This is a genomic window from Aliivibrio sp. A6 (assembly GCF_028765505.1).
GTDB lineage: Bacteria > Pseudomonadota > Gammaproteobacteria > Enterobacterales > Vibrionaceae > Aliivibrio > Aliivibrio finisterrensis_A.
On record NZ_JARACR010000015.1, the window covers coordinates 1 to 57,671 of the forward strand.

Below are 57,671 nucleotides of genomic sequence, written 5' to 3' on the forward strand. Positions count from 1 at the left end.
TACTTTGTGGGGAGTGCCGCAATTAGGTATTTATATTTTTCTATAATGAAGAGAGAGAAAGATTAGTGGAGATAAAAGATATGGAATATCGAATTGTTCCAATTAGCAGTGAACACGATAATGATATTTGCTACATCATAAAGAACGTTGGGGTTGAGTTTGGGGCTGTAGGTGAAGGTTTTGGCCCATCAGATGACGAAGTGCTAGAGATGAGTAAGTTCTACAATCCGGCATTTAAAAGTAAATACCTTATTTTATTGCTCAATGGTCGAGTGGTTGGTGGCTGTGGTTTAGCTCCGTTCAATGGTAGCGATACTGTGTGTGAATTGCGTAAACTGTTTTTATTGCCAGAGGCGCGAGGTAGAGGGTTTGGTAAAACTATTGCACAAAAGGTACTCAAGAATGCGGTTAATTTTGGTTACACTCAATGCTACTTGGATACATTATCAAGTATGAAATCAGCCATTCACTTATATGAAGAATTAGGTTTTAGTCATTTATCAAAACCATTTGATGGCACTGTTCATAATGGCTGTGATGTGTGGATGATGAAGGATTTATGAATCAAAGCGAAGATACAAAAATATTAAGGCACGACGGTATAATTTCATCGTGCCTCTAAGGCATCTAAAACGTTAAAGTCTCACCATCAGCAGGAATAAGAACTTTATCTGATAAGCCATTTTTATCAATCGATTCTTTTATAATTGGTCTAGTCACTGCACAGTGATTTAATGCCTCCATATGGTTCACAATTACCTTATTTGGAGACAGGCGAATAAACTCCATGACCTCATCAGTAGACATCAATAGTGGCTGACCTACATCCATACGAGCACGACCTGCCGCCACTACTGTTATATCGGGTTTTAACTCATTCAATGCGCGTCTTACATGTTCAGTTAGAACCGTATCACCGCTAATATAGATAGTGGGTTCATTGGGAAGCTGCAAGAAAAAGCCAACACCATTTGCCATTACTTTATGAATCCAACCATGACCGTGCTGAGCAGGAACTGCTGTTAGTTTTCCATCCAGAAAGTCGATAGTTTGCCAGTCTTCAATTCCCCAATTTACGGTTAAGCCGTATTTCTCTAAGTAGGCCTTATCTTTGGCTGGTGTCGCTACAGGAATATTACGACTTGTTAAAAACGCCTCACCAGCAGGATCTAGGTGATCACCATGCTGCAACGCCTTAATACCAAAAGTTTGGCTGTGAGTGATTAGAGTATGAGTGACTTTACTTAGTAACTCATCGGCATTACTTGGCATCTCAACGGTTGGGTTTTTCGCTGCCTTGGCTTTAATTACTGAGAATGGAGGCATAGAACCTTTTTTACCCAACATAGGATCAATGAGGATAAATTTATCTCCAGATTCAATAATAAATGTAGCACTTCGTAGGTGATGGATTTTCATAATATCTCTCTCAATACACTAACAGTTCATGTTTCTGTATGGCTAGTATGCAATGTTCAGTATTTGTGTAACACTGTCTCGAAAGTCATTATTCACGCAAATCGAGCCAATTATGTCTAAATCCGACGATCTTATTAAAATTACTTTGGTTGCCTTTGAGGGGATAAGTGCTTTTCATCTTTCTATACCCTGTATGGTCTTTCAAGATATCTTTGTTGGACAGCCTCCTCGGTTTGATTTGAATATTTGTAACGAAAATGGCTCGCAGTTTGAAACTAGCTCTGGCTTTGGTGTTGTGATTGATAGAGATCTTAGTGCCATCGAAGAAGCAGATATTGTGATTATACCAAGTTGGCCGAATGAGCTACCAGAACCGAGCGGACAACTTCTTGTAGCACTACAAAAGCATCATGCGAAAAATAAGCTACTGGTAGGGCTCTGTCTTGGCTCTTATGTGCTTGCGTGTGCTGGAGTCTTAAATAGAAAACGGGCCACAACGCACTGGGCGTTTTCTGAGCAATTTCAGAAGCGATTTCCTAAGATCGAGTTTGATCCAAATCCTCTTTTTATTGAACATGAAACTGTTATCACCTCAGCAGGAGTAGCTGCCTCACTCGATTGCTGCCTACATATAGTGCGCCGCTTGTGTGGTAGCGAGCTTGCTAATGATCTTGCACGTAAGATGGTTACAGCTCCATTTAGAACTGGGGGGCAGCAGCAGTACATTCCTGCGCCGATTAGTGCAAAACCACTCACAGAAACAAGTCTTAGTCTTGTTATTGAGCAGGTAGAGCAAAACCTTAATTTGTCACATTCATTAGATGAAGTAGCTAAGCGCTGCGCAATGAGCAAGCGCACCTTTACACGACAGTTTAAAGCTTCCTATGGCTGTACATTTGGTGAATGGTTACAAAATCAACGCTTAGTTCTTAGCCAACGTTTGTTAGAAACAACTCAGTTCTCTATTTCTCAAGTTGCCGAACAAGCAGGGTTTGGTTCTGACAGTGTGTTCAGAAAGCACTTTAAAAATGCTTTTCATGTTTCGCCGATTCTGTGGCGCGCTTCATTCAAGCAATAGTATTCTATTCACTGGTGGCAGGTCTCGTTCACGTAAGATAGTTGGAATGGGAGAACGGTGGTAGTAGGCACTCGGTGGGAGTTTTAACAGATATATATCAGCTTTTTGGATTAGGTGACTTTTCTTATGCGTCAGATACAAAAAAGCCCCAGCATTTCTGCTAGGGCTTTGAATGTGGTGGAGGGATAGGGATTTGAACCCTAGAACCGCTATTAACGGTTGCCGGTTTTCAAGACCGGTGCTTTCGACCACTCAGCCATCCCTCCGATGCCGCGTATAATAGGGGTAACCCTTCTACTTGTAAAGGATTCTTTCTAATATAAAAACCGTTTGCTCTAAATTTGATCATGTTGATGAAAGTTAGAGCAGAGCTGGCGGTGTAGCTGTTTATTTTAATACAGGGCGAGCGTTAATTGACTGAACTGGGCGATTATTGCCTTTGTATAACGTTCTAAATTGAGTCAGTTGCTCTGTTGATATAGTAATAGGTTTTTTCATTACGAACCATGTAACCCCTTCTGTACATGGTGGTGTTGTTAGCGAGCCATTAAACCAATAATAAGCTTGCTCATTTGGAAGTAGGTTTGCTAAATCAATTTGAGTTCCTAAATCCACTTCTCCCGACTTCGGCATTTTTGACCAAATTTTTGCCAATTCATGATTTGCTTTCCCTTCTTTAAACATTACCCCAACCACTGCGAGATTTCCGTTTTTATCAGAATGGACTAAATGCATTTCTAGTGGAAAAGAATGACCAGCAATGAGGTTTTCACTCGGGGCATGGAAATGCAACTGAAGAAGATTGAATGTTTTACCTTCCACTTCTATTGATTGTTTACCATCAAAATTCACTTGCACTGTATGCCCGTTATTGACAATGTTTTTCCCAGCTTGAGCATAGTTGAATAAGATAGGGCTTAATGTGCTTTCAATCGCACCAGTAATATCTATTGGAGATTGGTTAACACCAGTCTGACAGGTTCCATGCCAGTGCTCAGGAGCCGTTTTACCTGAGTAACTCCATTCAGAAGCCGATACAAAGCAGCTAGCAGATAAAGCGGTTAAAGCCGTTAACGTCGTAATGATCTTTTTCATGGAACTTGGGTCCTTATTATTTTATTAATGAAGAGACAGGCTAGTACAGATGATCATGAGATTAAAACGCTTTGAATTAAATTTAGACAGCTACTTCCATTTATATGAAACGGTTTGAAATTTTGTTTTATTTCTAAGGCACTATTGATAGGAATAGGTAATTTATCGAGTTGATTCAGAGACTAATTAGACTCTACCTGAATTTTGAAAAGTGATAGAGGGGTAGGATTTGAATTCTAGAGTTATTATCTTAATGAAATTTACTGGGATCTCATATTCAACAGATACAAAAAAGCCTCATCATTTCTGACAAGGCTTCGTTGATGTTGGCGGAGCGGACGGGACTCGAACCCGCGACCCCCGGCGTGACAGGCCGGTATTCTAACCAACTGAACTACCGCTCCAATTTTTAAAACTCAGACTCTATCTGAATTTTGAAAAGTGGTGGAGGGATAGGGATTTGAACCCTAGAACCGCTATTAACGGTTGCCGGTTTTCAAGACCGGTGCTTTCGACCACTCAGCCATCCCTCCAATGCCGAGCATAATATGCTGAACCACTTTTATTGTAAAGTACTAATTTTAAAAAAGATTCTGTTTGATTCAATTTTAAACAATTTGAGGACATTTAAAGCAATATTGAAGGCTTAGTTATTAAAATAAGTATACTTTAGCTAGATATAGGTAGAAATAATGGCGAGTAAATTAGATAACCCATAAAGGGTAATATCAATCTACATAAGTATTTGATCATTCTTGCTTGTTAAAATCGATTTTTCCTGCGCAATTATTTGAACAACTACTTATCCAGAATGGTATAACTGAACTACCGCTCCAATTTTTAAAACTCAGATTCTATTTGGATTTTGAAAAGTGGTGGAGGGATAAGGGTTTGAATTCTAGAGTTAGTCGTTTAATGAAATTTACTGGGATCTCATATTTAACAGATACAAAAAAGCCTCGTCATTTCTGACAAGGCTTCGTTGATGTTGGCGGAGCGGACGGGACTCGAACCCGCGACCCCCGGCGTGACAGGCCGGTATTCTAACCAACTGAACTACCGCTCCAATTTTTAAAACCCAGACTCTATCTGAATTTTCAAAAGTGGTGGAGGGATAGGGATTTGAACCCTAGAACCGCTATTAACGGTTGCCGGTTTTCAAGACCGGTGCTTTCGACCACTCAGCCATCCCTCCAGTGCGGTGAATAATAGTAATATCCTTACTTCTTGTAAAGGATAAAATTAAAAAAAACGACTGACTGCGTTATTTTTGTGCATTGTGCTTTGTTTTTAACTCATTAAGTTGTTTTTTCTATTTAAAACAGTGGGCATTAGACGTTGTTTTTCTTAAATGGTAGATATAAAAAATCCCTTTATGGGAAAGGGATTTTTTATTATTTATTTTTTAGGATGGTAAAACCGCTTCAGCTCTGAAATACCTTGCATGAGTAAGGAGAGTTTTGGTTTCTCATCTGTCAGGCGATTATAGTTTTCGTCATAGACTTTATAATTACCAAACGTATCGATAACGACAGTGTTTGTATCTGTTATTAAGGCGATATTCTTTCTGTCGCCAGCTAATAACCAATTACGCTCATTGTCTTGATTTAATAAATTTAAACCACTGCTGTAGCTCTCTGGTGATGTTGTTGTTTTTAAAAACGACTCCATCAATGTTGGCGCTAAATCTAAGTGACTTGAACGAGACATAATTAATTCAGGCTCAACGTTTGGCCAGTGAATTAACATAGGAACACGAAGCTGATATTGACTGAAGTTAGTGCTTGAGCCCCAGCTATTAGTATTTGTCTCATCAAATTCCATACCGTGATTTGATGTAATGATAACGATGGTCTTTTCCCAATCAGGAGATTGTTTTAATGCGCTCAATATTGTTTTAAGTTGCTGATCAGTTTTTTTAACCGCTTTACGGTAGTTAACTTCAAAAGCACTTTGATCTGAGTTTTCTGTTGAAATTGGGCTGGTCGCATCATATTCAGAGACTGACGTTAATTCTAAATAGCTAAACCATGGTTTATTAGGCGTTTGAGCTCTAAACCAATCATGCCACTGAGTAATAGCTTTGCTATCCGACATTTTTTCTTTAGGTTTGCCAATCTCACCTTTAGTAAAGATAATTTGTTGATAGATTGATGAAGTAAAATCATCACCACTGAACAAACCAAACTGATAATTACGTTTATGTAATTCCGTTAATATTGGCGATTCAATTTCTGAGTTTCTAAAGTTATCAACATAGTTACCAGGTAAACCATAAAATAAACCGAATAAACTGGTTGGGTTATTACTGGCACTGTAATGATTATTGAAATTCAGGTTATTCTGAGCAAAGCGAGTTAAGTTTGGTGTATCAGTATGATTTAGAGTGTCTGCACGGAGACTATCGATCATAATGATTTGTAAGTTATAACCTGTCTGTTTTGTTTTGAATCTAATTGGTTCAAGTGGGTAATGCATTGCTTCTTTTGCGCCGCCAGTTCCTTCTTCTTGAATTTGTTTTGCCAATGCATCGCGATCAATAAAACCGTGTTTTTCTAAAAACGAACGAGCGGTCATTGGATAAGAGAGTGGAAATGTCGCGCGTTGAGCCGTTACTGGTCCATAAGCTGAAGCATCAGCCCATGTATGAATTAAATGGCTACCAATAAACGCAACAGCAAAAGTGATCGCAAAAGGGCGACCAACATGTTTATGAGCAAGTTTACGTAATTTATTCCATACCCACTCTGAGAGAGAAAGTTGAAGTAGGAACATTACGGGAACCAAAATAAACAAATATTGCCATTGAGTGTTTAAATTTGATTTATCGTTGTTCAGAAGCATATCCCAAACCAATGGTGTGATATGCAAATGAAGGGTTTGATAAGCGTAAGTATCTAGCAACAGCAAGGTCATACCAGCAGTTGCTATAATGACACTTAAAATTCGCATTAAGCGTTGAGATGGCGTAATAAAGGTCAGAGGGAAGAGTACAAGAATGTAAAACCCAAAGACCAAAAAGCCAAAGTGACCTACCCAGTTTAATACCAGATAGGTCTGTCCAAGTAGCGTTTCAGGCCATGGTGATTGCGCGATATAACGAGTACCAATAAGCATTGCAGCAATGATATTGAAAAAGCTAAACCAGTGACCCCAAGTAATTAGCTTGGAGACTTTTTCGCCGTAGGTATTTCCGCTATCAACCATGGTAATTGAATTCTCGCTCTTAGTGAGTTTTTGGTGTATCTAATGAGCTAAGTAGTGCTTGAGCAAATTTTTCAGCGATGATTTTACGCTGTTCTGCAGGCACTTCTTGGTTTAGTACATTTGTAGCAATGTTACCAACCAACATTAGAGATAGATCCGCTGGTGCACGATGTTTATCAAGTACATCGACCATCTCTGTTAACATTTGTTCAATTTGTTTGTTGCTGTATTTCGAAGTATTAATAGCCATAAGTCTTTTCAGTTAATGATAGTGAAAGCGGCTTATGATAACCTACTATGTACGTCAACTAAAAACCTTTTCTATTATGAGTTTAACCCTTTCAAACGTAATTTTACATAAATTAGTAAAAAATGAGCAAGATGAACTCGAAGTTTGTCTACGAAATCAAACTCTTGAGAACGAAGAGTTCACTGAAGCATTAGTTTCTGAGTTGCATCGTGTCTTTAACTCTAAAGCAGGCAAAGGCTTTGGTGTATTTAAGACTGAGAGCGAGTTTGGGCATTGGCTAGGTTCTGTTCGTAAGAATGAAACGCCATTTTTAGAATTCAGTAATAAATCGGCAGAAAAATTAAAATCAGAGCTGATTAAATACCCATTTGCTGAAGAAGGTATTTTAGTGATTGCAGAGTATCAATCACTGGCAACAGAGTATCTATTTGTTGCGGTATTGCCATCAAACGAAAGTATGAAGGTAACGGAACAACTAGACATTAGTTCTACGGATTACCTCGATATCGCGAAAATGGATATTGCAGCGCGTATTGATTTATCAACGTGGGAAACTAATGCGGATTCAAATCGTTACCTGACGTTCATTAAAGGGCGTGTTGGGCGTAAAGTTTCTGATTTCTTCTTAGATTTTTTACAAGCTGATGTAGGTATGGATACTAAGGTTCAAAACCAAGTATTAATGCAAGCGGTTGAAGATTTCTGTGCTGACGAACGTTTAGAAAAAGACGAAAAACAACAATACCGTAAACAAGTTTATGATTACTGTAATGGTCAACTTCAAGCTGGAGAAGAGCTAACACTTAAAGAATTATCAGGCGAGTTACCAACGTCTGAATCAGGCTCTAACTTTTATCAGTTTGCGGAAGAGCAAGGGTATGAGCTTGAAGAGTCTTTCCCTGTTGATCGTACAGCAATGCGTAAATTAACGAAGTTTGTTGGTGCCGGTGGTGGTTTATCATTAAACTTTGACGCGATGTTACTGGGAGAGCGTGTTTTCTATGATCCAGAAACAGATACTTTGACCATTAAGGGCACGCCACCTAACTTAAAAGATCAATTAACACGACGTTTAGGTTCTTCTGAGTCATAACGAGTGATTATGTTGTCAAAGATAAATGCGCTGATTTAATCATAATTGGCGATTTGTTCTCAAATATTTGATAACTTGATTTTTGCAAAATGATACCCTATCTATCCTTTAATTATAAAATTTTGGTTTAGGTAGGGTTGTTCATGAAATACACCTCTCAGCTTTTTGCTTCTAAATTCTTTTCTATCGTTTTGTCCGTTTTGCTACTTAATGGGTGTTCTTTACTTGAGCTTAAAATAGAGTCTCAATCAGAACCGTTAACAACGGCAGAACTTAATACTCGTATTTTAACTCGTGAGTACAGCAAACACTTCTTTAGTGAAGTGGAATCAACTGCGGATCAAATATCAGCGACGTACCCTAAAGACGACACCTTACATCAATCGTATGTTTTGTTATGGAAAATCCATGCGGAAGAAGGGCTTCAACAAGCTGCATATCAAGTATCTCCAAAAATTGCGTTAATCGATACTTGGATCTTTGCTGCACAAATGGAACAATTCTTCTCACCAGAAGGAAAAGGTTCGGGTTTATTTGAGGGGGATGTGGATTTTCAAACAAGCCAATTATTGAACAATGACATAAAGAATATGGCAGAAAAGCTATTGCCGAGTTCAGAGTTTAGTGATGCTCAAGATTTTATTAAAGGGTTCGTTGCAGAGCACTCTTTTGATAGCTTAATGATGCGTAGAACACCCGCTTTAAAAGCATGGTTAGCACATCAAAATATCGATGAAACAGAAGCGGTAGCAACGTTAGGGACAATGCCAGAGGCATTAGGCGATGTGTCCGACCGTTTAGGTTTAGTTTCTGAGCAAACGCCAAAGATAATGACATGGAAAGCACAATTGATCGCCATGAATAGCAACGTAAATGCGAATGATATAAATAAAACGATGGAGAGTTTGCGTCATACCTCTGAGTCATTCCAAGACTTTGTGAAAAATAATCCTGAGTACATGCAAAATCTAGCACAACAAATGAGTATGCAATTACAACCACTGCTTGATGATTTGGATATGAAAACGGATGATAAATTAAATCAACTTAGTGCAGAGCGCGTCGCTTTAGAAATTATGGTCGCTCGTGAACGCCAAGAGCTCGTAAATATGGTTGAGAGAGAGCGTAAGGCTATTGCCATTATAGTGTCTCAAGAGCGTGAAAAATTCACTCAAGACCTAGATAAAGTATCACAAGATGTGCTGACATTGGCGGTAGATAAAGTGATTGATTTAATTAAAAGTACCATCATTTACTTTATCTTGTTTATCTTAGCGATTTTCTTTGCTCCTTTAGGCTTAGGTTACTTCTTAGGTAAACGAGCAGCTGTGAAAAAAACGGTTGTATAAATATTGTGATGGCAATAGTTAGAACATAAAAAAATAGACATAAAAAATGCCAGTGGTTGAGTCAACCGCTGGCATTTTTCTATTTAGATTACGCTATTTAAAGGTAGAGCAGTATGAATTACGCTGTTTTTGTTTCTACTGCAATCGCTTCGTTAGCATCTTCTGCTGTGATTGTTGGTTCACATTTATCAACAAACCAGCCCATGTAAGATGTCACAATCGTTACGATGATACATACGAAGCTTAACCACATGAATGGTGCGTAAGATAAGGTAGCAACGCCTAGGATACTCGCCATGTAAATACCGTTATCACTCCAAGGAACCATACCCGAGGTTAGCGTACCACCAAATTCTGCGTTACGAGAAAGGTTCTTACGTTTGTAGCCTAAACGGTCGTAGTTTTTCGCACAGATTTTTGGAGTAAGAATAAGTGATACATACATCGCAGAGCCAAAGATGTTACCAAAGAAAGCGGTAGCAATAGTACTTGTTGCTAGAGAGCCAGGGCCTTGAACGCGTTTTTCGAATAGTTTAGCAACCGTTTCTAGTACGCCAACTTTATCCAGCAAACCACCAAAACCTAAACCAAATACGATAACAGCTACAGAACCAAGCATTGAAGACATACCGCCACGATTTAAGATCGCGTCAATAAACTCAACACCTGATGAAATTGAGTACGAAGCCCAAGCTGTGTTAAATGCTGTTAAGAAGTCAATGTCTTGAACCATTACCGCCCAGATAATCCCCAGCAGTGAACCAAAGCTGATTACTGGGAAAGAAGGCATACGCATTGCCAGTAGGCCAAGAACAATAACCACAGGAACAAATGAGAATGGAGAAATAACAAATTGCTCTTCCATTGCTAAGATAACAGAATCAACTTGGCTCATGTCCACGTTACCAGCAAAGTGGAAACCGAATGCAGTAAACATAATACCTGTGATGATGTAGCTGATAAGAGCAACAGGCAGCATGCCTTTAATGTGCTCCATAACTTCAACGTTAGACATTGAAGAAGCAAGGATTACCGAATCTGAAAGCGGTGACATTTTATCACCGAAATAACAACCAGACAGAACCGCACCAGCAGTAATTGGTGCAGGAACACCAAGGCCTTGCCCAATCCCCATCATTGCAATACCAGCGGTACCTGCAGCACCCCAAGAGGTACCTGTAGCAAGAGCGGTTAATGAACAGATGATCATTGTTGCAAGAAGGAAGATTGATGGATGAATTGCTTTTAAACCATAATAAATAATGGTTGGAACAATACCGCCAGAAATCCAAGTACCTACTAAGGCACCTACAGCCAAGAGAATTAATACCGCTCCTAGTCCATTGGAGATGCCGTTTAGGGCTGCTTTTTCTAAAGATTTGTAATCATGACCCAACTTAATACCTAAAGTAATAATAATGAACCAGCCTATGTAAAGAGCTAGTTGGATAGGTAGATCAAGTTGTGCCGTGAAAGAAAAGGCAAGTAGTAGAAATAGCCCTAAAGATATAATTACCTGCGTCAGCGAAGGTAACTTTGTCGTTGCTTGCTTCATGTAAAAAGCCTCTTTTTTGTATGTATGAATAATATTCATACGATAAGGGATTGTGTTTTCTAAACGAGATGCACTTTACCTTATGATCAACAAGAGGTCGATTAACTCTAGTTGATTTGTGATTCTTATCTCTAGCTGTGTTACTGGACTAGGTTTAAGGTAATTAAATGGTTAAATTTACGTTTTAATTTATCATTGTATTTATTTCCAATCAATTAAATGTTTTTATTTTGTATTATAAATTTAGCGTATGTACTGATTTGATTGGAGGTATTTAACTTAAATGCAGGGTAATCGTTTGCATAATGGTTAATTTATGAAATTTTGTGAAGTGTAACGCAATGTAAATATTATTAATTATTGGTTTATAAGGTATTAGATTGCTAAGTTAGCTCAAGTGGCTAAAAGTATTATTTATGTTAAGTTTTAATTTGATGACTAGAGAAGTTAATTTTATATATGCTGTTTTTTTGCGCTTTTATCTTGAAGGATAAATTAAAATGTAAATAAAATTTTCAGCGTAAAATGGAGAGAGTAAGGCAAATAGTGCTTGAGATTTTCTTCTGTTCATCATATAGATGGAATAGAGACTTCATATTTTTAGTATTAACAGGGAGAGTACAATGAGAGTAGGTTTAGTCGGCTGGCGTGGAATGGTTGGTTCAGTTTTAATGCAACGTATGGTTGAAGAACGTGATTTTGACCATATTGAACCTGTATTTTACACCACATCACAAGTTGGTATCCCAGCACCAAACCTTGGAAAGGACGCCGGTTTATTACAAGATGCATTTGATATTCAATCATTGTTAAAGTTGGATGCAATTATTACTTGTCAGGGTGGAAGTTACACAGAGAAAGTGTATCCAGCACTTCGCCAAGCGGGTTGGAAAGGGTATTGGATTGATGCCGCTTCTACACTGCGTATGAAAGATGATGCAATTATTACACTTGATCCGGTTAACTTTGAGCAAATTCAGCAAGGCATTCATGCTGGCACAAATACTTATGTTGGTGGTAACTGTACAGTAAGCTTAATGTTAATGGGTCTTGGTGGCTTATATAAAGCGGGTTTAGTTGAGTGGGTGAGTGCAATGACGTATCAAGCAGCCTCTGGTGCTGGTGCGAAGAATATGCGTGAACTGATTTCTCAAATGGGTGTAGTGAATGATTGTGTCACGTCTGAATTGGCAAACCCTTCTAGCTCTATTTTAGATATTGATAGAAAAGTAGCAGAGACAATTCGTTCTGATTCTTTCCCAACATCAGAGTTTGGGGCTCCATTGGCTGGTTCACTGATCCCTTGGATCGATGTGAAGCGTGAAAATGGTCAAAGCAAAGAAGAATGGAAAGCAACGGTTGAAACGAACAAGATCCTAGGTCTACAAGATTCACCTATTGCGATTGATGGTACTTGTGTGCGTATTGGTGCAATGCGTTGTCACTCGCAAGCATTAACGATTAAGCTGAAACAAGATGTGCCAATGGATGAGATTGAAGAGATCATCGCTACCCACAATGATTGGGTTAAAGTTATTCCAAATGAGCGTGATATTACCGCACAAGAGCTAACGCCAGCAAAAGTGACAGGTACGCTATCTGTTCCTGTTGGTCGTTTACGTAAAATGTCGATGGGTAACGATTTCTTAAATGCCTTTACGGTTGGTGACCAATTACTGTGGGGTGCCGCAGAGCCACTTCGTCGTACATTACGTATAATTCTTAACGAAAAGAAATAGCGTTAATTGCATTCGTTAGTTAATTACATTAGTTAATAGAACAAAAAAGGCTTCCCATGAGAATATCAGGGAAGCCTTTTTATTAGAATCAATCATTGTTACTAGAAGATCAGTGAGTTAACTCACCACGTAAATTTTGCTGCATCATGGTACGCATGGTCTCATAAGGCAGATCTTTACTTAAAATATAATGCAGCTTCGCTAAAGCCGCTTCTGGAGTCATATCATAACCACTGATAACGCCCGCTTCAGCCAATGCACAGCCTGTTGCATACCCTCCCATGTTTACCTTTCCTGATAGACATTGAGTTAAATTAACAACCACAACACCACGCTCAGAAGCCTCTTTTAATTGCGCAAGAAGCTCTGGGTTTTGTGGTGCATTACCTACCCCAAAAGTCAGAAGGATCATGGCATTAACTGGCTGGCGTAATGTGTTTTTAATCACTTCCGCTGAAATTCCTGGATACATGGTTACTACACCAATAGGCTGTGGGGTAATGTCATTAACCGTGAATGCACCTTCAGGCTGTTTATTTATTTCGGCACCATTGATTTGAATATTAATGCCCGCTTCCAATAGTGGTGGCAGGTTTGGTGATGAAAAGGCATCAAAGCCATCAGCATGTGATTTTGTACTGCGGTTGCCACGAATTAACTTGTTATTAAAGAATAACGTCACTTCGTTGATAGGGTAGTTCGCCGCAATGTGTAAAGCGTTTAATAAGTTGCTTTGACCATCAGAGCGTAGCTCAGCAAGAGGAATTTGAGAGCCAGTAACGATAACTGGTTTACCAAGGTTCTCAAGCATAAATGACAGTGCTGAGGCAGTGTAGGCCATGGTATCCGTACCATGAAGAATCACAAATCCGTCGTATTTATCGTAGTTAGCACGAATATCATCTGCAATGCGTTGCCAATCTTCAGGCGTCATATCAGATGAGTCAATCAGTGGCTCATATTCGTGAATGGTGAAAATAGGCATTTCTGCACGATGGAACTCAGGCATTTGTTTTAATTGATGTTGCATGAATCCTGCAGCAGGAACATAGCCATGATCATCTGATTTTAACATGCCGATTGTGCCGCCAGTGTAGGCGATGTAAATGTGTTTTCTTTCCATAATAACAACGGTACAGAGTTATGGGAGGTGGTGCGATTATACTGTGCATTTGGCATAAAGAAAGCCCGACATGTGTCGGGCTCGTCATGCTTTTAAAGATTGCTACAGTTCAAACAGAAGAGATATTGCCCTTTTGGATCATTAAAGTTATTCAACATGTTGATGTCTGTTGCAACTTTGCTGATAGTCGGTTGCAATGCTTCAGGAGCAAGTGAAAATAATTCTGTCTTGATATTAGCGTTAAAGCTCATACTTAACTCTTCAAGGAATTGCTCCATTGGAGATAGCGGCTCTTTAACCCAGTAGAGGTTATATGACTCCATATTGGCTAATTGAGCTGCGGCTTGTACTGCATCATCAAAATCACCTAATTGATCAACTAAACCATGTTTTAGCGCATCTTTACCTGTCCAAACACGACCTTGGGCTACGTTATCAACCGCTTCTAAGGATAGATCACGATGATCACTCACCAGTTTAATAAAGCGGTGGTAGCCATGTTCGATACCTAACTGCATTACTTGAGCAACATCATCATTTAACGGGCGAGTTAAGCCAACGCCATTAAATGGAGAGGTTGATATCCCATCGCTGTGGATCCCCATCTTATTTAAGCCTTTTTCAAAGGTAGTTAAAATACCAAAGATACCAATTGAACCCGTAATCGTGGTTGGTTGAGCAATGATTTTATCAGCACTTGCAGAGATCCAATACCCGCCAGAGGCTGCAACACTCGACATCGAAATAACCACAGGTTTCCCTGCTTCTTTAAGGGCATCCACTTCATTGCGGATCACTTCAGAAGCAAAAGCACTACCACCAGGGCTATCAACACGAAGAACGACTGCTTTTACGTTGTCATCACCACGAGCCTGACGAAGTAGCGCTGCTGTCGAGTCACCACCAACAGTACCTTGGCGTTGCATGCCATCCATGATAGCTCCACTTGCGACAACAACCGCAATATCTTGAGCATTAGGAATGATCGCAGGGCGAACTTGCGGGCGATAATCGTAATAGCTGATCTGTTTAAAGCTGTCGTAGCCATTTGAACCAAATTGCTCAATGAGATCTTTACGAACTTCCTGTCGTGTAGCCAGTTTATCCACCAAACCGAGCTCTACTGTCATTTGTGATAAATCACCATTAACCGTCTTCAATTTTGCAATGAATTGCTCCATTGGCATGGTTAACGTTTTTGCATCAATTTGGCGGTTAGTAGCGACATCATCTAAATAGGCATCCCATAATTGAGTAAGCCATACTGATGTTGATTCTTTTGCAGCATCAGACATGTCATTTCTAAGATACGGTTCTACCGCCGATTTATAGGTGCCAACACGGAAAACATGAGTAGAGACATTCAGGTTTTCAAGTAGGTCTTTGTAGTACAGCGTATAAGCGCCGTAGCCACGTAATAGAACCGTACCATCAGGTGCCATGAAAACTTTATCAGCGTAACTTGCTAAATAGTATTGGCTTTGATTGTAGTAATCACCAATCGCATAAACCGGTTTACCTGCAGCTTTGAAGGTATTGATGGCTTTAGCGATATAACGGAGTTTAGTTAAGCTGGTTTCATTCATTTCTTTTAAATGAAGTACTAAGCCCGAAACATTGTCATCATGAGCCGCAAAGCGAATAGTATCGACAATATCAAATAAGACATTTTCTTGTGATTTTTGGCTGCCTAATAAATCAGAGGTAACACGCTCTAATGGCTCGCGAAATTTACTCTCTTCAACAATGGGACCTGATAAATTAAGGATTAACGCCTTCTTCTCAACTTGTTGAGTTTCAACGTTAGACTCATCACTGGCTAGGAAAGTGAAGGCAATCACTCCCACAAAAGCAAGAAAAAATAGGTTTAATACCAGTTGACGGGTAAAGGAAAGTAACTTCCATATGGCTTTAAAACATTTTCCTATGAAGTGGAATAACCCTTTCATATTGTTCCTTATTATTAGTTTGAACTCTATCACTATCCTACGCTAACTGAATCAGAAAGTAACTAGACTAAATTGTTTCAAATGAGAATTATTGCTATTAATAAATTAAAATAAAAACATTGATGGATGTTGCATATTTGTAAATACTTAATTGTAGCAGAAGCCTATAGCTACTATTCTGGTCAGACCACAATAATTATAAGCGATGGATTGTTATGATGTACCCACACCTTTTTCAGCCGTTAGATTTGGGATTTACCCAATTAAAGAATCGAGTCTTAATGGGCTCTATGCATACTGGATTAGAAGAGAGTAATGATGGATTTAAAAAACTCTCAGCTTTTTATGCCGCGCGGGCAAAGGGTGGAGTTGGGCTTATTGTCACTGGTGGTTTTGCACCTAATTTTCGTGGGCGTTTAACGCCCTTTAGTGCGCAGTTTAGCTCTTCTCGTGCAGCGGAGAAACATAAAGTGTTAACTCGTGCTGTACATGATAATGGCGGAAAAATTGCCCTTCAGCTTCTTCATGCGGGTCGCTATGCGATGCATCCTTTAGCGCTAAGTGCCTCTGACATTAGAGCACCGATAGGTATGTTTACTCCAAGCCAAATGAGTGAGCGCCAAATTCAAAAAACTATCCATGATTTTGCTAATAGTGCGCATTATGCAAAACAAGCCAATTACGATGGCATTGAAGTAATGGGATCTGAGGGGTATCTCATTAATCAATTTATTTGTGCTAGAACAAATATGAGGTATGACGATTGGGGTGGTAACTATCAAAATAGAATACGCTTCCCGTTAGAAATTATTAAAGCGATACGTGAAAAAGTAGGTACTGATTTTATTATTATCTTCCGATTATCTATGCTTGATTTAGTGGAACAAGGCAGCACGTTTGATGAGGTGGTGGAGCTTGCTCAAGCGTTAGAAAAAGCAGGAGTCACGATACTAAATACAGGAATTGGTTGGCATGAAGCCAGAATACCAACCATAGCGACTCAAGTGCCACGAGCTGCCTTTAGTTGGGTAACAGAAAAATTAAAAGATAAAGTCTCTATTCCTTTAGTGACGTGTAATCGCATTAATACACCTGAAGTCGCTGAAGATATATTGGCATCGGGACAGGCCGATATGGTGTCAATGGCGCGTCCATTTTTAGCGGATGCTGAATTTGTAAATAAAGCAGAGCAAGACAAATCAGAATTAATTAATACTTGTATTGGCTGTAATCAAGCCTGTTTGGACCATGTATTTAAAGCCAAGCGAGCCACTTGTTTGGTTAACCCTCAAGCCTGTTATGAAACCGAGTTAGTACTTACTCCTACTGAAAAAGTGAAGTCAATTGCAGTGATTGGTGCGGGAATGGCTGGTTTATCTTGTGCGACATCAGCGGCCGAACGTGGTTATCAAGTAACAGTATTTGAGCGAAGTGATCGCATTGGTGGGCAGTTTAATTTAGCCATGCAGATCCCAGGGAAAGAAGAGTTTAAAGAGACCATTCGTTATTTCTCCAATAAATTAGATCATAAGAACATTATCGTTAAGTTGAATTATACCGTTGAAACGGATGAACTGCGCCAGTTTGATGAGGTGGTAGTGGCAACAGGCGTTAAGCCAAGAGCTCCTCAACTAGAAGGCAGTGAGCATCCTAAAGTGATTGATTACCAAACTTACATTAAGACCCAACCCAAGCTTGGTCAAAAAGTAGCGGTGATTGGGGCGGGTGGTATTGGTGTTGATGTCGCGACCATGATCACTGAGCCTGAAGATCACACATTAGATGCGTGGTTAAAAGATTGGGATATTGATAAAAATATAGAATTTGAAGGCGGTTTAAAGCCACAAGAAACACATCAAACCACCCGCGAAGTATGGCTGATGCAACGTAAAAAAGGCAGCATAGGAAAAGGTCCTGGCAAAACGACGGGTTGGATCCATAAACGCACCTTACAAAAACGTGGCGTACATATGCTAGCAGGTGTTGAATATTTAAAAGTGAATGATGAAGGTTTGTATATTCGTCAAAATGAAGAAGTTAAGCTGCTCGATGTTGATCATGTTTTAATGTGTGCAGGCCAAGTGTCCGTCAATGACTTAGTTGAAACACTAACCTCAGCGGATATTGAGCATCACGTTATTGGCGGGGCAGAGCATGCAGGTGAATTGGATGCGAAGCGAGCAATCCGTCAAGGGGTTGAACTAGCCGCGAAACTTTAAGCTAAAATTCCAACAAGTTAGGCAACAAAACTTGATAACTGTCTATTTATACAGGTATAGTGCTGATGTTATTCACAACATCAGCACTTTTTTATGTCACGATTATTTATTGCAGAAAAACCGAGTTTAGGTCGAGCGATTGCCGCAGGCCTGGCAAAGCCACAGAAGAATCAACAAGGCTACATAGAATGTGGCAATGGCGACATTGTAACTTGGTGTATTGGTCACCTATTAGAGCAAGTTGAGCCTGATGCTTATGATGATAAATACAAATCGTGGCGTATGGAGCATTTACCTATTGTTCCTGAACAGTGGCAACTTCGTCCAAGAAAATCGTCGAGCAAACAATTAACGGTGATCCGAAAATTATTAAAAACCGCTTCTCAAGTGGTTCACGCGGGTGATCCTGATAGAGAAGGACAGTTGTTAGTTGATGAAGTTTTGGATTATTTAAAACTGTCTAAAACAAAAAAAGCAGCGACTCAACGGTTATTAATTAGCGATTTAAATTTACCGGCAGTAAAACGTGCATTAACGTCAATGCGAAGTAACCAAGAGTTTATTCCTCTCTCTATCTCAGCCTTAGCGCGCTCTCGTGCCGATTGGTTGTATGGTATGAACATGACACGCGCTTATACCTTATTAGGTCAACGTGGTGGTTATCAAGGTGTCTTATCCGTAGGCCGTGTACAAACGCCTGTATTAGGTTTAGTGACTCGCCGTGATGAAGAGATTGCTAATTTTGTTCCTAAAGCATATTTCACCTTAGACGCATTAATTCCTTATCAAAATCCTCAGTTGAATGACGGACAAGCGTTTGATATTCGAGCGAAGTGGAAGCCAAGTGAAGCGTGTCAGCAATGGCAAGACGAAGAAGGGCGCGTGCTCAGTCTGAAATTGGTCGAAAACGTAGCTCAGAGAATTGCGAATCAACCAGCAACCGTCACTAAAGCTGAAAATAAAGAAACCAAGCAAAATGCGCCTTTACCTTATTCGTTATCGTCATTACAAATAGATGCTTCAAAACGTTACAACCTAAGTGCACAGCAAGTATTAGATGCGTGTCAGGCTTTATATGAAAAGCACAAATTAATCACTTATCCACGCTCAGACAGCCGTCATTTACCCAAAGATCATTATAAGCAGCGTGAACAAGTATGCGCTGCAATTGGTAATAACGATAAGCAATTATCTAGCGCCGTAAGCAATGCCGATTTAACGTTGAAATCACGAGCATGGAATGACAGTAAAGTAGATGCTCACCATGCGATTATTCCAACCCCAAAATCGAGTGGTTCGGCAGGGCTTTCTGGGCTTGAAGAGAAGGTTTATCACTTAATAGCCCGTCAGTATTTAATGCAGTTTTATCCTGCTGCTGTTTACGCCGAAGCGGAGTTGGTGTTTGATATTGCAGGGGGCGTCTTTGCAGCCAAAGGCAAGCAGATGTTGTTTGCAGGCTGGCGAGTATTGCTGGGTAAAACTCAAGCGCAAAATGGCGATGATGATGTAGCGAATAAAGTTCCTCCGCTTAAAAAAGGCGAAGTACATACGTGTCGTGAAGGTGAAATAAAACACAAGATGACGGAGCCTCCTAAGTATTTTACTGAAGCAACTTTATTACAAGCCATGACAGGTATCGCTCGTTTTGTTGAAGATAAAGAGCTGAAAAAGATCCTAAGAGATACCGATGGATTAGGAACCGAGGCCACACGAGCAGGGATATTAGATACTTTATTTAAACGCCAACTATTAACTCGCAATGGTAAAAATATTCATGCGAGTGAGGCCGGAAAAGGCTTGATTAATGCGTTACCGAATGAGGCGACTTACCCAGATATGACGGCTCATTGGGAGTTTCAGCTACAAGGAATGACAGAAAGAACCTGTGCATATCGTCCTTTTATGTCTGAATTAGAAACCAAAGTCCTAAACTTTATGCAAAGGGTTCAGCAAGGTCCGGTACCAGAATCATTAAAAACGTTGAAAAGCCCGACAAAACCGCAATTTAAACGTCGTAGAAAAGCAAAGAAATCATAAAACTAGATCCGTATCATCGAACAGAATTAAAGAATAAATTAAGGTGCCTTCTTAACGTTACTTTTAGAATAACTAAGAAGGCAATATGACATTTAAACATGCAGTGGGTTTTGGTGTAGCAGGTAACTTTGCTGGGCATCTGGAGCAAGCAGGGGAAGCAACTGATTTTTTAAATGTGAAAGTTGAAAATGCCATTCAACCAAAAGCACTGTTTCCATTTTATATCCCATCACAACAAGCAGGATTCTTATCTCAATATCCTTTGTCGTCTGATTCTATTATTCCACCTAATGATGCTGATAACCTGCAAATTGAACCAGAAGTTGCGATTGTGTTTGATATCACTTATCAAGACAATAAAGTGGTGGCCTTAACTCCTGTGAAGTTTGCGGCATACAATGATTGTTCAATTAGAAAGCCCAATGCAAAAAAGATAAGTGAGAAGAAAAACTGGGGTGAAAATACCAAAGGGATCTCACAAGATTTTATTGGGTTAACTTCGTTCACTAAAGGTTGTGAGTTAGATAAATATCGTATCGCCAGCTTTCATATTCGCAATGGTGAAATTAATCGATACGGTGAAGATAGCGCTGCGATTGATTACAGCTACTTCCATGAGCAACTGAATGATTGGATGATTGATCGAATGAACAATCAAAAAGATGAAGGCCCTGCTGAAGATCTTGCGCTTTATTTATCTGAGGCAAATTATCCAGAACAAGCAATTATTAGTATTGGAGCAACGCGATACACTGAATTTGGTGAAACTAACTTCTTACAATCAGGCGATGAAAGCATCGTAGTAGTTTATGATGGTGAGCAGTATGGAGCTCAAGATATTGAAGAGATGGTAAGTACTAAAACGTGGACTAAAAATGGGGTATCTTTGCTTTCTCAAGTAGTTAGATAATCATTATATATGCATTTAACGGTAGTTTACTGTCAGATAAATGTTAAATGAAGCATTTCAGCAAGATATTCAGTAAATAAGTAGGTATTATAGTCTGTTCATTTTCTGTTAAAGAATTTATATATGCCAAAATCTAATTTAAAACATATCTTTGTTATTCCAACACTGTTTTTAGTGTTATTGCTTAGTATTGTTTTAGATAATCATATCGGTTCTGTTCAGCGACAAGTGAACCGTGAATATGATCGTATTATGGATTCTTTACAGCGCTCTATCAAAGTAATGATTTCGCTTGATTACAACTTATCTCAGCTTTACAAACAAAGCTCAGGTGGTTTTTATAATCATAATTTTGAATTAGATGAACAGGCTGGTCTTTGTGTTATTCGTCCGAGTAATGATCAAAGTGCAGTAATGGCGAATCAAGATGTTTCTGTACCAAATAGCCGTTTAGATTACAGTATTGCAGGTTCTGAAGCGTTGTGTGAACCAAACTCCGAGCTTCATGAGATTGCCTCTAAGAAGGTAATTCTTGCCCCCGTTATTTCTTTTATCCATGATTATGAATCCTATCTACATGGGATCTATTTTATTTCAAAATACGATTACATCATCTCGTCGCCAAAACAAATTGCAGAAAATTTAACCAAGCAAACATTGGATACTATCTACTCTCGACCATATTGGACGAACAGTATGAAGAATACCAATCGAAAACATGTCACCTTTACTCCTCCGTATACTGATGCCTTTTTTGATGGTTTAGAAGTGTTAACTTTTTCTACGCCTATTTATTATAAAGATCTCTTTAAGGGCGTACTGGTAATCGATTTATCGGTTGAAAAACTATTACGTTCAAATAGTGATGTTTCAAAGCATATTCAATTATTAGAGAGTGATAAATATGAACGTTTTGAACAGTATCGTTTTATGCAACCAGTGACGCTTTCGGATACTAATTTTACCTACTTTCTATATTATAAAAGCTCAATAAAAGAAGAACTAATTAGTTTTTTAACTCATGATATTAAATCGTTAACCTTGATTTTTGTGACCTATATTCTTGCCGTTTTATCGATGTTTTATTATCAAACACATCTATCTCAACGTTATTATCGTGACTTAGCAAAACAAGATCCAATGACAGGTTTATATAATCGTCGTGGTTTTGAAATGAGCCTACAAGATCGGGTGGTTAAGAAGTTTGTAGGTTTTGCTCTTTATGATATTGATGATTTTAAACAAATTAATGATGTATTTGGTCATGATGTGGGCGATGAGGCGATTATATATGTCGCCAAAATTCTGAATAAAAGTGTGCGTGATAGCGACATTGTTTCACGATTTGGCGGTGAAGAGTTTGTGATTTGTATTAATGCAGAATCAAGAGCCAGTTTGGAAAATATTTGCGAGAGAGTGAGAAAATCTATTCAAGACTCTTCTGGTAAAGTGGTGAAAGGTGGCTTTACTGTCTCTGGTGGTGTTGCAGTAATTGATTCTCAACAAGACTTCTCATTTGAGCATGTCATCAAAAAAGCAGATGATCTTCTTTATAAAGCAAAACAAGATGGTAAAAACCGAGTGTATTTTTCATAAACTCGGTTTATATTTGTTTTAAAGAGTTAACTTACTTTTTCTAGCTCTTGGTGTAGTCTTGCAACGATAGGATCTGATTTTTTATGGCTTCGAATATCCATAAAAATGTCCTTTGCCTCAGTGTATTCTTGGCGAAGATAAACTAACCATTGTTTTACTCGGTTTGAATAATACTGGCCTTTGTCACCTGCCATTTGTAATTTTGAATAATGAATTAAAAGTGCGATCACTTCTGGCCATGGCATCTTAGTGTGATTGTGTTTTACAACATTACCTAAGTTAGGAATGTTGAATGCGCCACGACACACCATTAATGAATCAATACCTGTTGCTGCAATACAACGTTGTCCATCTTCATAGTTCCAAATCTCACCGTTTGCGATAATTGGAATATCAACTTTTTGACGAACTTGGTTAATGTAATCCCACTTTATTTCTTCTGCGCGGTAACCATCAACTTTAGTTCTTGCGTGAATGGTTAGCTCGCTTGCGCCAGCTTGTTTTATCGCATCAGAAATAGCAAAGCACTCTTCTGGATTTTCCCAACCTAAGCGGATCTTCGCTGTGACTTTTTTATCACTTGGAACGGCATCACGACACGATTTTACGATCTGATAAATTAATTCAGGATCTTTTAATAGCGCAGCACCACCTCGACTTTTGTTTACCGCTTTTGCTGGGCAACCAAAGTTAAGATCAATACCATCAGAGCCGAGTTCAATAGCACGCACGGCATTTTCTGCCATCCAATTCGGCTCTTGTCCTAATAGTTGTACACGGATAGGAGTGCCTGATTGTGTTTTACTGCCATTGAGTAGTTCTGGACTGATACGGTGGAACACGTGTGGAGGTAACAACTGGTCTACGATGCGAACAAACTCAGTAACGCAGAAATCATAGTCATTAATCTCGGTTAATAGCTCACGCATTAAGTGATCGAGTACGCCCTCCATCGGGCCTAGTATTACTTGCATATCCCACCTCTTTTATTGGAGGTGGGATTGTAGGGGGAAAGGGGGGCTATGTCACTTATTTTGGAAAATTTGTAAACTCGACAACAGTTTCACCCGTTGTTACTGAGTAACGCATGGTGTAGCCTTTATTAGTATTATCATCCATATTTGAAGTGTAATAATAAAGGCATTCATTTGAACTGTTATACCAATATTTCATATCAACATCAGTAGGAAACATTCCTCCGTTTAGATAAGGCTCAGTAGTAAAGTCTGTATTCAGAATAGACCTAAATACTTCACCACAACCTTCACCTGTAATTTTACCATGATAAGTGGTACCTAATGGAAAACCTTCATTTGATGGGTAAATAGTTTCATCAGCGAAAGTAACACCAACAGCAGAACTTGCTGATGGTTCACCTTGCAGAATCCAAGCGCCATGATACATACCTACAGCGGCAGTAAAGGCAGAAAAAACACCATCAGCTCTAGACTCATGGGCATCATCTTGCAAATTTAAAAATTTTGGCGCGGCAATCACAGCTAAAATTCCTAAAATTACAATAACAACAATTAATTCAATTAGGGTAAATCCTCGGTTTTTTTTCATAATATTTCTCGACAGCAAAAAATTAATAATAACGGCACTTAGGCTCTAATAATTATTTGCGCTATACTACGCCGAAAACTTAATTTCGGAAGTGAATAAATAATGAAGTATCAATTAATTGCACTAGATGGTGTTGATTTGAACTGCTCTGGCCTCTTTCTTGAAGGAGCGGTACTTGCTGCAAATATGGCAACCAAGCCATTAGACCCTGAAGTGTGGTTAAGCGACTTGGTTGGTGCTGATAATGTACAAGCAATACTAAAACCAGTATCTCAGCAAATAGAGCATCAATACACATTACTAAAGCGTCATGAATATGAAGTCACTGAGGTTGTAAATTTTGATAATCTTGATGATGTAGCAGAATTTGCTGAAGGCTTTATGACGCTATGGCCAACAGTTGAAGAGTTATGGGCAGATCTTAACGTAGCTGATGGTACGATGCGAATGCTGTCTGCATTACTGACGACTATGATGCTTGCCGTTGATGAAAAAGAAACTCATCGTCAAATGGCTGAAACAGGAATTGATACGCCACCAACGCTAGAGCAGATGTTACCGAAAATTGATTTTATGATACAAGAAGTAGCAATGGCTGCGGATGAATATCAAATTGGCTATAAAGGCCAAAAGGTAAATCCATATAAAGATGTGGGCCGTAATGATGCTTGCCCGTGCGAAAGCGGTAAGAAGTTTAAGAAGTGTTGTGGTAAATAAACACGAAGCTATCTTTTATACCAATCTACATAAGTATTTGATCATTCTTGCTTGTTAAAATCGATTATATCTGCGTTATACCTTTCTATTGCAAAAATTAGGTGTAATTAGACCCACTAGTTACTGTAATTTATGCCTTGTTCTAATCGATTTTTTCTACGCAATTATCTGAACAACTACTTATCCAGAATGGTATTAGTAAAAAATAGAATAAAAAAGCCATCAACTGATTGATGGCTTTTTTGTGTTAAATCAAAAGGTTGTTAGGCTGATTTCTTATTAAAAAATTGAGCAACAACAAAAATAGCCAAAGCCACTAAGTTACCAGTAAAGATAATAACTAACCATTGAGGCATAGTTAACGTTAAGAATTGCCATACAATTTTACTGCAGTCACCATACGCTTCAAACATCCATGGTGCCCATTTGTTGAGTGGTGCCCATGAAGGGAAGGTGACGAATAAATCGCAGGTAGCGAAAGGTGATGGGTTCAATTGGAAATCCACATGTTGAAGAGCGAGCTTTAATCCCCATCCTGCACTGATCCCCCAAGCAACAAAACCACACCAGCGAATAATGAGATTATTTGGGTTTAATAATCCAATAATTGCGGCACCACCAATTCCCATCATAGCAACACGTTCATAAATACACATTACACAAGGTGGTAATTTCATGACGTGTTGAAAAGTAAGAGCTGCAGCTTCAAAAGCAGCGATACAAAGAAGCAATAGCAGCCAAGATAAGCGAATGCGGGAGAAATGGTTGAGGGCTTGCATTAATTATTCCTTAATAAAAAATAAAGGCTCCGTATAAACAGAGCCTTTCATATCAAAAGTGATTATACCTTCTTAATGACCACTAGAAACCGCAGAAGTTGCACTTTCAATTGCACCTGGTGTGATCCAGCCTAAATCGTAGAACATTGCAGTCATTGGTTCAAGGAAGAATACAATACCGAATAAGCCAACAAGAGCCAAGACAATCGTATATGGCAATGCCATCCATACCATACGACCGTATGATAATTGAATTAACGGTGCTAGAGCTGATGTTAATAGGAACAAGAATGCCGCTTGACCATTTGGTGTCGCAACAGAAGGTAAGTTAGTACCTGTATTGATCGCTACCGCTAATAGATCAAATTGATCACGAGTAATCGCACCATCTAATAATGCCGATTTTACTTCATTAATGTAAACGGTACCTACGAATACGTTATCCGATACCATTGACAGTAAACCGTTCGCAACATAGAAAAGGGCAAGTTGAGTGCCTTTATCTTCAACTGCAAGTACAGCGTCGATAATAGGTTTAAATAGCTCTTGATCAATGATTACCGCAACAACCGCGAAGAATACAGCAAGCAGTGAGGTAAATGGTAATGCTTCTTCAAACGCTTTACCCATTGAGTGCTCTTCAATAACACCAGTGAATGCCGTCGCTAAAATGATAACAGATAGACCAATTAGGCCAACAGCTGCAAGGTGCATAGCAAGTGCTACAATTAACCATACTGCAATTAAACCTTGGATGATTAATTTAGCGTTATCGATATTTGTGCGGTTTTTGCTTTCTTCCGCATCGTATTCTTCTAGAATTTTACGTACGTTTTCTGGAAGTTTTGCACCGTAGCCACAGATGCCTAATTTCTCAACGACAAAACACGTTAACATACCACAAATAAATACAGGGGCAGTGATTGGTAGCATGCGAATAATGAACTCACCAAACATCCAACCAGCTTGATCTGCAATGATTAAGTTTTGAGGCTCGCCTACCATGGTCATTACGCCACCAAGTGCAGTACCCACACCTGCATGCATAAGAAGACTACGTAAAAATGCACGGTAGTTTTCAAGGTCATCACGAGTCAGTTCGTCGGTTACATTTGAATCACATGTATGATCGTGGCTTGGAGTACCACCTTGACCAGAAGCCACTCGGTGATAAATAGCATAGAAGCCAACAGCAACACTGATAACAACAGCAATAACGGTTAAAGCATCAAGGAACGCGGATAAGAAAGCAGCAGTAAAGCAGAATGCAACAGAAAGAGCTGCTTTCGATTTTATGCCAATCAAAATTTTGGTAAAGATAAATAGAAGCAATTGCTTCATGAAATAAATACCAGCAACCATAAAGACAAGTAAAAGTAATACTTCAATATTAGCCACAAGTTCATGTTTTACTTGTTCAGGGCTTGTCATTCCTATTGCAATCGCTTCGATGGCAAGTAGACCACCTGGCTGTAATGGGTAACATTTAAGAGCCATTGCCAGTGTGAAAATGAACTCAATAACCAATAACCAACCAGCAGTAAATGGGTCGATTAGGAAAAATACAAAAGGGTTAATAACTAAAAATGACAGTATTGCAATTTTGTACCAGTCGGGGGCTTTACCAAGAAAGTTTTTGATAAATGCATTCCCTAGTGAAATAGACATGTGATGCTCTCTAGATTATTACATTGATTCTATGAACATAAGGAGGTGTAGGAAGTTGATAATAATCGCCTAACGTATTATTTTTTTTGAAAGATAAACAACTATTTAGAAAAACAACAAAAAATACCTTACTGCTTTGCCAAATAACTACCTATATAAATCCGCCCTTATACCAAACGCCTGAACTTTACTCTTAAATCATTAATAGTCAATATTCGAAAAGAGGTAAATTGATCAAAATGTGCCTTTGCTCGGTTTTATGAGTAAAACTGATAGAAAGCGATAAAAAAAAGATAGCTACTGCTTGATTGTTCAAGGTAAGTAAGGGTTAAGAAATAGAGCAAATGTTTCTACATTGAGAGTTAAATTAATAAGTGGTTAAGAATTTATTGAACTGGTGGTATGATGAGTGAAGTTATTTTATATAAAGATTGGATTGTAAACTTGTATGGTTATTAAGGCTAAAAGTCCAGCAGCATTTGCTGAAAAATACATTATTGAAAGTATTTGGAACGGTCGTTTCCCACCAGGGTCGATTTTGCCCGCTGAGCGTGAGCTTTCTGAGCTTATAGGTGTGACTAGAACAACATTGCGTGAAGTTCTTCAGCGTTTAGCTCGTGATGGTTGGTTAACAATTCAACATGGTAAGCCAACGAAGGTAAATAATTATATGGAGACATCGGGTCTTCATATTTTAGATACGTTAATGACATTAGTTGATGCGAACAATGCGACGTCAATCGTAGAAGACTTATTAGCCGCTCGAACTAATATTAGTTGTATATTTATGAGACAAGCCTTTAAAGCTAATAAAGAAGGTTCATTGCGTACTCTTGACCGTGTTATTGATTCATGCGAGCAACTTTTAGCGGCTGAAAGTTGGAATGCATTTATCGAAGAGTCACCTTTTGGCGCTAAAATTAAAGCTGAAGTAAAAGAAGATAATGAAAAAGATCCTGCTAAGCGTGAAGAAATCTTAATCGCTAAAACATTTAATTATTACGATTATATGTTATTTCAAGGCGTGGCTTTTAAATCTGGAAACCAAATTTATGGACTAATTTTTAACGGACTTAAAAAGCTATATGCACGAGTTGGTAGTTATTACTTTTCAAACCCAGAAGCACGTGAACTTGCGTTACAATTTTACCGTGATTTAAAACAAATTTGTGAAGAAGAAAGAAAAGACGCAGTAATGCCAAGAATGCGTCAATATGGTATGGAAGGTAATCTTATTTGGAATGAGATGAAACTGAACTTACCAAGTAACTTTAGAGAAGATGATAGTTAATTTATTAGCTAAAAATATAAAAAAAAGCAGGCCATAAAAGCCTGCTTTTTTTATATCTGAAATTTGAAGATAAATGAAGGGATAACTAATACTGATTGTTATTTTATTTGAGTTCAATAATTGTATTTTCACGATTAATTTACAAAATAAACCTAAAAAACTGTCAAAATGGTACGTCATGCTGTATGGTGTCTTTGTTATGTTCTAGAGTGTTTAAAATATACAAAGTAATAAAAAGGTTTTTATCGTGAATAAACTCGTAAATGGATTGATTGTTGGAGCAGCCTATTCGCCTTCTTTTTATAAAGAAACTCCTTCAAATACAACGGTAATTCCAGTTGTTGGTTATGAGGGAGAGCACCTTTTTTTACGTGGTTTTAGCGGTGGATATCGTCTTTACCCTGTAGGAACACCTCAAAATATTATTCTTCGTTTTGTTTATGACCCACGTACCTTTAAGCCTGAAGATTCCGATAATATTCAAATGCAGAAATTGGATGAACGTAAAGCAACTATTTTAGGAGGTGTTACTTATCAAGCAATTACTCATATTGGCTTATCTACTTATTTTCATTTAACGTCAAATATTCGTGTAACCGGTGATCTTCGATATGTGAACTTAGAAGGCAATTTAGAAAAGAGTTCAATGATAGAACACACGGCAAGTACGACGGGTAATGTTGGTATAGCGTATGTATTTTAGAGCAAGTAATGTGTTGAATACCAATAACGAAGAATTTTAATTAAAGAGTATAGATATGATTAAACTTTTGAAACAATTTAATCGAATGCTTTTATGATAAAAAGTTAACAATAGAAATAAAAAAGCCACTTCAATGAGTGGCTTTTTTGAATCAAAAGAGTATTAATCTTAAATTAAGAAATCTTCTAGTGCTTTACCTGCATCTAGTTGAGTTTGTAGTGCTGATGGAGTACGACCTTGGCCTGTCCACGTTTTTTCTGCGCCAGCATGATCTAAGAATTTGTATTTTGCAGGGCGAGGTGCACGTTTTTGTTTTGTTTTAACAGTAGTAGAAGACATAGTATCTAGTAGGTCTTCTGGAGCGATACCACTTTCAAGCATCATTTGACGGAACTCTTCAAGTTTTGCTTGTTTTTCAGCAAGTTGAGAGCGTTCTTCAGCTTCAGATTCTTGGCGTTCAGCAACAACTGATTGTAATTTCTCAAGAGCTTCTTCTAGTTGCTCTAGTGTCATTTCACGAGATAATACACGAAGGCTACGTAGGTTTAATAGTGTTTTAATTGTATCAGACATGATTGATTCCATAATTATTTTGATAATACGTTTATTATATAACAAGAAAATAATATAACAAACTTTCCAATAAAGAAATAATAATTTGATAGTGATAGAAATATTAAAAGTGAGATTTAATAATACATTTGTAGACTATTCGCCAAGATAAAGTATCTCATTCTGACCGTAGTGATGAGTTAATGTTAAAATACTCAGATATAGTATTGCAAAATTGTGTTCAGTCCGTACAATGACTTTCACCTAAACGGGTAGAGGCGCATTGCCTAAGAGTAGATTGTTAGAGGGTGATTCTGATGACAGCAATCGAAAGGAGTCAGTGCCGAAGTTAATTACGTTAATCAGACGTGTTAGCTGGGGTTATTTCGAAAAGGAATAACACTGCCATAGTCAATTTTATTTTTTAACTATGGAGCGCTACTGTGGGGAATTGTTTTAACATTCACTTCCTTTAACGGCATTGCCGTATCAACAGTAGATCTCCAACCAAACTGGTTGTTGTAGATCATGAACTTAGCTGATTTTTCAAATTCTCCGATATCAATATTGCCCCCATTAATCGCATTGGGTTTAGCAATTTTAACTCGCCGAGTTTTACTTTCTCTTGGTGTTGGTATCGTTTTAGGCGCAATTTTGCTGTCTAATTATTCTATTTCTGGTACCGCTTCTTATGTATTTACTTCTGTTAAAGGCGTGTTCATCGATGATGGCGCAATTAATAGCTGGAACATGAGTATCGTTGCTTTCCTTATTTTATTGGGAATGACAACTGCGCTTCTGACTCTTTCTGGTGGTACTCGCGCTTTTGCTGAGTGGGCTCAGACAAGAATTAAAAGCAAGCGTGGTGCGAAACTCCTTGCCGCCTTCCTTGGTGTTTTCATTTTTGTTGATGATTATTTTAATAGCTTAGCTGTTGGTTCAATATCCCGCCCTGTAACTGACCGTTTTTATGTATCAAGAGCAAAGCTAGCTTATATCCTTGACTCAACTGCTGCCCCTATGTGTGTATTAATGCCAGCATCAAGTTGGGGTGCGTACATCATTACTATTATTGGTGGTATTTTGGTGTCGCATGGTGTTACTGAATACTCTGCACTAGGCGCGTATGTTCGTTTAATTCCAATGAACTTCTATGCAGTCTTTGCTTTATTAATGGTATTTGCAGTAGTTTGGTTCCAACTAGATGTAGGACCAATGCGTGATCATGAAAATGAAGCCGCTCGTGGTAATGGTTTTGATGACCAAGCCGTTAATAAAGAATCTAAAGATTTAAACGAAGAACTTAATATTACTGAAAGTAAAACGGGTAAAGTGTCTGATCTCATTTTCCCTATTATCACGTTAATTGTCGCAACGGTATTCTTTATGATTTATACCGGCGGACAAGCATTAATTGCTGATGGTAAAGAGTTTAATATTCTAGGTGCTTTTGAAAATACCGATGTTGGCGCGTCATTGTGTTACGGTGGATTAATCGGTCTAGGCTCTGCGCTTATCACTGTTTTCCGTCAAGGTATCTCTCCAAGAGACATTGGTATGACAATGTGGATTGGTGCGAAGTCAATGTTCGGTGCTATTTTGATCCTTTTCTTTGCATGGACAATTGGTTCTGTAATTGGTGATATGCAAACTGGCTCTTACTTATCTAGTTTAGCGCAAGGCAGCATTGGTATTCACTGGATCCCAGTTATCCTATTTTTACTATCAGGTTTGATGGCATTTAGTACAGGTACATCATGGGGTACATTCGGTATCATGTTACCAATTGCAGGTGACATGGCAGGTGCGACAGACATTGCTCTTATTTTACCAATGCTAGGTGCGGTATTAGCGGGTTCTGTATTTGGTGATCATTGTTCTCCAATTTCAGATACAACGATTCTGTCTTCTACTGGTGCTCGTTGTAGCCATATTGACCACGTAGCTACACAATTACCTTATGCGCTTTCAATTGCAGGGGTTTCTGCTGTTGGTTATATTGCTCTTGGCTTTACCGCTTCTGTGTTAATTGCCTTTATAGCAGCAACAGCCGCATTCATCTGTGTATGTGGTGGCTTAATGGTTCTGTCCAAAAAACGTGCAGTTACAGCATAGTGTTAATTATTATATAAACAAACCGGTCTATATGGCCGGTTTTTTATTGCTTTTTATTCATGAAGTCGCGATCATTACATTAAGTTATTTATGATTGGAGTTCTTTGTGTCTCGTTATACTTTACCTATTATTGATAAACATTCTCCTTTTCAAATAGAGTTTGAACCTGTCATTCGAGATCTCATTCTGCATATTCGCTCAGCAGTCCCTAAATCGGTTCATAGTATTTACCTATATGGCAGTGTGGCACGACGTGAAGCAATTCCAACACGTTCAAATTTAGACGTAACCTTAATAACCACCGTACCGTTAACAAATAAAGAGCAAACCTTAATAAATACAATAAAAATACGTTTTCAATCTAAATATCCACAAATTACTGGCGTGACATTTAATATCGGTGAAACAAACGATGTATTACAACTTGAATCTATTTTTAGTTGGGGTTTTTGGCTTCGTCATTGCTGTGTATGTGTTTTTGGCGATGATTTATCGACTCGATTTGGTGATTTTGAACCAAGTTGGGAAATTGCTAAGAATATGAATATGGATATTGAAGAGTGGTTAGATGCTTACACGAAAAAAATCTTAGCTAGCCAAGACATTGAACTTCAAGTTGAGCTGCAAAAAACGATCGCTAAAAAGCTATTACGTAGTTGTTATTCTTTGGTTATGCATAAGGATAAAGGTTGGTATGATCACCCTATATTATGTGCAAGAAAATTTTTAGAGTATTACCCAGAAAAACAAACGGAAATTGAACGTGTTGTTATGTTATTGAAGGGACGTAAAATACCAAAACGCTCAACCATCGCTTTATTACAAGAGTTTGGTGGTTGGGTTGTTAGTGAATTTAATAAAATAGAAAGAAGAATAGGCTAAAGATTGAATTCACATCAGACAGGCTTTTTACTTACTCGACAAAACAAAGAAATAAATTCACAAAGCTTGGTCGATTTATGGGTTAAGTGTGATGACCATATTGCACATCTTTTAATTGAGAGTGAACTTGCTGTCGCTTTTATTTTGACAGAGCGTTTATCTGAGTATAAGCGTGTTTTACATAGCCAACAGATCTCATACACACTTAAAGAAACACAATTAAGTACTTTTCATCATCAAGCCGTCACTGCTATTTATTTCACAAGCACACATCAAAAGCGTCAAGTCGCTCAGTATTTTGAGCAAGCCGAATTACCCATTTTTGAAAACGATATTAGATTAGCTGATCGCTATTTAATGGAGCGATTTATCTGTGGAGGGCTTTCTTTTATAGGAACGCCTATACAACGAAAAAACCATATTGAGTATCGAAATGTCAAAATTAAAGCCGCCGAGGTAACCCCGTCTTTCAGCAAAGTATCATTGGATATAGAGTGTTCTGAAAAAGGTATTCTGTATTCCGTTGCTCTACATAGCGACTTAGACACTCGTATCATTATGGTTGGAAAACCAGAAGAAACTGAGTTATCAATTGAATGGGTAGAAAATGAAAAAGCATTATTACTTGCATTAGAGCGTTGGTTTCAAACCTTTGACCCCGATATCGTTATTGGTTGGAATGTCGTTAATTTTGATTTTCGTTTGCTTATTCAGCGTGCTAAATGGCATAACCTCTCATTTCGATTAGGCCGAAGCAACAGTAATTTGTATTGGCGGGATTCAGATAAGAATCGCCAACAAGGTTTTCTTTCGTTTCCTGGTCGAGTGGTTCTTGATGGTATTGACGCTTTAAAAACAGCGACTTATCACTTTTCGAGCTGGTCTCTAGAGAATGTTGCGCAAGAGTTACTTAATGAAGGTAAATCAATACATGATCCAAGCGATCGTATGGGTGAAATTAACCGTATGTATCGAGAAGATAAGCAAGCGCTTGCCAATTATAATCTTCAAGATTGTATTTTAGTATCACGAATTTTTGATAAAACCCATTTGTTAGAGTTTGCGATTGAAAGAACAAAACTAACAGGGGTAGAGCTGGATCGCGTTGGTGGTTCTGTTGCTGCATTTACAAACTTATATTTACCAAGGTTGCATCGCTCGGGCTATATTGCGCCTAATCTTGAAAGTGAAAATTGGATTGCTAGCCCTGGTGGCTATGTGATGAATTCAAAACCAGGGTTATATGACTCTGTATTGGTGCTCGATTTTAAATCACTTTACCCTTCAATAATTAGAACGTTTCGGATTGATCCTCTCGGTCTTATAGAGGGGTTAAAGCAGGAAGTTGGAATAGAAAAAGATCAAGCGATTGATGGCTTTAGAGGTGGACGTTTTCATCGAACAAAGCATTTCTTACCGAGTTTAATTGAATCTTTATGGTCAGCACGAGATGTCGCTAAAAAGAATGATGAGAAAGCATTTTCTCAAGCGATAAAAATTATCATGAACTCTTTCTATGGGGTTTTAGGCTCGTCAGGCTGTCGTTTTTTTGATCATCGCTTGGCCTCTTCTATTACGATGAGAGGGCATGAGATCATGAAAACCACTCGTGAGTTGATAGAAGAGAAAGGCTATGAGGTGATCTATGGTGATACGGATTCAACATTTGTCACATTAGGACAAAAAGTATCTTCTAAAGAGGCTGACAGAATTGGACATGATTTAGTGAAACATATTAATGAGTGGTGGAGCGAATACTTACTTTCGACTTACGCCATAGAGTCTTCACTAGAGCTTGAATATGAAACCCACTACCGTACTTTTTTAATGCCTACTATTCGTGGTTCTGAAACAGGATCAAAAAAGCGATATGCAGGTTTAATTCGAAAAGATGGCGTAGAGAAAATGGTTTTTAAAGGGTTAGAGACCGTTCGTACTGACTGGACTCCTTTATCACAAACTTTTCAAAAAGTGCTTTTTGACAAAGTATTCCATCAGCAAGAGGTAAAAGAGTATGTTCGTAAGTATGTTGACGATACAAAATCAGGACGACTGGACGAACAACTTATTTATCGCAAGCGCCTTAGAAGAAAATTAGACGATTACCAAAAAAATGTACCGCCTCATGTTAAAGCTGCTCGATTAGCAGATTATTATAATCAACAAGCGGGTAAACCTGCTCAATATCAATATGGTGGTTGGATTGAGTATGTGATAACAACAGCAGGTCCTGAGCCAATTGAATATAGAAAAAATCCGGTCGATTATGACCATTATGTTGAAAAACAACTAAAACCAATTGCTGATGGGATACTGCCTTTTATTGGTTTGGATTTTTCTGAGCTATCAGCATCGCAATTAGGTTTGTTTTAACAATCACTTATAAAGTCAATAGATTTTTAATAGTAAAAATTTGCGTCCTAACGCATAATCAATATGCGACAGTCTTATTTTTTAAGGTAAAATAGGTACTGAAATTAACCTCAAGTGAGGTTGCAGTAGATTTATATCGGAGTGTCAGTTGTGATTAAAGTTTTCCTTGTAGATGATCATGAGCTGGTTCGCACAGGGATTCGACGTATTCTTGAAGACGTCCGTGGAATTAAAGTAGTAGGGGAAGCTCACAGCGGTGAAGACGCCGTAAAATGGTGTCGAACAGAGCAGGCAGATATTGTCCTAATGGATATGAACATGCCTGGTATCGGTGGCTTAGAAGCCACGAAAAAGATTTTACGCTTCAACCCAGATATGAAAGTAATCGTATTAACTATTCATACTGAAAATCCATTCCCAACAAAAGTAATGCAAGCCGGAGCTGCTGGTTACTTAACAAAAGGGGCTGGTCCGGACGAAATGGTTAATGCCATTCGTATGGTTCAGAGTGGTCAGCGTTACTTATCACCAGAAATCGCGCAACAAATGGCATTAAGTCAATTTACACCTGATTCTGAAAATCCATTCAAGGAGCTTTCAGAGCGTGAATTGCAGATTATGATGATGATTACCAAAGGCGAAAAAGTGACGGATATTTCCGAGCAATTAAACTTAAGCCCTAAAACGGTAAACAGCTATCGCTATCGTTTATTCAGTAAATTGAATATAAGTGGGGATGTTGAATTAACCCATCTTGCTATTCGTCATGGTATTTTAGATGCTGAGACGCTTTAGTGCCTTCTTTTGATTCAAATGCTTTTTTAAAGTCTGTAACACATCAGCCCGGTGTTTATCGTATGTATAACACCGAGGCTGAGGTTATTTATGTTGGTAAAGCAAAAGACTTAAAAAAACGATTATCTAGCTATTTTCGTAGCAATATCCCATCTGAAAAAACCAAAGCCTTAGTCAGTCATATTGATCATATTGATGTGACGGTAACCCATACTGAGACGGAAGCTCTTATTCTTGAGCATAATTATATCAAGCAATATTTGCCTAAATATAATGTGTTACTGCGAGATGATAAATCTTATCCTTATATCTTTATTTCAAACCATAAGCATCCTAGGATCTCAATCCACCGTGGTACGAAACGAAAGAAAGGGGAATATTTTGGGCCATATCCTGATTCTGGAGCGGTACGAGAAAGCCTCCACTTAATTCAAAAATTGTTTCCTATTCGTCAGTGTGAAGATTCTGTTTATTCGAATCGTGCTCGTCCTTGCCTAATGCACCAAATTGGTCGTTGTTTAGCACCGTGTGTAAAAGGCATTGTGAGTGACGATGAATATAAAGAGCAAACCGAGTTTATTCGTTTGTTTTTACAAGGCAAAGATCGGCAGGTGATTCAAACTCTTGTAGAACAAATGGAAGAGGCAAGTCAATCGCTTAAATTTGAAAAGGCTGCGATTATTCGTGATCAAATTCAAGCAATGAGACGTATGCAAGAGCAGCAATACGTATCAGACGACAGCGGTGATGATTTGGATGTATTAGGTTTTGCTATTGAAAATGGCTTGGCTTGCATACACTTATTAATGATCCGACAAGGTAAGATACTTGGAAGCAGAAGTTTTTTTCCTAAAATACCGGCTAAGACAGATAAAGAGGAAGTGTTTTCAAGTTTTTTAACTCAGTATTATTTGAATCACTCACAAGGGCGAACTATTCCTAATCGTGTTGTAACCAGTTTTGAGTTTGATGAAAAAGGACTAGAGCAAGCATTAACCGAGCTTTCTGGTCGTAAAGTACAATTTCAGTTAAACCCTAAAGGAATGAAAGGGCGCTATTTAAAGTTAGCTGATACCAATGCATTGACGGCACTAACCAGTAAATCAAACCATAAGTTAACGATTCATCAACGCTTTAAGCAATTAGAAGAAGCACTATCGTTAAATTCAATTCAACGAATGGAATGTTTTGATATTAGTCATACTATGGGGGAGAAAACCGTTGCTTCTTGTGTTGTGTTTAATCAGGAAGGACCAGTAAAAGCAGAGTATCGACGTTATAATATAACAGGTATTACAGGAGGCGATGATTACGCAGCAATGGCTCAAGTGCTTGAGCGTCGTTATAGTAAGCAGCTTGATGTAGATAAAATTCCTGATATTGTTTTTATTGATGGAGGGAAAGGGCAATTAAACCGAGCTTATGAAGTCATTTCTAAGCATTGGGTTGATTGGCCAAAGCAACCATTGTTGCTAGGTATAGCCAAAGGTGTAACACGTAAACATGGGCTTGAAACATTAGTCAAAGTATCTGGTGAAGAGTTTTCTATGCCAAGTGATTCTCCTGCGTTACACTTAATACAGCATATTAGGGATGAAAGTCATAATCATGCAATTAGTGGACACAGAGCTCAACGAGCTAAAGTGAGGAAAACCAGTACATTGCAAAACATTGACGGTGTTGGTCCAAAACGAAGACAAGCATTATTGCAGTATTTAGGTGGTCTACAAGAATTAAAAAGTGCAAGTGTTGAAGAAATAGCCAAAGTCCCCGGCATTAGCCGTTCTTTGGCAGAAAAAATACAGGATGCGTTGAAACACGGATAAAAAAAGCGCACCATAGGCCCAGCGGACCAAAACTAAAGAATTATTATGCGATTAACGATACCAAATATACTCACGTTTATCCGACTTGCACTTATTCCAGTGTTTGTTGTTGTTTTCTATCTGCCTTATGAATGGTCGGCTTTTGCCGCTGCAATGGTTTTTTGGGTTGCAGGTTTTACTGATTGGCTTGATGGGCTATTAGCAAGAAAGTTAGGCCAAACTTCTCGCTTTGGTGCTTTTTTAGATCCAGTGGCTGATAAAGTTATGGTAGCTGCTGCTTTAATTTTGATAACAGAGCATTATCATTCGATTTGGGTGACAATTCCAGCCATCACTATGATTGGGCGTGAACTGATTATTTCTGCCTTGAGAGAGTGGATGGCAGAGATTGGAAAAAGAGCCAGTGTTGCTGTTTCTTGGGTTGGTAAAGTAAAAACAGTTTCTCAAATGTTTGCACTATGGGTGCTAATTTGGCGCTATGATGATTGGATGATTTGGGTTGGTTATGTCGCTTTATATGTCGCAACTATTCTAACGTACTGGTCTATGATCCAATACTTGGCTGCTGCGAAAGATGATTTGCTTAATGCAGACGATTGATTGAATTAAATATATGAAAAGCGAACTTAGGTTCGCTTTTTTTATGTTAATGCATTTCGTTTTTTATAGTGAATTGATATTCCTTACTTTTGTTGTCTCTTAATTGGAATGATTAGAGCTTATTTTTTAACTTATCTAGTGTTATCTGTACCAAGAAACACATCTTTTCGTTTGTTTTATATTCATTTTGATCGCATTTTATCCAAACGAAACAAAAACAGAAAAATAGTGTTGACTCTAAGTTCTGATTCAGTAGAATGCATCCCGTACCCAAGAGGAAGGCAGTAAATAAGCGGCTAGCCAATTGAGGATACATTGGCGCCTTGGCAGAGTGGCTATGCAGCGGATTGCAAATCCGTGGACCTCGGTTCGACTCCGGGAGGCGCCTCCAATCTCTTTTTAGAGATGACTTTGCGACACTAGCTCAGCTGGTAGAGCGCAACCTTGCCAAGGTTGAGGTCACGAGTTCGAGCCTCGTGTGTCGCTCCAGATTTTGTAAAAGGCAGTCACGTAACATTGGCAGACTGTTTTAAAGATGGTGTCTAACCGTTCTTTTTAGAACACATTGGTTAGGAGCATCGCAATAAAGAATTGCGTGCCCTGGTGGTGGAATTGGTAGACACAAGGGATTTAAAATCCCTCGGCGTTCGCGCTGTGCCGGTTCAAGTCCGGCCCGGGGCACCATCTATTAAAGTCTACATTGAAAAATGTAGCATGCGACACTAGCTCAGCTGGTAGAGCGCAACCTTGCCAAGGTTGAGGTCACGAGTTCGAGCCTCGTGTGTCGCTCCAAATTTGTAAAAGGCAGTCATGTAACATTGGCAGACTGTTTTAAAGATGGTGTCTAACCGTTCTTTTTAGAACACATTGGTTAGGAGCATCGCAATAAAGAATTGCGTGCCCTGGTGGTGGAATTGGTAGACACAAGGGATTTAAAATCCCTCGGCGTTCGCGCTGTGCCGGTTCAAGTCCGGCCCGGGGCACCATCTATAAAAGTCTATATTGAAAAATATAGCATGCGACACTAGCTCAGCTGGTAGAGCGCAACCTTGCCAAGGTTGAGGTCACGAGTTCGAACCTCGTGTGTCGCTCCAAACAAGAAAGCCTGTTCAGAAATGAGCAGGCTTTTTTACGTTGAGACTATAGTTAAAAGAGGTTTGACCCATGCTCTCATGAGCAGTGTCACAGCTGGTAGAGCGCAACCTTACCAAGGTTGAGGTCACGCCTAAGACCTTGAAGATCGGGAACCTCGTGTGTCGCTCCAAACAAGAAAGCCTGTTCAGAAATGAGCAGGCTTTTTTACGTTTAAAGCAAGATAAAAAGCGGCAAGCTCCGCCAGAAATAATTGTTTTTGCGTATCAATTTCATGATTATGAATAAAAATTTCCAAAATATGAACAGCTGTGTTATTTTTCTTCACAATCTCGGAACTGTTCTGGGGGAGACGCGTTTTACCTTTATATTTGTCTAAAACTTAAAGAGTGAATACGTAGGGTAGGTATCAACAAAAGCTTGTTGATAGAAGGGATACTAGTGACGGAAACGTCATATTTATGGGAAACCCAACATTGAATACATTTAAATTACACACTCAAATCTGCTTAATACTTCCATTATGCCCTGTATTAGAAACAGGAAGCATCACCGAGCCTTGATCCTTTAAAAACTTACTGTCTTTATGGCATATATCAATCCATATCTATCGTGCTATGGACAGCATTTCCACATCTTAAATTTCTTATTTAGACTATATCAATGCATATAGGCCTAACTAGAGATCACAGAAGTATAAAGAAAACGAGTTTTCAGGGTTATAAAAATGAGCACACTTATCGATGCGAATACTGTTATTTCTGTATCGCATTTATCAACTCAATTCGTAGAAGAAAATAGTCAAAAAGAGCCTAGCCAGAAGGAAAAATGGCAAAAATATTTTATTCAAACAGGTGAGGGGGGCAGCGATGAATTTCTTTCTATGTTGAATCATACTAATCGGACATTAGCTGCAGTATTTGAAAAAGTACAATTACCGTATTCAGGAGTAAAGCCTGAGCTGATTGAAAAAGCCATTCAAAGCGTAAATCTAGATAGTGAACCATCAGATCTACGACATGTTATTGATAGAACAACAGAGTTAGTTGTTAAAAACTCAATATTTGTTCAGCATCCAAACTGTATTGCGCATCTTCATACTCCGCCATTGCTTTCATCTATCGCTGCTGAAGCGATGATTGCAGCGCTTAATCAATCAATGGATTCATGGGATCAAGCTTCGTCAGCAACCTATGTAGAACAAAAGGTAATCGATTGGGTATGTGAGAAATACCAGTTAGGTATGTGCTCTGATGGCGTATTTACCAGTGGTGGTACGCAAAGTAACTTAATGGGATTATTACTCGCTCGTGATTGGATAGCTGACAAAATAAGCCAACATTCAATTCAAAAAATGGGCTTACCAGAGTATTCAAATAAATTACGCATAATATGTTCTAAAAAATCACATTTCACCGTACAAAAATTGGCCTCTTTATTAGGGTTAGGTGAGCGTTCTGTATGCTGTGTTGAAACAAATTCAAATGGCACTATTGATATCAATTCATTAGAGGAAACACTTGGTGAATTGAAAGCAGAAGGGTTAATTCCGTTTGTTTTAGTGGGGACCGCTGGTACAACAGATCATGGGGCTATTGATGATTTATCTACGTTGTCTTCCATAGCACAGGCTGAAGGTATGTGGTTTCATGTAGATGCTGCTTATGGTGGAGCGTTAATATTAAGTCAGGACAAGCTTCGATTAACGGGTATTGAACATGCTGATTCTCTTAGTGTCGATTTTCATAAATTGTTTTATCAAACTGTCAGTTGTGGTGCGATCTTAATAAAAGATAAATCTAATTTCGGTTATCTACGACATCATGCTGATTATCTAAATCGTGAAGATGATGAACTGCCCAATTTGGTCGATAAATCCATCGCGACAACAAAACGTTTTGACGCCTTAAAAGTGTTTATGACAATGCAAAATGTAGGGGCAGAACAATTAGGACAAATGTATGACCATCTGCTAATTCAAGCCAAGCAAGTTGCAACCTTAATTCAAAATAATGATCGGTTTGAGTTACTGGCAGAACCATCACTTTCAACCGTATTATTCCGCTCTAAAAGTACAACGGTCAAAGAGTTAGATGATCTAAATAAAACGGTCAGGCTAGAAGCGTTAACGCGTGGTATAGCCGTTTTAGGCGAAACGGTCGTTAATCATAATGTCGCGTTAAAACTCACCATCTTAAATCCAGGTTTGAAGATGTCAGATTTTGAATCTTTATTGAAGCAAATTGATAACTTAGTAATTGAACAAGAAAAAATAAGGGTAAAACAATAATGTCTATTCTACAAATTGGTGCAGGTGGTGTTGGATGGGTTATTGCACATAAAGCAGCCCAAAATAATGACACACTGGGTGACATTACGATTGCTTCTCGCACAATTGAAAAGTGTGAAAAAATTATCGAATCAATTAAGGGCAAAAGCAACTTAAAAGATACGACTAAGAAACTGGAAGCAAAAGCTGTGAATGCTGATGACGTTGAGGCACTCGTTACTCTTATTAAAGAAGTTAAGCCTGATCTTGTTATTAATGCGGGTCCTCCTTGGGTTAATATTTCAATCATGGAAGCGTGTTATCAAGCAAAGGTTTCTTACCTAGATACATCAGTCGCAGTGGATTTATGCTCAGAGGGACAACAAGTACCCGAGGCTTATGATTGGCAGTGGAGTTATCGTCAGAAGTTTAAAGAAGTAGGCATTACCGGTATTTTAGGTGCAGGCTTTGACCCAGGCGTAGTCAGTGTATTTGCCGCGTATGCAGTTAAGCATTTGTTTGATGAGATTGAAACGATTGATGTCATGGACATTAACAATGGTGATCACGGTAAAAAGTTTGCGACAAACTTTGATCCTGAAACCAACATGCTAGAAATCCAAGGTGATTCTTTTTATTGGGAAAATGAAGAGTGGAAACAAGTACCTTGCCATACTCGTATGCTAGAGTTTGATTTCCCACATTGTGGTCGCCATAAAGTATATTCAATGGCACATGATGAAGTGCGCTCCATGAAAGAGTTTATTCCGGCAAAACGGATTGAATTTTGGATGGGCTTTGGTGACCAATATTTAAATTACTTTAACTGTATGCGCGATATTGGTTTGTTAAGTCCTGAGCCGCTGACATTGCATGATGGTACAGTTGTTCAACCACTGCATGTATTAAAAGCGCTATTACCCGATCCAACCTCATTAGCTCCGGGTTATACCGGGTTAACTTGTATCGGTACTTGGGTGCAAGGCCAAAAAGACGGAAAAGAGCGTAGCGTATTTATCTACAATAATGCTGATCATGAAGTTGCGTATAAAGACGTAGAGCACCAAGCGATTTCTTATACGACAGGAGTGCCAGCGATTACTGCGGCGCTGCAATTCTTCCGTGGTGAATGGGCTGATGCCGGTGTATTTAATATGGAGCAGTTAAACCCTGATCCATTTTTAGAAACAATGCCAAGTATTGGTTTAGATTGGCATGTGCAAGAGTTAACGCCAGAGCAACCAAAGATTAATATTCTAAAATAATAATCAATAATTTATAGGCCGCTGTATTACACATTGGCTTTGTTCGATTTTTAGAGAAGATAATAATGACAACTCAATTAAATAAAAATGAGTTAAAAACGCCATATTTCATGATTGATGAAGGCAAGCTAATCGCTAATCTTGAAGTCGCTAAACGCTTAAAAGATCTTTCTGGTGTAAAGCTTGTACTAGCATTGAAATGTTTTTCAACATGGGGCGTTTTTGACATCATTAAGCCTTACCTTGATGGGTCAACTAGCAGTGGTCCATATGAAGTCAAATTAGGCCATGAAACCTTTGGTGGAGAAACACATGCGTATAGTGTGGGTTACAGCGAGGATGATGTAAAAGAAGTGGTCGATATTTGCGATAAGATGATCTTTAATTCGCAGTCGCAATTGGCTGCTTATCGCCACTTAGTTGAAGGTAAAGCATCGATTGGTCTTCGCTTAAATCCAGGGGTTAGTTATGCAGGGCAAGATCTTGCTAATCCTGCACGTGAATTTTCACGTTTAGGCGTACAAGCTGATCAACTCGATCCTCTTGTGTTTGAAAATTTGAATGGCGTTATGTTTCACATGAATTGTGAGAATAAAGACGTAGATGCATTTTCATCATTGCTAGAGGCTATTTCAGCTAAATTCGGCACATACTTGGATGGCTTGGAGTGGGTTAGTTTAGGCGGTGGTGTCTTCTTTACTTGGCCTAATTATGATGTAGAGAAATTGGCGTTGGTGTTAAAAGCGTTTTCTGAAAAACATCAAGTTCACTTATACCTGGAACCGGGCGAGGCGATCATTACCAAAACGACAGACTTAGTGGTAAGTGTGGTAGATATTGTTGAAAACGGCAAAAAAACGGCCATTGTAGATTCCGCTACTGAAGCACATCGTCTTGATACATTAATTTATAATGAGCCAGCCTCAATATTAGAAGCGTCAGAGAAGGGGCAGCACCATTATGTTATTGGTTCATGTTCATGTTTAGCTGGCGATCAATTCTGCGAAACGCAATTTGATCAACCATTAGCCATTGGTCAAAAGCTACACTTAGTAGATAGTGCAGGCTATACCATGGTGAAGCTAAATTGGTTTAATGGTTTGAAAATGCCATCAGTGTACTGTGAACGTACAACAGGAAAGATCGAAAAATTAAATGAGTTTGGTTACACTGATTTTAAACGTTCTTTATCCCAATGGGCGGTAAGCTCGTAAATTCTAAATAGATCAAATAATTAATGGAATTGGTATAAGTATCAAACACAGTAAAAATGACCGTTTTTAGGCGGTCATTTTTTATGAGTTAACAAAAATAATCAAAGAGCTACGCTGGTTAGCATTAGATAACGGTAACGACCATATCTTCACTTAGCGCTTCGATCTCAGCGGCTAAGTCATTAATATTGGCGCTGATTGGTAGTTTTAAACTTAATGTTGCCGTAAACACGCTGCTGCCATTTGCGGGAACACCAATACGATGGCTATCCATATCTATTAATTCAACAGACTCTTTTTGCAGTATATTACTGATGTCATTTACGATACCAGCTCTGTCCTCAGCATCGACTTTTAGACGAGTGTGCTGATGCTCTACAATGGTTTCTAAGGCATCACTAAACGTAACGATGAGATCATCTTGAGAAGAAAAATAATCTTGCACGGCTCTTTTACGGCTTGTAGGTACTTCAATTTTAATGACCGCTGAAATATGCGCATCAAGATAGTGAACCTTACTAACTAACCACTTTCCCCCTTCTTCATGAGTTACAGAAGCAAGGCGCTTAATTAAGTCAGGGCTAGAAATACCAACAAACGCAGCAATAAATACACTTTTCATAGTGACGCCTCCAACAGAGTTATTATCTTTTTATAGTAAAGAGTAGCTACTATTTAGTGTAGACGTCTAAGTAGAAAAATGTTTGATAAGTATCAACTTACCGAGGTAAGACAATGATCTACTTCAAACTTTATTGCTCTACTTTTACCTCTTTAGTGCGTGAGCTTAGTATTTCAGAGAGTGAATGCATTTCAGGTAAAATTTGATGAATTAAATGCAATTGCTGCAGTACCATTCTTACTGAATTTTCATCCTCATCTCGCCATTCTGAGAGGCGTTGTTCAATACTTTCTTCAGCAATAATATTCAATTTATCATTACAATCCGTATTACTGAGTTGGCATTGAATTTGGTTCAAATGTGAATGGATAATGCGATGAGATTCTGCGACTAACTGATGTGTTTCTTCATCTTTTAAACGGGTTCGATGAGCACCAAGTGCCGAAATGTAACTCAGCATGGCATGGCATAAACAAAGAAAACGGAATGACTCATCCACCGCTGTTTGATATTTACCCGGTTCAATCAACATATTACTGATGGCAGAGCTGAGTGCCGCCTCATTATTATGTGCTTGTCTGCGGGATAATCGATATTGTAAGGAATCTTTTTTACCAGCTCGATATTGCGAGATTATGTTAGCTAAATAATCCTGATGCGCATTCACTGTATCAGCCATTACCTTATGTAAACGTTTTGATTGCCAGTCGGGTAGGATATAAGTGACAGCGATAACCGCTAAAATACAGCCAACAATGGTATCTCCTAAACGAGGAAGGATAACCGTATAACCTTCACCTAATTGGTTAAAGCAGAACAAAACCAAAATGGTGATAAAGGCAGTTGCAAAGCCATAGTTAGCAAGACGGAAAGCAAAAAATAATACTCCAGCGATAACCATGAGAACCAGTTGACTATCAAGAGAGGGGAATAGGACTAAGAGTGCTGTTCCTGCCAATAAACCAATAATCGTGCCTGCAACACGAGCGACTAATTTCTCTTTAGTTGCACTGTAGTTTGGTTGGCACACAAAAAGAGTGGTTAATAAAATCCAGTATCCACGTTCTAAATCAAACGCTTGGATAATGCCATAACCGGCAGTAAGTGCGAGAGCCATTCTAATAGCATGGCGAAATAGAACAGAATCAGTAGTCATATTGGCTTTTAAGCGTTGCCACATAGCCTTTGGTGTGTGTGCTCCTTGGTCTGCTAATACCGTATCTTCTTCAATATCAAGACTACGTTCTGGATTACTAATATTGGCGAATTGACGCTCAACGGTTGCTAAGTTATTAAACAGATATTCAAGTTGAATAACGGAGAGTCGCCATTCAGGTCGTTGTTGTTCTTTTATTGCGATTAAAGATTGCTGTAGTTCATCTAATGCAAAAATGGACGTTTGTGCATGTTGGTAGGGTAAACCTAGAGATAAGCAGCGAGCAACCTCTTTACAGGCTAAAGATTGGCTATGAAGTAAATGCTTAAAACGAAAAAGAATGTCACTACGATTAAACGTGTTCGCAAGGTCTTGGTAGCGATAATGGCTAGAACTAACGCGTTCATGAATATCTTGAGCAATGAAGTATATTTTTAAAAATCGGTCGCTAGCACCGACAACATGCCCACCTTGAGCTCGAGTCAGTAATGAGGCTTTACTGTTATTTAATGCCGTTACCATTTGTGCATTATTCTTAGCTTCTTGAATACGATAAGGCTGAGGCGTTAAGTTAGTGACAGGGTGAAACAGTTCACTTTTAATATCTAAATATCTTGCCATTGTTTCAAATACGGTCGCTAGATTTTGTTGTACCGGTTGCAGAGGCCAAAAAATCTGCCAAGTCAGGGATATCGAATAATACCAAGCAGCACCTCCCAATAATAACATTGGTTGGTACCAAAGATTTGGGCTGTCGGCGGCGCCTAGCATGGTATAAATAGCAATTAATAATGAACCAAACGCGATACTGGCATAACGGGGCCCTAATGCACCAAGCATGATAAAGGAGACGGTTGAACAGAAGAGACCAATCGCAAATAAAATAGGCGTATTGAAAAGTAACTCGATAGAGAAAGCGGCAATAGCAAAACAGATAAAGGTTAAAAATAATGCTTTAAGTCGGCCTGATAATTTATCTTCTGTCTCAGCTAAAGCAGCTGCAATGATCCCCAGAATTAAAGGAGTAATCGCTGTGTTTTGTTCCAAATACCAACATGGAATGACGGCACCGACTAAAGCGAGCAGTACACGAACACTAAAGTTGATGGTTTTATTAGCCCAATATTGGCGAAAAATTTGACGATAAGTCACAATAAGCAGCATCTAACGAGTGGAAAAAATCTATCATAACAAAGTCCTATCGATAAAAAAGTATAAGCGTCAAGATCATTGTCTTAATACTGATCTGGGACAACAAAAAAAGAACCTGATATCCTAGGCACTCTTCGAGTTAAATTTTCTTTAGGTAGTATTGAATAATGCAGATCAAAGCAACCACTTTCGCTCAGTGGTTAGTTCAGGGTGATTATTATCAACTTGAATTAGAACCAGAGCAGCTGTTGTTTACCTCACATAAATTCCAAGTATCAGTCCCATTTGATAAATGGAGTGGGAAGGTGACTTTTCAAAGAGGGTTGGTTTGGAGTTCTCTTTGTTTTTACAATCGAAATGATCAGGTCGCATGGCGAGTTTCAGGGCTACCGTGGCAAGAGTGTGACGCTATTATTAATAACGTCTTAAATGCGTATGCCGATTGGAAAGAATCAAAGATAGTAATGTTAAATCAATTAAAACCACAAATGTTGGAATTGGTTGATGATTTTGTTTCTCAACGCCGTTTTCTTAAACAAACCGAAGCCTTAATGATGGTCGAAAAACTGTACGATCTTTTTGAGCAAACAGGCCTTTCAATACCATTGGCTGAGCAACTGCAACCAGACAGTATTGCACCAGTATTAAATTGGTTAACTGAGCCTGAAGAGCAGCTGAAAAAGTTAAATGAAGTATGGTTAGAAGAACAGAAAGTAGAGTGGAAAACCTTCTTTTCTGAGTGTGAGTCTCAGCCATTAAATGAATCTCAGCAAAGCGCGCTATTATTAAATGAAGACCATACGTTAGTACTTGCAGGCGCAGGCTCTGGAAAAACCAGTGTACTTGTAGCACGAGTGCGCTATTTAATTGAAAGTGGCCATGCACAAGCAGACGAAATTTTATTACTTGCTTTTGGTCGTCAAGCGGCACAAGAAATGTCAGCTCGTATTATCGAAAAATTGGGATTCGACATTGGACAAAAAGTAAAAGTCGCCACTTTTCATCAACTGGGTTTGGATATTATTCGCCATGTTGAATATCAACAACCAAGACTTTCTTGTTTAGTTACGGATGTTAAGTCACGTAAAGAGTGGTTTATCCATGTACTTGATTCTGAATGGAAAAATGCGACAGCAAGTAATCGCTGGAAAAAACATCTTAAAAAGTGGCCAATTGCTTATTTAAGAGGGGATGTCGATTTAAAAGAAGAATCGCATAATGAAAAATTGCAAGAATGGCTATATAAGCAAATCTGCCAATTGAATGCATTACAACTTGATAAAAAAGAGATCATTGAACGAATTGAAACGCATATAGATGCTGCTCGTTTAAAAAGTGAGCTAAATATTGTTTGGCCATTTTTTAAAGCGTATGAACGAACGTTAAAGCATGAAGAAGCTATTGATTATGAATTGATGATTTCAAAAGCGAAGCAGTACATTAATGATAAAAAATACGATTTGCCTTGGTCTTTTGTCATGGTTGATGAATACCAAGATATTTCACCTCAACGCTTAGATTTAATTGAAGCGATTTGTCATAACGAGAATATGCACAATACCAAAGCGACGTTGTTTGCTGTTGGTGATGATTGGCAAGCTATTTATCGTTTTGCCGGGGCAGATGTATCATTAACGACTGGGTTTGAGAAACGTTTTCAATCGACTCAAATTGCACATTTATCTACAACGTATCGTTTTAATGATCAAATTGGTGCAGTCGCGAATCGCTTTATTCAAGAAAACCCTATGCAGCTTAAAAAAGAGCTGATTAGTTTTACTAAGCAGAAGAGAAAGGCTGTTAAAGTTATTGAGCATTGTTCAATAGAAAAAGAGTTACTGTCTTTGTCTAAAAATGCGCGCAAAGGTGAAAATGTCGTTATTTTAGGGCGCAATCACAACCATAAGCCAGATAATTTTGATGAATGGCTAAAGTATTATCCAGGCTTAAACTTAGAATACAAAACCTGTCATGCCAGTAAAGGAACAGAAGCAGATTATGTCTTTATTGTGGAGATGACGGATGGCCAGTTCCCAATGAAATCAAGAGCTGAGTCATTGGATGGCGCACTGCTTCCTCATGAAGAAGATTTTAGTTATGCAGAAGAGCGTCGTTTATTTTATGTAGCTCTAACTAGAGCAAAAAGAAAAGTGTGGGTGGTATACCATGGTAAGCCTTCTCCTTTTGTTCAAGAGTTAGTCGATAAAGATTATCCAGTGATCATTGAATAATTAACTAGAAACTAATAAAAAATCCCTTACTGAACTATTAATGCAGTAAGGGATTTTTTGTATTTGATTTCCACTAATATTTATAAACGTTCAGCTAAATAAGCATCGTAATCAGGAATTTCAATCTCAACTTCTTGCGTCATATTAGGGGATGTGATCATTAATTTTGCGCTAGCACGGTTCATGGCAACCGGGACATTCCAAACCGTTGCAATACGTAGTAATGCTTTTACATCTGGGTCATGAGGTACTGCATTTAAAGGGTCCCAGAAGAAAATCATCATGTCGATTTTACCTTCAGAGATTAATGCACCTAATTGTTGGTCGCCTCCCATAGGGCCGCTTAATAAACTCTTAATAGCAAGTCCTGTTTCACGGCTGAGTAGGTTTCCTGTTGTCCCTGTCCCAAATAAAAAATGTCCCTGCAATGCGTCTTTGTTCTCCTTAACCCAGCGCAGTAGCTCTGGTTTATAATGGTCATGAGCGACAAGTGCAATATTTTTATGCGCAGGGATAATCCGTGTTGTTTTTTTCATTAAGGTTCCTTATTTAGTTTTACTTTAACCTAGCCTAGTGTTTCTTCATCTCAATTACATGACAATCATACTAATCTTGAGCAGCAACAAAGAATGTAGGTCGATATTCCGCTGGAGATAAAGAATCTTGCAATATATTTTTAGGTAAATGATCGGGTGTTAACGTTTCAATCGTTGGTGATATTTTAAAAGGCAAGGGGTGGAGGTTTAAATAGCCAATAGCTTGCTGAATGCTTAATCGACCTTGCAGTACCATTTGATCTGTAGGGGAAAATAACACACGTTCTCGCAATAAACCGCGATATACTGCATGACTTAGGTAAGTTGAAACTAACCCGACTTTATTTTGCCATTTTCTGCTAGCTAACTCACTGATAGCAACTTCAATAGCAACGGCTCCACCGACTAAGTAATCTAGCTTTTCATTCTCAAGCGCATCTTGAATTAGGTTTCGTTGTAATTCTTTACTATTATCTCCCCAATAAGTTGCACTAACAATAATGTCACTGTCTTTAATAGCATCATTAAACCCTTGAGTCACAGGTTTGGTTCCACCTCGAGTTTTAGGCCCTGGTAACCAGCCAATATAGGTAATACCTGACCCTTTTGGGTGCTGCTTTGCTAGAAACTCGCCAGCTTTAAACCCCATGTTGTACCAATCTACTCCCACTTCGCCAAGATGAAGAGGAGGGAGAGGTGGAAGCGAACTCACTAATTCGTTTACACTAGCAAAGACAGGGATATTTTTAGTTAGTTTTTTTAAGTCTGATTGAAAGGCAACAGGGTCAACGGTACCTAAAATGATCGCGTCTGCACCAATAGCCACACATTGTTTAATTTGTTCTTTTTGACGGTTAACATTTGGGTATCCACCTGATTCATATACGGTGAGTTCAACGTTATTTTGTTTTGCTTCTTTTACCATCCCATAATTAACTGATAGCCAATATGAGTCTTTTAAATGAGGATAAATAGCACATATCTTCCAAGGTTCTTTTGCTGAGGCAATAGGGGATAATAAAATGGAAAGTAATAGAATTGCTATTGAATGAAAAGTAAGTTTCATGGTCTCTTCGCACTGACTTTAGGTTGGTGATATGATACTCGCATTACTCTCTTTTCTAAAGTGCATTCAAGATTATGTTATTTGCTTCTACAGGGATCGGTCGCAAGCTGTTTCTTACTTTTATGGTAATGATTGCCCTCATGGCTTTTGGGTCCGTGGTGGGGGTTTTAGGCTTCTCATACGTTGAAAAAACCGAAAGAACCGTAATTGATTCTGCAATTCCAGCCGTCATTGAAGCTCGATATATTTCAGACTTAAGTACCAAGATTATTTCTACCTCTCAACTGCTCTCTCAAGTTGATTCTGAAAAAGAGAGAAAGACTTATGGTAAAGAGTTATTCACCTCAATTGAAAGCTTATACGACCGTTTAAAAGGGTTAGGTGTTTATCCGTTTGATAAAGCCTTACTGACGCGGTTGGATCATCAAGTTCAGGATATTGTCGATAACTTAGCAACAATGGGTAATAACGTTGGCGAAAAGGTGGTTTTACATCGACTTATTCAAGAAAAAAGCAAAAAACTAACAAAAGCCGCATTACAGCTTGAGGAGTTATCCCGTTCCCAAGTGCTGAACTCTAATACTATTACTATTGCTAATGTCGTTAAAATTTACGATTTAGTCGAAAATGGCGATAAAGACTCTGTTTATAGAGCGCTTGATACACTTGTTGAAATCGACCTAGATCTAGCGGAACGATTACATGAATTGCGTTTATTGACGTTCAAAGTTGTGAATACTCTTGATGATGCAAGAAACAGTAATGATATTGCTAAAGTAGAAAAATTACGCCAAGACTTTACTCGAGATATGACCATCATTACTCGTCGTGTTCAAGCGGTTGAAGACCCGAGCCGAACTCAACAAATGTTAACGTTGGCAAATAACCTAACAAAAAGTGAACGTCTCTTTAGTGAGCTTATCCAGCTAGTTAATATTAATAAAAAATTGAAAGCATTAAGTGATGAAAACATACATCAATTTCAAGAATTAAACCTCACGATTGCTCAATTGCTTGATCAAGCTAATGATGTGACTCAGCAGGCGGTTGCTGATGTAAATTTTGTTCTTAAAGTGGTACAACAACTGCTTATCTCTATTACTTTGTTAGGACTCTGTTTAGTTATCTATATCATGTGGCGCTATGTTTATGCCCGTGTAATCATGAGGTTGAACCAATATGAACAAGCGATTACGGATGTTGCTAATGGGCAGCTTGATATTGAATTAGACACCTCTGGCGATGATGAGCTAGCGCAAATGGGACGATCAATCTTAGTTGCTCGCGATACCGCTCAAGAGCTTCAAGATTATAAAGACAGTTTAGAGTTACAAATTGCTCAGCGAACACAAGAGCTTAAATCAAGTAATGAAAGACTAAATGTTGAGATCATTAATCATGATAAAGCGCGTGATTTAGCCGAACAAGCTAACCGAGCTAAGTCTGCTTTTTTAGCCACAATGAGTCATGAAATTAGAACACCTCTTAATGGCGTTTTAGGTACAGGAGAACTCCTTCGTGGCAGTGGTTTAACAGCACAGCAAAAGCAATATGTAGATATCATTAACCGTAGTGGTGAAAACCTTCTTGATTTATTAAATGACATTTTGGATTACTCAAAAATAGAAGCGGGTCATTTATCGATCCGAACGGTGAACTTTAATGTCCATTCAATGATCACCGATGTCCATCATTTATTTAGCTCAAGAGCGCAACAAAAAGGTATAACCTTATCATTTGACGTGCCAGCTGATATCCCGGCATGGTGGTTAGGGGATTGCACTCGAATTAGGCAAGTTCTTAATAATTTTGTGGGAAATGCGGTTAAATTTACCCATACCGGAAGCGTGACTATCCAGTTGCATACTATTTTAGACAGTACTTTATTATTTGAAGTGGTGGATACTGGTGTTGGGATTGCTGAGCATGAAATTGATAGTTTATTTGAGGCCTTTACTCAAGCAGAAGAAGGCCAGAAAGTGTATGGCGGGACAGGATTAGGACTAGCTATCAGCCAGCGCCTTATTGAAGCTATGGGTGGTGAAATTGGGGTGGACTCTAAAGAAGGGTTAGGCAGTACTTTTTGGTTCTCTTTAGATTTAGAAGAGGGCCATAGTATTACAACCTCTAATGATGAAGGAATAGAACCTACTGTGGCGCCAGCCCATTTACTTTTAGTTGAAGATAACCCTGTTAATCAAATGGTCGCGGTTGGTTTTCTTGAGCGTTTAGGCCATAAAGTAACGGCGGTAGATACAGGATCTCTTGCGGAAAAAGCAGTGAAAGAGACGCAGTTTGATATGTTACTTCTAGATATTAATTTACCAGACACTGATGGCGTATCATTACAAAAAAGATTAAGAGATATTGAGAAATCAAAAGAGAATACTGAAGGAAATACACCGATGTTGGCTGTTTCTGCGCACGTATTTAATGAAGATGTTGAGAGCTATTTAGCTGCAGGGTTTGATGGGTTCTTGGCAAAACCATTGGTGGAAAACCAACTTATAAAAATGTTGAATCGTTTTTTGAGTGATGCCCATCAAGTTTCAGAATTGAGTAAGATTTCTGAATCTGAAAAAGTGATTCAAATGAATAATGGTGTGAAAGAAGAGACAATAGCAATGATATTAGACGAGAAAGTACTTCAAAGTGATTTAGCGGTATTAGGTGAAGAGCGAATGCTTAAAATCATTAATTTATTTAAACAGTCTTCTAAAGAGAATGTACTTCAACTAAAAGAAGCAATAGACAGTTCTGATGCGCATCAAGTTAATCAACTAGCACATAAATTAAAAGGTTCAGCAGGAAGTTTAGGACTAATGCAACTTCATTCGCTTTGCCATGCTTACGAGCAGCATGGAAAAAATAATGATATATCACAGTGTAAAAATGATGAACTAAGTCAGATTTATGGCGCTGCAATTTTGTCGATAAATGAATTTTTTACTTAATAAACAGGTAGATAGTGAAAGTCTTCATTCAATTGTGAACTACGTCGATTATTCGCCCTCTTTATGTATTGTTTTTGAGAATTCTAATGATAATGTCCGAGGATATCAGAACTGGTTTGCCTTAGGAGAGGTCATGAAACTAATTGGACGTTTATCAGTAGGTCATAAAATCGCAATTCCATTGTTGGCGATTGTTTTATTATTTAGTACGATTTCAATTCTAAATGTAATTAAGTTGAATCAACAGGAAGGCATTAACTATCAACTTGTTGATCTTGTTCAACCTGTTAATGAAAGTTTGGAAGATGCTTATCGAGATCTTTATCAAGTCACAGCAGCAGCACAAGGACTAATGCTATCGACAACTGTGGCTGATATTGAGCACCATACTTTTGAATTTAAAGATAATGCATATAAAGCACTCCCTCGAATGAAGAAAGTTCAAGGGCTTTATGAAGCCAATATTTTACCTTCTCATACCCAGTTTGAATTAACTACCTTGATTAAAGCGGCTGAAAAGTGGATACAGTTATACGAGCCTCTATTCTCTGACCCGAATAATTCACAAGAATATTATCAAAAAAATAGCGATCAATTAGATGAGCAATTTAAGACGATGCGTAAGCAGTTAAAGTCAATTAGCCGTCTTATTGTAGCAGAACAGGTTAAGCTTAGGGAGCAGAGCTACGAAGGGGTTCAATCCGTAAAATTAATTTCAGAAATTGGTGCCGCGGGTGCTGTTATTCTTGCTTTGCTAGCCATTTGGTCATTAGGTAATGGAATTGTAAGACCGATTAAATCACTTGAGAAAGCCATGTCAGAGGTTGCCTCTGGTGATGCTGACTTAACGCAGCGAATTGCCGTATCTTCTGAAGATGAAATAGGTAAGTTGGCACAAGCGTTTAACCAATTTGTATCAAGAATTCACGGTACAGTATCGAATGTGATTGTCTCATCTAATGCGGTTCGCTCTGAAATGGACAATATTCAAGAAATAACACGAAACATTGCTGAATTTTCTACCAGCCAGCAACAAGAGAGTGAAGTTGTTGCAGCGGCTGTCCATGAGATGCAGGTAACCAGTGATACGGTTAATGAAAATGCGAATGAGGCGGCACAAGCAAGTCTTGGAGCAACAACTGAATCTGAAACGACAGAGGCAATTTTACAACAAACGGTAGTTTCAATTCAGACCTTAGCTGATGAGATTTCACAAGCAGGGGATGTCATTCAAACGTTGGACAGCGATGTATCTAATATTGCATCTATTCTTGATGTGATTAAAGGGATTGCAGAGCAAACGAATTTATTAGCATTGAATGCAGCGATTGAAGCGGCTCGTGCTGGAGAGCAAGGACGTGGCTTTGCCGTTGTTGCTGATGAGGTTAGGGCGCTAGCGAGTAAGACTCAAGACAGTACTGGCGAGATTCAGAAAATGATTGAACGCCTGCAGTCAGGAGCGAAAGAAGCGGTTGTTGCTATGGAATCTAGCACAAAGAGTGGTGAAAATACCATTAAGTTAGCAAACCAAGCTTCACAGTCATTACAACAAATTACGAATGCAATTGTTACTATGAATGATTTGAATACGCAAATAGCAACAGCAGCAAATCAGCAAAGTCATGTTAGCCATGATGTAAACGTAAATGTTCAACGCATTGCGGATAATAGTTCACAAATGGTTACCATGGTGAGCAACTCAGGTAATGCGTGCGAATCACTTTCTGAGCAGTGTCAACAGTTGGATAATTTGGTATCTCAATTTAAAGTTTAATAAATTCAATAAATTCAATAAATTGAAAACAAGTAGCCTACCATTAACGGTAGGCTATTTTTATTTGAGAGTAATAATTATGGTATTATTTTGCGTCTAACACAAAAGAGGCAAAGCGTTTCTTTGTTTCTTTATCTGCTTTTTCATACCAATAATGCAGCATTTGTTCTGCTGTATTTTCGCCTTGTTCGTTTTTAATTTCTTTATGAGTTACTGTTACCATGCCTTCTTTAAAGGCTGCTGGCGCATCAGTGGAATTAAATTGAGCTAATTCAAATTGAATATTTCGACCTACTTGAACACCATGATGAATTAATTGCGCCTGAGTAAATGGGACGATTTCGCCATTTTGGTCAATTAAATTCCAATTCAGTTCAGTATTAAAGGCTTCGGCTTTCTCTGGAGAATTATACGTAGGGAATTTAAAGGCTAACTCTTTATCTGAAGCTGAAAATTTAGAGACGATAATATCACTAGATACAATAATGTTGTCTTTACCTTGCTTAAATACAGGATTGTATCGGAATGCAATTTGATGCTCGCCATTCTCTAACTCAAGGGTTGATGTGGTTGAGAAAAAAGAGCTCTTAAGCTCAACTTCTTGGTTATCAACTAATAATAGTTCAACGTTGTCTGGCACCGTTAATTGAATGGCAGCGTTAGCAGAAATGGATGAAAGAAGACAGAAACTAGCAGCAAAAAGAGAATGAATTTTCATTGAGTACACCTCATCATAATAATTTTAATTAAGTGTACTTAGATTATGAAGATAAGGAAATGGTTATAAAAGAGAATGTGAAAAGTAAAAATATTGATTAGATATGACAGAAAAGGTTTTGTGGTGATTCTACTTCAAAGTGGAAAAGTTAACATAAAATGATTCTGTTGTTTTAGTTATTTCAACTACGGCAATTAACCAACCAAATATTAAAAAGTCAATCTGAAGTAAAACTAACGATTTAATCAGATAAACCAGTCAATATAAACAAAGCAACCAGTGAGAAGGGAACAGATTTAAGCTTGAATTTGGGAAATATGAGCATGAGTTATTCGATAATAAGAATGAAAAAATCTAGTAGTATGAATCTCCTTCGCGTGAAACTCACTTTAAATACGAAAGGTTAAATATTTGTTTGCTGCGTGACAATGTATTAATGATTGTTGTTTACATGGAAATAATATGTTTTTTATTGTGTTTATTTAAGTTAACTGTGCTATTGTGGCCTTTCTTCCCTACCGCTTAGTAGGGACCTCTCGTTCTTTCCGATATGACACTTCGGCACCCACCAGTTGCCCCTCTAAGCCTTAAATTATTAGGCTTTTCTATGTCAAAATTAAACCAAAGTTATTCAAAAATATCTCTCAACAGCAAAATTGAATTGGACTCTACTTCTAAACCATTTGATTTATTATTTAGTCAAATTAATCCAATTACCCCTACTGCTATTATCTATTGTGAAGGTCATTTTGGAGATGTTGATGGAAAAACAGCGAATGGTCTTATAAGACATTCACATAATTACAGAATTCTTTCTGTTATTGATAGTAAAAAAGCAGGTTTAGATTCAGGAGAGGTACTGGGAGAAGAAAAAAACGGAATTCCTATAGTCTCTGATATTAAAGAAGCTGTTGCTCTTGCTGAAGACCTCCCTGATTACTTCATATTTGGAATAGCACCATCTAGCGGAGTATTAACTGATTTTGAAAAAGAGATAGTTCTTTATGCAATGTCATTAAATATGAATATTGTAAGTGGGCTACATGAATTTTTAACCGAAAATATTGAATTTATAGAAGCAAGTAAAAAGTATAGTGTGAATATTTTAGATGTGCGAAAACCTAAAGATAAAAAA

General features: G+C 38.4%; 41 protein-coding genes, 11 tRNA genes, 1 pseudogene and 1 riboswitch (1 of these 54 running past the window's edge). Of the genes and pseudogenes, 31 read left to right on the forward strand and 22 right to left on the reverse strand.

The genetic code is table 11. The annotated features are described in order from the left end of the window. Positions 1-80: 80 nt before the first annotated feature. The gene (locus PVK70_RS10295) at positions 81-563 is read left to right on the forward strand and encodes a GNAT family N-acetyltransferase (protein WP_130047391.1); all 483 of its coding nucleotides are present in this window, start codon (positions 81-83) and stop codon (positions 561-563) included. Positions 564-627: 64 nt separating this feature from the next. Here the strand turns inward: PVK70_RS10295 and PVK70_RS10300 are convergent, their stop codons facing one another. Beyond that, complete coding sequence (locus tag PVK70_RS10300) at positions 628-1,419, reverse strand: MBL fold metallo-hydrolase (protein ID WP_130047392.1); 792 nt, start codon at positions 1,417-1,419, stop codon at positions 628-630. 112 nt (positions 1,420-1,531) lie between these two features. Here PVK70_RS10300 and PVK70_RS10305 point away from each other — a divergent pair, with 112 nt between their 5' ends. Further along, on the forward strand, positions 1,532-2,497 hold the full coding sequence (locus tag PVK70_RS10305; RefSeq protein ID WP_130047393.1) for a GlxA family transcriptional regulator: 966 nt from the start codon (positions 1,532-1,534) through the stop codon (positions 2,495-2,497). A 175-nt stretch (positions 2,498-2,672) separates the two neighbouring features. On the opposite strand, the gene PVK70_RS10310 is transcribed toward PVK70_RS10305, so the two are convergent. The 8 genes from PVK70_RS10310 to PVK70_RS10345 form a co-directional block, all read right to left on the reverse strand. Further along, positions 2,673-2,763 (reverse strand) — tRNA-Ser (locus tag PVK70_RS10310). Between the two features lie 121 nt (positions 2,764-2,884). Next, on the reverse strand, positions 2,885-3,592 hold the full coding sequence (locus PVK70_RS10315) for a carbonic anhydrase (RefSeq protein WP_130047394.1): 708 nt from the start codon (positions 3,590-3,592) through the stop codon (positions 2,885-2,887). Between the two features lie 327 nt (positions 3,593-3,919). Continuing rightward, positions 3,920-3,996, reverse strand: a tRNA-Asp gene (locus tag PVK70_RS10320). A gap of 38 nt (positions 3,997-4,034) precedes the next feature. Further along, positions 4,035-4,125: transfer RNA gene (locus PVK70_RS10325), tRNA-Ser, on the reverse strand. A gap of 456 nt (positions 4,126-4,581) precedes the next feature. Next, a tRNA-Asp gene (locus tag PVK70_RS10330) sits at positions 4,582-4,658 on the reverse strand. A gap of 38 nt (positions 4,659-4,696) precedes the next feature. Further along, a tRNA-Ser gene (locus PVK70_RS10335) sits at positions 4,697-4,787 on the reverse strand. Between the two features lie 203 nt (positions 4,788-4,990). Next, the gene (locus tag PVK70_RS10340) at positions 4,991-6,799 is read right to left on the reverse strand and encodes a DUF3413 domain-containing protein (protein ID WP_130047395.1); all 1,809 of its coding nucleotides are present in this window, start codon (positions 6,797-6,799) and stop codon (positions 4,991-4,993) included. A 19-nt stretch (positions 6,800-6,818) separates the two neighbouring features. Further along, positions 6,819-7,049, reverse strand: a complete 231-nt coding sequence (locus PVK70_RS10345; RefSeq protein ID WP_130046040.1) for a YejL family protein — start codon at positions 7,047-7,049, stop codon at positions 6,819-6,821. Positions 7,050-7,125: 76 nt separating this feature from the next. Between PVK70_RS10345 and yejK the strand changes: the two genes are divergently transcribed. Both yejK and PVK70_RS10355 read left to right on the forward strand, forming a co-directional pair. Further along, entirely contained in the window at positions 7,126-8,142 is a 1,017-nt protein-coding gene (gene yejK, locus PVK70_RS10350) for a nucleoid-associated protein YejK (protein ID WP_165367181.1), read from the forward strand. A 143-nt stretch (positions 8,143-8,285) separates the two neighbouring features. After that, positions 8,286-9,491 (forward strand): chemotaxis protein, encoded by a 1,206-nt coding sequence (locus tag PVK70_RS10355; protein WP_130047397.1) that lies wholly within the window; start codon positions 8,286-8,288, stop codon positions 9,489-9,491. A gap of 118 nt (positions 9,492-9,609) precedes the next feature. Here PVK70_RS10355 and nhaC read toward each other — a convergent pair whose 3' ends face one another. Continuing rightward, a complete protein-coding gene (gene nhaC, locus PVK70_RS10360; protein ID WP_130047398.1) occupies positions 9,610-11,046 on the reverse strand; it encodes a Na+/H+ antiporter NhaC in 1,437 nt (478 codons plus the stop codon). Between the two features lie 623 nt (positions 11,047-11,669). On the opposite strand from nhaC, the gene asd reads away from it, so the two are divergent. Further along, positions 11,670-12,785: an aspartate-semialdehyde dehydrogenase gene (gene asd / locus PVK70_RS10365; RefSeq protein ID WP_130047399.1), complete on the forward strand. Its 1,116-nt coding sequence runs from the start codon at positions 11,670-11,672 to the stop codon at positions 12,783-12,785. Between the two features lie 109 nt (positions 12,786-12,894). Here the strand turns inward: asd and ansA are convergent, their stop codons facing one another. Both ansA and sppA read right to left on the reverse strand, forming a co-directional pair. Further along, entirely contained in the window at positions 12,895-13,908 is a 1,014-nt protein-coding gene (gene ansA, locus PVK70_RS10370) for an asparaginase (RefSeq protein WP_130046044.1), read from the reverse strand. Positions 13,909-14,000: 92 nt separating this feature from the next. Further along, a complete protein-coding gene (sppA, locus tag PVK70_RS10375; protein ID WP_130066377.1) occupies positions 14,001-15,857 on the reverse strand; it encodes a signal peptide peptidase SppA in 1,857 nt (618 codons plus the stop codon). A 215-nt stretch (positions 15,858-16,072) separates the two neighbouring features. Here sppA and PVK70_RS10380 point away from each other — a divergent pair, with 215 nt between their 5' ends. The 4 genes from PVK70_RS10380 to PVK70_RS10395 all read left to right on the forward strand — a co-directional run bounded on the left by PVK70_RS10380 (position 16,073) and on the right by PVK70_RS10395 (position 22,619). Further along, complete coding sequence (locus PVK70_RS10380) at positions 16,073-18,076, forward strand: NADPH-dependent 2,4-dienoyl-CoA reductase (RefSeq protein WP_130047401.1); 2,004 nt, start codon at positions 16,073-16,075, stop codon at positions 18,074-18,076. A 93-nt stretch (positions 18,077-18,169) separates the two neighbouring features. Then, positions 18,170-20,113 (forward strand): DNA topoisomerase III, encoded by a 1,944-nt coding sequence (locus PVK70_RS10385; protein WP_130047402.1) that lies wholly within the window; start codon positions 18,170-18,172, stop codon positions 20,111-20,113. Positions 20,114-20,198: 85 nt separating this feature from the next. Continuing rightward, the gene (locus tag PVK70_RS10390) at positions 20,199-21,023 is read left to right on the forward strand and encodes a DUF5718 family protein (RefSeq protein ID WP_130047403.1); all 825 of its coding nucleotides are present in this window, start codon (positions 20,199-20,201) and stop codon (positions 21,021-21,023) included. A gap of 123 nt (positions 21,024-21,146) precedes the next feature. Then, positions 21,147-22,619 carry a sensor domain-containing diguanylate cyclase gene (locus tag PVK70_RS10395; protein WP_130047404.1) on the forward strand — a complete coding sequence of 491 codons (1,473 nt, stop codon included), beginning with the start codon at positions 21,147-21,149 and terminating at the stop codon, positions 22,617-22,619. A 26-nt stretch (positions 22,620-22,645) separates the two neighbouring features. Here PVK70_RS10395 and dusC read toward each other — a convergent pair whose 3' ends face one another. Together dusC and PVK70_RS10405 are read right to left on the reverse strand one after the other, a co-directional pair. Beyond that, complete coding sequence (gene dusC / locus PVK70_RS10400; RefSeq protein WP_130047405.1) at positions 22,646-23,593, reverse strand: tRNA dihydrouridine(16) synthase DusC; 948 nt, start codon at positions 23,591-23,593, stop codon at positions 22,646-22,648. A 55-nt stretch (positions 23,594-23,648) separates the two neighbouring features. Then, positions 23,649-24,185, reverse strand: coding sequence for a type II secretion system protein (locus tag PVK70_RS10405; RefSeq protein ID WP_130047406.1), 537 nt, complete (start codon positions 24,183-24,185; stop codon positions 23,649-23,651). A gap of 102 nt (positions 24,186-24,287) precedes the next feature. Between PVK70_RS10405 and PVK70_RS10410 the strand changes: the two genes are divergently transcribed. After that, a complete protein-coding gene (locus PVK70_RS10410; protein WP_130047407.1) occupies positions 24,288-24,902 on the forward strand; it encodes an SEC-C metal-binding domain-containing protein in 615 nt (204 codons plus the stop codon). 263 nt (positions 24,903-25,165) lie between these two features. On the opposite strand, the gene dsbB is transcribed toward PVK70_RS10410, so the two are convergent. Both dsbB and nhaB read right to left on the reverse strand, forming a co-directional pair. Next, positions 25,166-25,681, reverse strand: a complete 516-nt coding sequence (dsbB, locus tag PVK70_RS10415; RefSeq protein WP_130047408.1) for a disulfide bond formation protein DsbB — start codon at positions 25,679-25,681, stop codon at positions 25,166-25,168. A gap of 72 nt (positions 25,682-25,753) precedes the next feature. Next, entirely contained in the window at positions 25,754-27,349 is a 1,596-nt protein-coding gene (nhaB, locus tag PVK70_RS10420) for a Na(+)/H(+) antiporter NhaB (RefSeq protein WP_130047409.1), read from the reverse strand. Positions 27,350-27,797: 448 nt separating this feature from the next. On the opposite strand from nhaB, the gene fadR reads away from it, so the two are divergent. Together fadR and PVK70_RS10430 are read left to right on the forward strand one after the other, a co-directional pair. Continuing rightward, complete coding sequence (gene fadR / locus PVK70_RS10425) at positions 27,798-28,640, forward strand: fatty acid metabolism transcriptional regulator FadR (RefSeq protein ID WP_130047410.1); 843 nt, start codon at positions 27,798-27,800, stop codon at positions 28,638-28,640. Between the two features lie 247 nt (positions 28,641-28,887). Next, positions 28,888-29,343 (forward strand): MipA/OmpV family protein, encoded by a 456-nt coding sequence (locus tag PVK70_RS10430; RefSeq protein ID WP_338000491.1) that lies wholly within the window; start codon positions 28,888-28,890, stop codon positions 29,341-29,343. 168 nt (positions 29,344-29,511) lie between these two features. On the opposite strand, the gene PVK70_RS10435 is transcribed toward PVK70_RS10430, so the two are convergent. Further along, on the reverse strand, positions 29,512-29,916 hold the full coding sequence (locus PVK70_RS10435; RefSeq protein WP_165367178.1) for an H-NS family histone-like protein: 405 nt from the start codon (positions 29,914-29,916) through the stop codon (positions 29,512-29,514). A 244-nt stretch (positions 29,917-30,160) separates the two neighbouring features. Continuing rightward, a riboswitch (Lysine riboswitch) is annotated at positions 30,161-30,344 on the forward strand. 79 nt (positions 30,345-30,423) lie between these two features. On the opposite strand from PVK70_RS10435, the gene PVK70_RS10440 reads away from it, so the two are divergent. From PVK70_RS10440 to nspC, 15 genes and pseudogenes are all read left to right on the forward strand, one after another. Continuing rightward, entirely contained in the window at positions 30,424-32,010 is a 1,587-nt protein-coding gene (locus PVK70_RS10440; RefSeq protein WP_130047413.1) for a Na+/H+ antiporter NhaC family protein, read from the forward strand. A 106-nt stretch (positions 32,011-32,116) separates the two neighbouring features. Beyond that, positions 32,117-32,893, forward strand: a complete 777-nt coding sequence (locus tag PVK70_RS10445) for a nucleotidyltransferase domain-containing protein (protein WP_130047414.1) — start codon at positions 32,117-32,119, stop codon at positions 32,891-32,893. A 3-nt stretch (positions 32,894-32,896) separates the two neighbouring features. Further along, positions 32,897-35,266: a DNA polymerase II gene (locus tag PVK70_RS10450; protein ID WP_130047415.1), complete on the forward strand. Its 2,370-nt coding sequence runs from the start codon at positions 32,897-32,899 to the stop codon at positions 35,264-35,266. Positions 35,267-35,416: 150 nt separating this feature from the next. After that, positions 35,417-36,061, forward strand: coding sequence for a UvrY/SirA/GacA family response regulator transcription factor (uvrY, locus tag PVK70_RS10455; RefSeq protein ID WP_060991346.1), 645 nt, complete (start codon positions 35,417-35,419; stop codon positions 36,059-36,061). Next, on the forward strand, positions 36,061-37,887 hold the full coding sequence (gene uvrC / locus PVK70_RS10460) for an excinuclease ABC subunit UvrC (protein ID WP_130047416.1): 1,827 nt from the start codon (positions 36,061-36,063) through the stop codon (positions 37,885-37,887). The genes uvrY and uvrC overlap by 1 nt, the downstream gene beginning before the upstream one ends. A gap of 45 nt (positions 37,888-37,932) precedes the next feature. Then, on the forward strand, positions 37,933-38,487 hold the full coding sequence (pgsA, locus tag PVK70_RS10465; RefSeq protein ID WP_130047417.1) for a CDP-diacylglycerol--glycerol-3-phosphate 3-phosphatidyltransferase: 555 nt from the start codon (positions 37,933-37,935) through the stop codon (positions 38,485-38,487). A gap of 317 nt (positions 38,488-38,804) precedes the next feature. Further along, positions 38,805-38,878: transfer RNA gene (locus tag PVK70_RS10470), tRNA-Cys, on the forward strand. A gap of 22 nt (positions 38,879-38,900) precedes the next feature. Then, a tRNA-Gly gene (locus PVK70_RS10475) sits at positions 38,901-38,976 on the forward strand. A gap of 108 nt (positions 38,977-39,084) precedes the next feature. Next, positions 39,085-39,171 (forward strand) — tRNA-Leu (locus tag PVK70_RS10480). A gap of 32 nt (positions 39,172-39,203) precedes the next feature. Further along, positions 39,204-39,279: transfer RNA gene (locus PVK70_RS10485), tRNA-Gly, on the forward strand. Between the two features lie 107 nt (positions 39,280-39,386). Further along, a tRNA-Leu gene (locus tag PVK70_RS10490) sits at positions 39,387-39,473 on the forward strand. 32 nt (positions 39,474-39,505) lie between these two features. Continuing rightward, a tRNA-Gly gene (locus PVK70_RS10495) sits at positions 39,506-39,581 on the forward strand. A 788-nt stretch (positions 39,582-40,369) separates the two neighbouring features. Then, positions 40,370-41,869 (forward strand): annotated as a pseudogene (locus PVK70_RS10500) (pyridoxal phosphate-dependent decarboxylase family protein); the annotation flags it as partial. Then, entirely contained in the window at positions 41,869-43,113 is a 1,245-nt protein-coding gene (locus tag PVK70_RS10505; RefSeq protein WP_130047419.1) for a carboxynorspermidine synthase, read from the forward strand. The pseudogene PVK70_RS10500 and the gene PVK70_RS10505, both read left to right, overlap by 1 nt. A 65-nt stretch (positions 43,114-43,178) precedes the next feature. Next, positions 43,179-44,327, forward strand: a complete 1,149-nt coding sequence (nspC, locus tag PVK70_RS10510) for a carboxynorspermidine decarboxylase (RefSeq protein WP_130047420.1) — start codon at positions 43,179-43,181, stop codon at positions 44,325-44,327. Between the two features lie 124 nt (positions 44,328-44,451). Here nspC and PVK70_RS10515 read toward each other — a convergent pair whose 3' ends face one another. Both PVK70_RS10515 and yccS read right to left on the reverse strand, forming a co-directional pair. Next, the gene (locus tag PVK70_RS10515) at positions 44,452-44,949 is read right to left on the reverse strand and encodes a glycine cleavage system protein R (protein ID WP_130047421.1); all 498 of its coding nucleotides are present in this window, start codon (positions 44,947-44,949) and stop codon (positions 44,452-44,454) included. A gap of 130 nt (positions 44,950-45,079) precedes the next feature. Continuing rightward, positions 45,080-47,257 carry a YccS family putative transporter gene (gene yccS / locus PVK70_RS10520; protein ID WP_130047422.1) on the reverse strand — a complete coding sequence of 726 codons (2,178 nt, stop codon included), beginning with the start codon at positions 47,255-47,257 and terminating at the stop codon, positions 45,080-45,082. A gap of 167 nt (positions 47,258-47,424) precedes the next feature. Between yccS and helD the strand changes: the two genes are divergently transcribed. Continuing rightward, positions 47,425-49,488 (forward strand): DNA helicase IV, encoded by a 2,064-nt coding sequence (gene helD / locus PVK70_RS10525; RefSeq protein ID WP_130047423.1) that lies wholly within the window; start codon positions 47,425-47,427, stop codon positions 49,486-49,488. An 80-nt stretch (positions 49,489-49,568) separates the two neighbouring features. On the opposite strand, the gene PVK70_RS10530 is transcribed toward helD, so the two are convergent. Beyond that, entirely contained in the window at positions 49,569-50,024 is a 456-nt protein-coding gene (locus tag PVK70_RS10530; protein WP_130046070.1) for a methylglyoxal synthase, read from the reverse strand. A gap of 70 nt (positions 50,025-50,094) precedes the next feature. Next, positions 50,095-51,090: a TMAO reductase system periplasmic protein TorT gene (gene torT / locus PVK70_RS10535; protein WP_130047424.1), complete on the reverse strand. Its 996-nt coding sequence runs from the start codon at positions 51,088-51,090 to the stop codon at positions 50,095-50,097. A 74-nt stretch (positions 51,091-51,164) separates the two neighbouring features. On the opposite strand from torT, the gene torS reads away from it, so the two are divergent. After that, complete coding sequence (torS, locus tag PVK70_RS10540; protein ID WP_130047425.1) at positions 51,165-54,044, forward strand: TMAO reductase system sensor histidine kinase/response regulator TorS; 2,880 nt, start codon at positions 51,165-51,167, stop codon at positions 54,042-54,044. 133 nt (positions 54,045-54,177) lie between these two features. After that, complete coding sequence (locus PVK70_RS10545; protein ID WP_130047426.1) at positions 54,178-55,818, forward strand: methyl-accepting chemotaxis protein; 1,641 nt, start codon at positions 54,178-54,180, stop codon at positions 55,816-55,818. Positions 55,819-55,903: 85 nt separating this feature from the next. Here the strand turns inward: PVK70_RS10545 and PVK70_RS10550 are convergent, their stop codons facing one another. Beyond that, the gene (locus PVK70_RS10550) at positions 55,904-56,536 is read right to left on the reverse strand and encodes a YccT family protein (RefSeq protein ID WP_130047427.1); all 633 of its coding nucleotides are present in this window, start codon (positions 56,534-56,536) and stop codon (positions 55,904-55,906) included. A 607-nt stretch (positions 56,537-57,143) separates the two neighbouring features. Here PVK70_RS10550 and PVK70_RS10555 point away from each other — a divergent pair. Continuing rightward, on the forward strand, positions 57,144-57,671 hold the start of the coding sequence (locus tag PVK70_RS10555) for a DUF1611 domain-containing protein (protein ID WP_065595357.1). 660 nt of this gene lie beyond the right edge of the window; 528 of the gene's 1,188 nt are visible here — the first part of the coding sequence; it begins with the start codon at positions 57,144-57,146; its stop codon lies beyond the right edge, outside the window.

Excerpts from the sequence above, each read along its gene's own strand:
- pgsA (WP_130047417.1), top strand. The coding sequence starts at position 37,933 with ATGCGATTAACGATACCAAATATACTCACGTTTATCCGACTTGCACTT.
- PVK70_RS10550 (WP_130047427.1), bottom strand. The coding sequence starts at position 56,536 with ATGAAAATTCATTCTCTTTTTGCTGCTAGTTTCTGTCTTCTTTCATCC.
- PVK70_RS10395 (WP_130047404.1), top strand. The coding sequence starts at position 21,147 with ATGCCAAAATCTAATTTAAAACATATCTTTGTTATTCCAACACTGTTT.
- fadR (WP_130047410.1), top strand. The coding sequence starts at position 27,798 with ATGGTTATTAAGGCTAAAAGTCCAGCAGCATTTGCTGAAAAATACATT.
- PVK70_RS10345 (WP_130046040.1), bottom strand. The coding sequence starts at position 7,049 with ATGGCTATTAATACTTCGAAATACAGCAACAAACAAATTGAACAAATG.
- PVK70_RS10300 (WP_130047392.1), bottom strand. The coding sequence starts at position 1,419 with ATGAAAATCCATCACCTACGAAGTGCTACATTTATTATTGAATCTGGA.
- PVK70_RS10390 (WP_130047403.1), top strand. The coding sequence starts at position 20,199 with ATGACATTTAAACATGCAGTGGGTTTTGGTGTAGCAGGTAACTTTGCT.
- dusC (WP_130047405.1), bottom strand. The coding sequence starts at position 23,593 with ATGCAAGTAATACTAGGCCCGATGGAGGGCGTACTCGATCACTTAATG.
- PVK70_RS10505 (WP_130047419.1), top strand. The coding sequence starts at position 41,869 with ATGTCTATTCTACAAATTGGTGCAGGTGGTGTTGGATGGGTTATTGCA.
- PVK70_RS10385 (WP_130047402.1), top strand. The coding sequence starts at position 18,170 with ATGTCACGATTATTTATTGCAGAAAAACCGAGTTTAGGTCGAGCGATT.
- PVK70_RS10315 (WP_130047394.1), bottom strand. The coding sequence starts at position 3,592 with ATGAAAAAGATCATTACGACGTTAACGGCTTTAACCGCTTTATCTGCT.
- PVK70_RS10380 (WP_130047401.1), top strand. The coding sequence starts at position 16,073 with ATGATGTACCCACACCTTTTTCAGCCGTTAGATTTGGGATTTACCCAA.
- PVK70_RS10545 (WP_130047426.1), top strand. The coding sequence starts at position 54,178 with ATGAAACTAATTGGACGTTTATCAGTAGGTCATAAAATCGCAATTCCA.
- nhaB (WP_130047409.1), bottom strand. The coding sequence starts at position 27,349 with ATGTCTATTTCACTAGGGAATGCATTTATCAAAAACTTTCTTGGTAAA.
- torS (WP_130047425.1), top strand. The coding sequence starts at position 51,165 with ATGTTATTTGCTTCTACAGGGATCGGTCGCAAGCTGTTTCTTACTTTT.
- PVK70_RS10355 (WP_130047397.1), top strand. The coding sequence starts at position 8,286 with ATGAAATACACCTCTCAGCTTTTTGCTTCTAAATTCTTTTCTATCGTT.
- ansA (WP_130046044.1), bottom strand. The coding sequence starts at position 13,908 with ATGGAAAGAAAACACATTTACATCGCCTACACTGGCGGCACAATCGGC.
- PVK70_RS10410 (WP_130047407.1), top strand. The coding sequence starts at position 24,288 with ATGAAGTATCAATTAATTGCACTAGATGGTGTTGATTTGAACTGCTCT.
- PVK70_RS10515 (WP_130047421.1), bottom strand. The coding sequence starts at position 44,949 with ATGAAAAGTGTATTTATTGCTGCGTTTGTTGGTATTTCTAGCCCTGAC.
- yejK (WP_165367181.1), top strand. The coding sequence starts at position 7,126 with ATGAGTTTAACCCTTTCAAACGTAATTTTACATAAATTAGTAAAAAAT.
- PVK70_RS10340 (WP_130047395.1), bottom strand. The coding sequence starts at position 6,799 with ATGGTTGATAGCGGAAATACCTACGGCGAAAAAGTCTCCAAGCTAATT.
- PVK70_RS10305 (WP_130047393.1), top strand. The coding sequence starts at position 1,532 with ATGTCTAAATCCGACGATCTTATTAAAATTACTTTGGTTGCCTTTGAG.
- helD (WP_130047423.1), top strand. The coding sequence starts at position 47,425 with ATGCAGATCAAAGCAACCACTTTCGCTCAGTGGTTAGTTCAGGGTGAT.
- PVK70_RS10440 (WP_130047413.1), top strand. The coding sequence starts at position 30,424 with ATGAACTTAGCTGATTTTTCAAATTCTCCGATATCAATATTGCCCCCA.
- torT (WP_130047424.1), bottom strand. The coding sequence starts at position 51,090 with ATGAAACTTACTTTTCATTCAATAGCAATTCTATTACTTTCCATTTTA.
- asd (WP_130047399.1), top strand. The coding sequence starts at position 11,670 with ATGAGAGTAGGTTTAGTCGGCTGGCGTGGAATGGTTGGTTCAGTTTTA.
- PVK70_RS10405 (WP_130047406.1), bottom strand. The coding sequence starts at position 24,185 with ATGAAAAAAAACCGAGGATTTACCCTAATTGAATTAATTGTTGTTATT.
- dsbB (WP_130047408.1), bottom strand. The coding sequence starts at position 25,681 with ATGCAAGCCCTCAACCATTTCTCCCGCATTCGCTTATCTTGGCTGCTA.
- nspC (WP_130047420.1), top strand. The coding sequence starts at position 43,179 with ATGACAACTCAATTAAATAAAAATGAGTTAAAAACGCCATATTTCATG.
- nhaC (WP_130047398.1), bottom strand. The coding sequence starts at position 11,046 with ATGAAGCAAGCAACGACAAAGTTACCTTCGCTGACGCAGGTAATTATA.
- sppA (WP_130066377.1), bottom strand. The coding sequence starts at position 15,857 with ATGAAAGGGTTATTCCACTTCATAGGAAAATGTTTTAAAGCCATATGG.
- PVK70_RS10530 (WP_130046070.1), bottom strand. The coding sequence starts at position 50,024 with ATGAAAAAAACAACACGGATTATCCCTGCGCATAAAAATATTGCACTT.
- PVK70_RS10295 (WP_130047391.1), top strand. The coding sequence starts at position 81 with ATGGAATATCGAATTGTTCCAATTAGCAGTGAACACGATAATGATATT.
- PVK70_RS10435 (WP_165367178.1), bottom strand. The coding sequence starts at position 29,916 with ATGTCTGATACAATTAAAACACTATTAAACCTACGTAGCCTTCGTGTA.